Genomic DNA, 55,093 nt, shown 5'->3' with positions numbered 1-55,093 from the left:
ACGCCGATGCGCGCCTCGCGCGAGGCGTTGGCCTTGGCGATCGGCGGCAGATCGACCCCCATCAGCTTCTCGCGAAGGCCGGGTGTGCCGTCGGTACGCTCGGCATACATCGGCTGGAAGCAGCCGGCCGTCAGCGCCGCCAGAGCGGCGACTGCCAGCAGGCGGGCTGCGATGCGGATCCTAGCCGACAACATTCACGATCCTCTTGGGGACGACGATCACCTTGCGGACGGGCTTGCCGTCCAAGGCTAGTTTTACCGCATCGAGGGCCAAAACGGCAGCCTCGATTTCCGGATTCTGGGCCGCTGTTGCAACTGTGACCTCGCCCCGTTTCTTGCCGTTGACCTGGACCACCAGGGTCACGCTGTCTTCAACCAGCAAATCGCGTTCGATTTGGGGCCAATTGGCCTCCGAAACCAGCCCGCTGTGGCCCAGGGCCTGCCAGCACTCCTCGGCCAAATGCGGCATCATCGGTGAGAACAGCTGGACCAGGATCTGGCTGGCCTCCCGGATCGCCCAGACCAAGTCGGGGGCGGGCTGACCGGGACGCTGGAGGATCTCCGAGAACGCATTGGCGAACTCGCGGATATGGGCCAGGCACACATTGAAGTGCAGCCGCTCGATACCGGTGGTGACCTTGTCCAGTGCCCCATGGGCGGCCTTGCGCAAGGCGGTCGCATCAGGCCCGAACGAAGCCGGCCGAGCCGCCGGCGCACCCTTGCCGAGTTCCGCCGCGTCGTTCACCAGCCGCCACAGCCGCTGCACGAAGCGCGAGGCGCCCTGGACGCGCTCGTCGCTCCAGATCACGTCGCGGTCGGGCGGGGAGTCCGACAGCATGAACCAGCGGGCGACGTCGGCGCCGTAGGTCTCGATGATGTCGTCGGGATCGACCGTGTTCTTCTTCGACTTCGACATCTTCTCGATCGCACCGATCTGGATGTCTTCGCCCGTCGTCAGCAGCGTGGCGCGGCGCCCGTTGCCGCCGACCTCGATCTTGACCTCGGCCGGCTGCACATAGGTGCCGTCGGCCTTCTGGTAGGTCTCGTGCACCACCATGCCCTGCGTGAACATGCCGGCGAACGGCTCGTCCAGCGCAATATGCCCTGTCGCCTTCATCGCGCGGGTGAAGAAGCGGCTGTAAAGCAGATGCAGGATCGCGTGCTCGACGCCGCCGATATACTGGTCGACCGGCAGCATCCGGTTGGCGATGGCGGGCGTCGTCGGCGCGGCCTCGTTCCAGGGATCTGTGAAGCGCGCGAAGTACCAGGACGAATCCACGAAGGTGTCCATGGTGTCGGTTTCGCGTTGTGCCTTAGCCCCGCATTTCGGGCAGGCGACGTGCTTCCAGGTCGGGTGATGATCGAGCGCGTTGCCCGGCTTGTCGAAGCTGACATCCTCCGGCAGCACCACCGGCAGATCGGCAGCCGGCACCGGCACCACGTCGCACTTCGGACAGTGGATCACCGGAATCGGGCAGCCCCAATAGCGCTGGCGCGAAATGCCCCAGTCGCGCAGGCGGAAATTGACCTGCCGCTCGCCGACCGGCGCGTTGCCGCGCAGCTCGGTTTCCAGGCGTTTTGCAACGTCGTCCTTGGCCTGATCAATGGTCATGCCGTCGAGGAAGCGCGAATTGATCATGCGGCCGTCACCGTCATAGGCGGTGTCGGTGATGACGAACGTCTTGGGATCCTGGCCCTCGGGGCAGACGACCGGCGTGTTGCCGAGACCGTACTTGTTGACGAAGTCGAGGTCGCGCTGGTCATGCGCGGGGCAGCCGAAGATCGCGCCGGTGCCGTATTCCATCAGCACGAAGTTGGCGACATAGACCGGCAGCTTCCAGTTCGGGTCGAACGGATGCACCGCGCGGATGCCGGTGTCAAAACCCTGCTTCTCCGCGGTGTCGATGATCGACTGCGCGGTGCCGATCTTCTTGATGTCGGCAATGAAATCCGCAAGTTTCGGGTTCTTCGCGGCGGCTGCCTGCGCCAGCGGATGATCGGCCGAGATCGCCATGAATTTTGCGCCGAACAACGTGTCGGGGCGTGTCGTGAAGATCTTCAGCTCGTTTTCGCCGGCGGGCGTCGTCGCCGCATCCAGCGCGAAACGGATCAAGAGGCCCTCGGAGCGGCCGATCCAGTTGCGCTGCATCAGCCGCACCTTGTCGGGCCAGCGGTCCAGCCCATCCAGCGCCGACAGCAGCTCCTGCGAGTACTTCGTGATCTTGAAGACCCACTGGCTCATCTCGCGCTGTTCGACAACGGCACCCGATCGCCAGCCGCGGCCGTCGATCACTTGCTCGTTGGCGAGCACGGTCATGTCGACCGGATCCCAATTGAGCTTGCGCTTCTCGCGCTCGGCGAGGCCGGCGGCGAGCATGTCCAAAAACATCTTCTGCTGGTGCTTGTAGTAGCTGGGGTCGCAGGTCGCGATCTCCCGGCTCCAGTCCAGCGACAGCCCGATCGAGCGGAGCTGCTTCTTCATCGCGGCGATGTTGTCGTAGGTCCAGGCCTTTGGGGCGACCTTGCGCTCGATGGCGGCGTTCTCGGCCGGCAGGCCGAAAGCGTCCCAGCCCATCGGGTGCAGCACGTTGAACCCCTTGGCGCGCATGAAGCGGGCCAGCACATCGCCGAGCGTGTAATTGCGGACATGGCCGATATGGATGCGCCCCGACGGGTAGGGGAACATCTCCAGCACATAGTATTTCGGCCGCGAATCGTCGTTCTTGGAAACGAAGATCGCCTGGTCGTCCCAGGCAGCCTGCCAGCGCGGTTCGGCGTCGCGGGCGTTGTAGCGTTCGGAGGTCATGGAATCGTTCGGTTTTCGTGGTTTGGGCCGCCTAAAGACGGCGGACTAGGCCATAGAAGTCCTCAGGGGGTCAATGGGTTGCCGCTGGCGGCGGCACTCCGCAAGGCTGCTCCGCAAAACTACGGAGCAGCCTATTGGGGTCGGATTAAGGGGTCGGTGCGAGGTTGACCGCAACAGCACCCGCCAGGCAATGGATTCAGGCTTCGACGATCCCGATCACGACTATGCCGCGTCCATCGCCGGACGGGCGATGCGGAGCATGGCCGAGCAGCGGATTCCGCCGACGCCGGCCAATTTTGCCGTCTGGTTCCGGTATTTTGCAGGCAGCCAGGACGATTTGCGCAACGCCGTCGATCTCCTGATCGACCACAATCGCCCATTCGATGCCGGGACCAATCAGAATCTATTCGAGACCTATGTCGCACCCCAGGCAAGTGCCGTCGTCGCCAACACGTCCGAGCGGCTGCATACCCTGATGGGCGCGGCGAAGGAGTTCTGGCGACCGCGATCGCGGACAACCAATCCCAGATGCAGGCGATCAGCCAGGTGACCGACCAGGGCAACGCCGGCGTCGATCCGAAGGCGCTGGTCGGACAGCTCATGAACGAGCTGGCGCGCGCCGCCACGAGGGCGACACGGCTCGAGGCAGGCTTTGCGGAGAAGACCCGGGAGCTCGACGTGATCCGCGACTCGCTCTCCAAATCCGAGGAGCGCGCCCGGACGGATATGCTGACGGGCCTCGCAAACCGGCGGGCGCTCGACGAATTCCTGCGCAAGGCGCAGACGACGGCGGACTGGGGCGAGCCGCTCAGCGTGCTCTTGCTCGACATCGACCACTTCAAGACCTTCAACGACAATTTCGGTCACGGCGTCGGCGACCAGGTGCTGCGGCTGATGGCGAGGGTGCTGCGCGAAAAGGTTCGTCAGCAGGATCTGCCGGCGCGCTATGGCGGCGAGGAACTGATCGCCGTGCTACCGGATGCCGATCTCGCCATTTGCGCCGAGATCGCCGAGGTCATCAGGCGCGCGATCGCCGAATGCACGATCACGCGGCGTTCGACCGGCGAGATGCTGCCGAGCATCAGCGTGTCGATCGGTGTGGCGCAGTACCGGACCGGCGAAGCAATCACCGATCTGATCGAGCGCTGCGACCGCGCGCTCTATCTCGCCAAGGGTGGGGGCCGCAATCGTGTGGTGACGGAGAGCGAGCTCGATCGTGCCGGGGCTGCGGGTTAGCGATCAACCCGCCATCATGATGTCGGCCGCGCCGTTCTCGATCACCTGGATGCCGTGTTCGACGACATTGTTGCGGCCGCGATGTTTTGCGGCGTAGAGCGCAGCGTCCGCGGCTTCGATGAGATCGCCGGGGCGCAGGGTCTCGTTGGGCTTCGTGGCGGCAACACCGATCGAGACGGTGACGATCATGTGCGCCGAGGTGATGTGCGGCAGGCAAAGTCTCAGCACCGCCGCGCGCACCTGTTCGCCGATCTCGACGGCGCGGTTCACGTCGGTGTTAGGCAGCAGCAGGCAGAACTCCTCGCCGCCATAGCGGGCCGCAAAGCCCATCGTGTCGGCGGCGATGCCGGACAGCGATTCGCCCAGGCGGGTCAGGCAGGAATCGCCTTCGAGATGGCCATAGGTGTCGTTGAACAGCTTGAAGTGGTCGACGTCGATCATCAGCAGCGCGAGGTCGCTGTTATATTGCTGCGCGCGCATCCATTCGAAGTCGAGCCGGCTCTGGAAGCCGCGGCGATTGGCGAGTCCCGACAGCATGTCGATCGAGGCCATCACGGTCAGCCGGTCGTTGCTCGCGATCAGCTCGCGTTCGCGCTGGCTGAGCTGCGCGGCCATCGCGTTGAACGCGCGGGCCAGCGGCACGAACTCGGCCGGCAGGCGGTTGCGTGCCGCGCGCGCCGACAGATCGCCTTCGCCAAGACGCTTGGCCATGTCGGCCAGCATCTCGATCGGCTTGATCACGAGCTTCTCCGCGGCAATCAGCGCGCCGAGCAGGACGAACAGAACGACGAAAGCGAGCTGGAGATAGGCCGTGCGGATGTCGCGGCTGACCGCCGCGGACACCTTGTCCTCGTCGATGCTTGCGATCAGGCGCGCATTGGTGCCGGCAATGCGGATGTAGCTGACCGCGCGGCGGGAGCCGTCGGCGGCCAGGAAAGAGAGTGAGCCTTCATCCTGGTTCGACCGCAGCGCTTTGTCGGCGATCGCGGACATCAGCGGCATGTTGTCGAGGGGGCGGCCGATCGCGCCACGCTGGTCGGCCGGCGCCGCCAGCACGGTGCCGGCGCTGTCGACCAGCACGGCGGTGATGCCGGCGCGGCCGCCGAGATTGTTCATGACCTTCGACATCCAGTCGAGGTTGACGGTCGCAAGCACGACGGCATCCGCCGTACCGCTGAAGGCGGATACGGGATAGACCGCCATGACGGTCGGTGACAATGCGGGCCGCGACAGGATGAAGTCGCTCAGAACGAAGCGGCCGGTCTCCTGCGCCTGCTGGAAGTAGGGCCGGTCGCTGAGGTCGAGGCCGACATACATGTTGTTGGTGGCGCACTGGATGCGGCCGTCCTGGCCCGCGATCAGCAGCGTGCGGATCCAGGGAAGGTTCGACGGCAGGCTCGCGCGCAGCACGTCGCAGCTCTTGCTGATGCCGCCGGCGGATGCCCGGATGAAAGCTTCCGATTTCAGGATGGTCTCGACCGACGAGATCACCTCACGCTGCGCGTCGGCGCTGTGCCTTGCGACGGTCGTGAACTCGGCCGTGGCCTGCGCGATCTGCCGCGCGCGCGTGTCCTCGAGCGAACGGATGCGCTCGAACATCAAGGGCGTCACCAGAATCACCGCGAGCAACGCCAGCCGCGCCCGGATTCCGAGAACCTGCTTGAGTTTCGCTCGTTTGCGGTTGAAACTGACGTTGGCCATCTTCGCTACCCACCCCGCGGGCCAAGGTAAAGCGAAGGGTTCAAAAACTCTTTCTTGAACTCGGTAAAATTGGACTTACCTCGGTAACGAGCGCAGACAATCGACCTCATGACAGACGCCAATGCCGCGCCGGTAACCGGCCATTCACCAAGCGCGCTCGCCGCGGTCGAAGCCGAAATCACGCGCGCCTGCAAGGACGCGCGGCGCGAGCGCGCCTCGGTGACGCTGATTGCAGTGTCCAAGACGTTCGCGGCAAATGCAATTATGCCGGTCATCGCCGCCGGACAGCGCGTATTCGGCGAAAATCGCGTGCAGGAGGCCAAGGGCAAGTGGCCTGCGTTAATCTCTGCTTACCCGGATATCGAACTGCATCTGATCGGGCCGCTGCAATCCAACAAGGCAAAAGAGGCGGTCGCGCTGTTCGATGCCATCCATTCGGTTGACCGCCCGAGCATTTGCCAGGCGTTAGCCAAGGAAATCGAATCCCAGAACAGGCATCCGGAGCTGTTCGTGCAGATCAATATCGGCGAGGAGCCGCAGAAGGCCGGCATCGCCCCCGGCGAGGCCGACGCCTTCATCGCGAGCTGCCGCGACACTTATGGGCTGACGATTTCCGGCTTGATGTGCATTCCGCCGGTCGACGAGCCGCCGGCCGCACATTTTGCGCTGACCGCCAAGATCGCGGAGCGTAACGGACTAAAGAAGCTCTCGATGGGCATGAGTGCGGACTTCGCCACAGCCATCACGCTCGGCGCCACCCACGTCCGCGTGGGGAGCGCGATCTTCGGGCACCGGTAGTTGATGTCGTCCCGGATCTGCGCTCCGCTTGTCCGGGACGACAGCGGAATTTGCCGGGCCTACACAAACCCCACCGACACCTTCCCCAGCACGCCAAAGTCCGCCGCAAAATAATCGCTGGCCTGAATCGGCAGCGGCGGATGGCATGTGCCCGTCGTCACCACCTCCCCTGCCCGCAAGGTGAGGCCGAGCCCGCGCAGCTCGTTGGCAAGCCACGCCAGGGCAGCACGGGGGTCGCCCAGCACGTTCCTGCCGTGGCCGGTGTAGTTCTTACCGCGCAGCGTGATCTGCGGCCGCTCCTCGACGAGATCCATCGCGCGCCAGTTCGCGGTCGTCGGCGTGCCCAGCACGAACTGATGCGCACAGGCATTGTCCGCGATGAGCTGCGCCTCGCCCGCGCCAACAAAGTCGGCAAAGCGCGAATCGGGAATCTCGATCGCGGGGTGCAGGGTATCGACGGCGGCGAGCACGTCGTCGACGCTGTACGGGGTCCCGCGCGGCGGCAGATCACGGCCCATGCGGAAGGCGAATTCCGGTTCGCCGACGCGCATCTCGTTGCCCTTCATCGACGCGGTGCCGCCATCGGCGATCAGTGTGTTGCTCATGATGCGACCGGCCAGCGGGCCCGCGACATTGATATGCTTCTGTCCGGCCTCGCTCGTCGCCGCGATCTTCCAGCCGAACAGTTTTCCAAGCGACTGCGTTTCGAGCGCGGCCTGGATGGCGTAACCGTCAGCACGGCTCTGCGGCCGCAAATTTCTCTCCAGCGCGTCGAGCTTGGTGCCGTCACGCCAGTGCTGGACGAGCAGGCGCGATGCGGCGGCGATCTGGTCCTTGTCGAGCATGTGCCCTCACCCGATGATGATTTTTGTTTTTGGTCCAAGCCGTCGCAGCAATTGCAGCATCGCCGCCCTGGTCATGGAGACGCAGCCCGCGGTCGGGCCGAAATTGTCGCGCGCCAGATGCAGGAACACGGCGCTGCCGCGGCCGGCGATCCGCGGCCGGGTGTTGTGGTCGATTTCGATGATGAAGTCATAGAGTTGGTCGGCCCGCTTGAGCCGGTCGCCGCCCTGCTCCCGATCGAGCCGGATTGGCTGATTGTAATGGCGGTCCTTGGGGTCCTCGCACCAGGCGTCGGTGTCGCCGATGGTCCGTGCAGGCAGGAAGGTCTGCGGGCGGCCGTGCCGGTCGCCCCGCCACCACAATTGCCTGGGACGGAAGCTGCCCCTCGGGGTACCGCCATCACCCTCGCGCTTGTTGGCCAGGATGCCAGCTCTCCCCAGCGCCACCGGAATCGTCAACGGTCCTGCCGTCAGCCAGCCCCGGCGCGGATTCCCCGCAGCAGGCTTAACGCGGATCGCCGGAAGCGGCTCCGAGGTCCGATTCCTGGTGTAACCAACTGACGCAGCTTTCTTTTTCATGTGAGCGTGCGATGTGGAATTCATTACAGGACATTCATCAAAACGGCCTGCTATTCTGGGTTAGAGTGCTTCTGGCTTGTGAATCGGTAACAGCCCACTACTTCAACACGAATAACAATAATAACGGCGACCCCTAACTTTCCCTCGCGGCTGGGTGCAGCATGCATGCGCGCCGAGTCGGACTCCAAAAGGATGACCCCTTATGCCCAATGCCCGCAAGATCCTCATCGTGGATGACGATACCGATCTGCGCGATACGTTGGTGGAGCAATTATCGCTGCACGAAGAATTTGAAGCCTCCGCCGTCGATACCGGCGCCAAGGGCGCGAGCGCCGCGAAGGCCAATTCCCCCGATCTCGTTCTGATGGATGTCGGCCTGCCCGACACCGACGGCCGCGAGGTTGTCCGCTCCCTGCGCAAGGGCGGCTTCAAGGCCCCGATCATCATGCTGACCGGGCATGACACCGATTCCGACACGATTTTGGGGCTGGAATCCGGCGCCAACGACTATGTCGCAAAGCCCTTCCGTTTCGCCGTGCTGCTGGCGCGCATTCGTGCCCAGCTCCGCCAGCACGAGGCCAGCGAGGACGCGGTGTTCTCGGTCGGCCCGTACTCCTTCCGCCCCGGCTCGAAGATGCTGACAGCGGCCAATGCGCGCAAGGTCCGCCTCACCGAGAAGGAAACGGCGATCCTTCGCTTCCTCTACCGGGCCGGCCAGATGCCGGTCTCGCGCGAGACCCTGCTCCAGGAGGTCTGGGGCTATAATTCCGGCGTCACCACCCACACGCTGGAAACCCACATCTACCGCCTCCGCCAGAAGATCGAGAAGGACGCCGCCAACCCGGAAATCCTGGTCACGGAAGCCGGTGGCTACAAGCTGGTGCCGTGATACGCTTGAGGGGCGTGCGAATCGTTTTAGATCGCATGCCCTTTGAGCCCCGGACCTGAATGTCAATCGACGACGACGTAGCGCTTCTCGAGCGTGTCCCGACACTGCGCCTGTTGGGAGACGCCTCGTTGCGCATGCTGGCGATCGGCTCCGAGCAGCGTAACTTCGTCCGCGGCGACGTCCTGTTCAATCTCGGCGACGATGCCGATGCCGGCTACGTGGTCCAGCGCGGCGCCTTCCGGGTCGACGACGGCGCCGGTGCCGAAATGATCGCGGGTCCCGGCGCGCTGATCGGCGAGCTCGCGCTGGTGGTGCCGATGAAGCGGCCGTCGAGCGCGATCGCGATCGAGCACGCCTCCGTCATCCGCGTCGCGCGCAGCCTGTTTCAACGCGTGCTCGAAAGCGACCCCGCGGCCGCCGTTCGCCTGCGCGACGAATTCGCGGTGCGGTCGAGTCAGATTGCGAGCGATATATTGATGGCGGGCGCGAAGCTGACGTCGTAGGTGTCTCCCCTCGTCATTCCGGGGCCCGCGACTTCGTCGCGTCCCGGAATGACGGGACTCAAACCTCCAGCGTCACCGTCACCGGCACGTGGTCCGACGGCCGTTCCCAGCTCCGCGCGTCGCGCAAAATCCTGAAATCGCTGACCGCGTCCTTCAGCGCGCGCGAGACCCAGATGTGGTCGAGCCTGCGGCCGCGGTCGCCGACGGTCCAGTCGGCGGAGCGGTAGCTCCACCATGTGTAGACCTTTTCCGACATCGGGATGCGATCGCGTGCGACGTCGACCCACTCGCCGGCTTCGAGCGCGGCCTTCAGCTTCTCGGTCTCGACGGGTGTGTGAGAGACGACCTTCAAGAGCTGCTTGTGCGACCACACGTCGTTCTCGTGCGGCGCGACGTTGAGATCGCCGACCAGGATGTGGCGATCCTCCCCGCGCGGATGCAACGGCTCGCAGGCCTTCATCTCGTCGAGGAAGCGAAGCTTGTGATCGAACTTCTCGTTCAGCGCGGGATCGGGAATGTCGCCGCCGGCGGGCACGTAGAAATTATGCAGCACCAGCGGCTTTGCGATGTTGGCCTTGTTTCCGAAGGATACGGAAATGTGGCGCGAATCCACCTTGTCGCAGAAGGTCCGGATGTCCGTCGACTCGAACGGAATCTTCGAGACGATGGCGACGCCGTGATAGCCCTTCTGTCCGTTCAGCGCGACATGCTCATAGCCGAGCCGCTTGAAGCGCTTCAGCGGAAAGGCATCGTCGATGCACTTGGTCTCCTGCAGGCACAGCACGTCCGGCCGCGCGCTCTTGAGAAACTTCGCGACCAGTTCGATGCGCAGCCGCACCGAATTGATGTTCCAGGTTGTCAGGGAAAAACGCATGAGAGATGCGTCTTAGCAAGCTCTCGTGGTGCGATCTAGCCGTAGGGTGGGCAAAGCGAAGCGTGCCCACCACTTCTTGTCCAATCGTGGAGAGATGGTGGGCACGGCGCAAATGCGCCTTTGCCCACCCTGCGGCAGCACAGCGTTCAACCCGGCGATTGGCCGTAATTGGTGAAATCGATCTTGAACATGCCGGGGTCGAGTTTCTTGGTCGCGTCGAGATTGTAGACCGCGATCGTGGTGTCGTAGCCCTGCGGATCGGTGACAGTCCACTGCTTCAACTGGCCGTCCTTGGCGCCGAACATCAGCATCAGGCGGCTGGTGCCGACCAGCGCCTGCTTCTCCTCGATGGTGACGCTGACGAAGACGTCGTCGGCCGAGACGTTGACGACGTTGGTGTCCTTCATCAGGTCGATGCGGTCGGACAGCAGGAAGCGCAGCGGCGTTTGCGACAGCGGATAGACGTCCTGCGTGGCCAGCTTGCGGTCGCGCACCACCAGCGACGATCCATCGGCGACGATGTCGATCGGGCTCGGCGCGTCATATTCGAAGCGCACCTTGCCGGGTTTCTGGATGTAGAAGTCGCCTTGCGTCTTGCTGCCGTCGGGGCCGACCTGCACGAAATTCCCGACCAGCGTCGACAGCGAGGACAGGTAGGCGCTGACCTTGGCCGCCTGTGCCTTCTGGTTGGCGTCGAAGGTCTGGAAGATGCTGCTCGGCACGTTGCGGCGCGGATCAGGGATGACCGGATTCGGCGGCGTCTGCGTCGCGCCGGTGACGGCAGGTCCGCCGGCGGGCGCGCCACCGTCGCGGCCCTTCGGCGCGGGCTTCGGCACAGGCACGGTCTGCGCGACGGACGCTGCGGTCACCATCGCGGCGGTGACGAGAAGCACGCCGGCCATGCGCGCGCCTCGCGCAGCGAGGGTGGCAGCGAATCGAATGTCCGGATGTCTGATCAACGCGTCGTCCTGGTTGGCTGGGCGTCTTTTTAGCGTGATTTCGGGCAAAAGCAGATAACGTTTTTGCGTGAAATAATGTTCTGAGGCCGCTGGCCTCACATATGGCTGTCTTCTTCTTCGACCAGAATCTCGCGCTTGCCGGCGTGGTTGGCGGGTCCGACGATGCCTTCCAGTTCCATGCGCTCCATCAAGGACGCGGCACGGTTATAGCCGATCTGCAGGCGGCGCTGGATGTAGCTGGTCGAGGCCTTGCGGTCGCGCTTGACGATGGCAACGGCCTGCTGGAACAGGTCGCCGCCGCCATCCGCGCCCATGCCACTGGCGTCGAACACCGCGCCGTCCTCGTCCTCGGCGGGCTCTTCGGCGGTAACGGCTTCGAGATATTCCGGCTGGCCCTGGGTCTTGAGGTGGCGCACCACCTTCTCGACTTCCTCGTCCGAGGCAAACGGTCCGTGCACGCGGCTGATGCGGCCGCCGCCGGCCATGTAGAGCATGTCGCCCTGACCGAGCAGTTGCTCGGCGCCCATCTCGCCCAAAATGGTGCGGCTGTCGATCTTGGACGTGACCTGGAAGGCGATGCGGGTCGGGAAGTTCGCCTTGATGGTGCCGGTGATGACGTCGACCGACGGACGCTGCGTGGCGAGGATCACGTGCAGGCCGGCGGCGCGGGCCATCTGCGCGAGGCGCTGCACCGCGCCTTCGATATCCTTGCCGGCGACCATCATCAGGTCGGCCATTTCGTCGACGATGATGACGATGTAGGGCAGCGGATCGAGCGAGAGCTTCTCTTCCTCGTAGATCGCCTTGCCGGTCTCCTTGTCGAAGCCGGTGTGCACCGTGCGCGTCGGCTCTTCGCCCTTGGCCTTCAATTCGAGCAGACGCGTGTTGTAGCCGTCGATGTTGCGCACACCGAGCTTGGCCATGTTCTTGTAGCGCTCCTCCATCTCGCGCACCGCCCATTTCAGCGCGACTACCGCCTTCTTCGGATCGGTCACGACGGGCGTGAGCAGATGGGGAATGCCGTCATAGACGGAGAGTTCGAGCATCTTCGGATCGACCATGATCAGGCGGCACTGGTCCGGGCGCAGCCGGTAGACCAGGCTGAGGATCATGGTGTTGATCGCGACCGACTTGCCGGAGCCGGTGGTACCGGCGATCAGCATGTGCGGCGTGCGCGCGAGGTCGATGATGACAGGGTCGCCGCCGATGGTCTTGCCGAGGCAGAGCGGCAGCTTCGCAACCGAGTCGACGGTCTCCTTGGCGACCAGCAGCTCGCGCAGATAGACCTTTTCGCGATGCGCGTTCGGCAGCTCGATGCCGATGGCATTGCGACCGGGCACGACCGCGACACGCGCCGACAGTGCGCTCATCGAACGTGCGATGTCGTCGGCAAGTCCAATCACGCGCGACGACTTGATGCCCGGCGCGGGCTCCAGCTCGTACAGCGTGACGACTGGACCCGGATGGGCCTTCACGATCTCGCCGCGCACGCCGAAATCCTGCAGCACGCCTTCGAGCGAGCGCGAATTGGCTTCCAGCTCGGCCTTGCTGAGCGGCTGGCGATCACCGGCCTTCGGCGCGGCCAGCACGGACACGGACGGAAGCTCGAACTTGTCGGAGGACTTTTTGGAAGCGGCTTTCGGCGCGGCCTTCTTGCGCGGGGCGCGCGCGGCGGGCTCCTCCTCTTCCTCCTCCTCGTCTTCCACTTCTTCTTCGGGCTCGTCCTCGTCGTCTTCGTCCTGGGACTGCGGCGAGATCGACGGCGCTGCACGTCCGCCTCCGAGATTCGGCTCTTGGCGGCTGAACGAAACGGCCTTGGTCTTCGGTCCGCTCGAGACCAGCGAGCGGTAAGCGGCACCGCACAGCCAGATCAGCCGCGCCTTGGTGCTCATGAGCGCGTGGAACAGCCAGCCCAGCGACACCGAACCGCGATCGCCCTCTTCGTCTTCGTCGAGCGGCTTGTCGTCATCCTCGATCTCCGTGAGCTCGTCGTCATGCTCGCGTGCGCCGAGGCCGCAGGCGATCAGGAAGGTCGCGGCCATCGCGGCGAACAGGATCGTGCCGAGCACGATGCGATAGATCGTGCCGGCGGGTCCGAAGATCACCGCGGGCGCGCGCACCAGCGCATCGCCGACCACGCCGCCGAGGCCGGTCGGCAGCGGCCAGGCGCCGCCATGCGGCCAGCAGCTGACGAAGCCCGCTGCGATCACGGTGCAGAGGATCCAGGAGCCGAGCCGCAGCGCCTCGCGGTCGAACGGGCGATGGGTCAGCATGCGCCAGCCCCAGACTGCCACGGTCAGGATCAGCATGATCGCGCCGAGCCCGAGGATCTGCATCGCAAGGTCGGCGCCGATCGCGCCGGCATAACCCAGGATGTTGCGGATCGGCCGCGAGGTGGCGTGGCTGAGGCTGGGATCCTGCACCGACCAGGTCATCAGCGCGGCGGAGGCGACGCCCGACAGCGTGATCAGGCCGAAGCCGGCGAGCTCGCGCATGCGCCGGCCCAGCGCCTCGCGGATCGAGGGCGGCAAATGGCCGACCAGTGGAATGACACGTTCGATCGCCGACATGCTCATGGGCCCCGCCTAACCCAGAGTCTCGACCAGCCGGTGCAGCGCCTGCGCCGTGGTCTCGCCATCCTGCACCAGCGCGAGGCGAATGTAGCCCGCGCCGGGATTGAAGCCGTCGGGCTGGAGCCGCGCCAAAAAGCTGCCGGGCACAACGCGCACGCCTGCTTCCGTGAAGAGTCTTAGACACACCGACACGTCGTCGCCGATGTCGGATGTGTTGAGCCAGACGCAGAAGCCGGCATCGGGCCGGCGATAGCCGTAGCGATTGCCGATGATCTGGTCGGCGAGATCGAACTTGGTCCGGTAGAGCCGACGGTTCTCCTCGACATGCGCCTCGTCGCCGTAGGCAACGGTTGCGACATGCTGGAGCGGCACCGGCACCTGGGGCGCAGCGATGTTGCGCAGCTCGAGGAACATGCCGATGAACTTCTTGTCGCCGGCGGCGAAGCCGACACGCAGGCCCGGCAGGTTGGAGCGTTTTGACAGCGACTGGAACGCAACCACGCGGGTGAAATCGGGGCCGGCGCATTCGAGCGCGCTGCCCGGGGCCTCGCGGGTGTAGATCTCGGAATAGCACTCGTCGCTGAGAATCACGAAGCCATAGCGGTCGGCGAGCTGCTTCAACCGCCTGAAATAGTCGGGCCTGGCGACCGAACCCTGCGGATTGGCGGGCGAGGCCAGATAGAACGCCACCGTGCGCGCCAGCGTTGCTTCGTCGATGGCGTCGAGATCGGGCAGGAAGCCGTTTTCGACCGTGGTCGGCAGATAGACCGGCTCGCAGGCGGCTGCGCGGGCGCCGGCGCCATAGACCGGATAGAACGGGTTCGGCATCAGGATGGCGGGCTTGCCGGGACGCGGGCCGACATAGCGCGCGGCCGCGATCGCGGCGAGGAACAGACCTTCGCGGCTGCCATTGAGGACGAGAATCTCGGTCTCGGGGTCGAGCGGCCGCGGCAGCTTGAACCGCGACGACAGCCAGGCGCCTGCGGCCTGGCGGAACGGGTCGGTGCCCTTGTTCGCCGGGTAACGGCCAAAATCGGCGATGTGCTTGGCCAGCACCGGGCCGACGAAGTCAGGCACGGGATGCTGGGGCTCGCCGACGGCAAGCGAAATCAAGGGCTTGCCCGGTTGATGGGGGGCCAAGAGCTCGTTCAGCCGGACGAAGGGCGAGCGTTCGGTATCGGGGCTTCCACTGGCCTGCGGCGCACTGGATGAAGCGGTCATAGCCATTCTGGACGCCAGCACTCTTGGAACAGCCGGTCGCACCAAGGCGCCGGCGGGAAGCGGTTCAGTTCACCATAGATAGGGCGAGGTTAAGACGCGATTAACCATCGGTCGGCCGGTCCGTCCAGACCGGGAATTATGAGGCCGGATAGCAATGGGATGCGTGGGCCTCCAAGCCCCCGTCATGGCCGCGCCTGCCCCGGCCATCCACGCCCTTTCCGGGGACGTCCAAGAACGTGGGTGCCCGGGACAAGCCCGGGCACGACGAGCTTGGCGATATAAGCGCTCCTCAGTGCGCCGGCAGCTTTTCGAACGTCGCCATGCCTGCGGGGATCGCATGAAACTCCTGCTTGTCGCAGGTGTAGATCGCCATCTGCGGATGGTACCGTTCCGGCTCGTCCAGCGTGCCGACCTTCAGGATTGCGGCCGGCAAGCCCGGAACCTTGGTCACCAGATGCGTGCCGCATTCGGGGCAGAACTCGCGTGTCACGGCGCGCTCGAGGTCCTTGCGCGTGAACTGCTTGGGTTGTCCGATGATGTAGCTGAAGCCGGCCACCGGCATCGCGATGAAGGTGTTGGGCGCGCCGCCCGAGATGTACTGACACTCGCGGCAATGACACTGGGCCTGCATCATGGGATCGCCCTCGGCCACGTAGCGCACTTCGCCGCAATAGCATCCGCCTTCCAAACGCATGACGACCTCCCGATGTGCTTTTTCGTTGTGGTCGATATTTCTGCGCCGGCCATCTGGAATGGCAATCTTTTTCTTGGGCGCACCGTCAAAAAGAGTTCGGCAAAAAGAAAGGGGCTCCAACTTGCGCTGGAGCCCCTCAACGGTCAGGGCATTGCCGGGTATGTGCCCGAACCGTAGTTCTGGGCGCGATCTCCGAGGAAATCGCGCCCCGGGAGAACACTTACATGTTGTAGGCGCGCTCGGTGTGCTCGGTGATGTCGAGGCCTTCACGCTCGGTCTCGACATTGGCGCGGAGGCCAACGATCACGTCGACGACCTTGTAGAGGATCGCCGAACCGACGCCCGACCACACCAGCGTGGTGCAAACGGCCTTGATCTGGGCCAGCATCTGCACCGCGAAGTCGTAATCGGCCACCTTCGGCGGGATCGCGGTGTAGTCCATGATGCCCGCGCCGCCGAGTGCCGGGTTGACGAGGATGCCGGTGCCGAGGGCGCCGACGATGCCGCCGATGCAGTGCACGCCGAACACGTCGAGGCTGTCGTCGTAGCCGAGCGCATTCTTCACGACGGTGCAGAAGAACAGGCAGACCACGCCGACCACGAGGCCGAGGACGATCGCACCCATCACGCCGGCGAAGCCGGCCGCGGGTGTCACCGCCACCAGGCCCGCGACGGCGCCGGAGATGACGCCGAGCACCGACGGGTGACCCTTGATGATCCACTCCGCGAACATCCACGACAGCGCGGCGGCTGCGGTGGCGACGAAGGAGTTGGTCATGGCGAGGGCTGCGCCGCCGTTGGCTTCGAGGTTGGAGCCGGCGTTGAAGCCGAACCAGCCGACCCAGAGCAGCGAGGCGCCGATCATCGACATCGTCAGCGAGTGCGGAGCCATCAGCTCCTTGCCGTAGCCGACGCGCTTGCCGATCAGCAGGGCGCCGACGAGACCTGCGATGCCGGCGTTGATGTGCACCACGGTGCCGCCTGCGAAGTCGATCGCGCCCATCTTGAAGATCCAGCCGGCGTCGGCGTTGATCTCGTCGAGCTTGGTTTGCGCCGCCGTCTTGGCAGCCGCGTCACCAGCAGCCGCCAGCGCCTTGGCAGCGTCCTGGATCATGTCCGGGCCGGGCCAGTACCAGACCATGTGCGCGATCGGGAAGTAGATCAGCGTGACCCAGAGCGGCACGAACAGGGCGAGCGCGGCGAACTTCATGCGCTCGGCGAAGGCGCCGACGATGAGGGCCGGCGTGATCGCCGCGAAGGTCATCTGGAAGCACATGTAGATGAGCTCCGAGATATTGGCGTCGACCGAGAAGGTCGCGGCCTTCGAGTCGGTGGTGACGCCCATCATGAAGGCCTTGGAGAAGCCGCCGATGAAGTCGGAACCGCCGGTGAAGGCGAGGCTGTAGCCGTACACGGCCCAGATCACGGTGACGACGCAGACGGTGTAGAACACCTGCATCAGGACGGAGAGCATGTTCTTGGAACGGACGAGGCCGCCGTAGAACAGCGCGAGGCCGGGGATCGTCATCAACAGCACGAGCACTGTCGATGTCAGCATCCAGGCGTTGTCTCCCTTGTTGACCGTTGGCTCGGCGTAGGCTGCGGTCGCAGCGAACAGGCCGACTGCGAGAGCCGCCAATCCCGCGCCATAGGGACGCTTAAACGTCATTTTATTCACTCCTGATTGGTAAATGTTGAGCGCGAAATCAGAGGGCCGCGGCATCGGCCTCGCCGGTGCGGATGCGAACCGCATGGTCGAGGTTGATGACGAAGATCTTGCCGTCGCCGATCTGTCCGGTTTTTGCGGCGGACGTGATGGCGTCGATGGTCTTGTCGACCTGGTCGGAGGCGACGGCGACTTCGATCTTGATTTTGGGCAGGAAGCTCACGGCGTATTCAGCGCCGCGATAGATTTCCGTATGGCCTTTCTGGCGGCCATATCCCTTGACTTCCGTCACCGTGAGACCGTGAACGCCGATGGCGGTCAGGGCGTCCCGGACTTCTTCCAGCTTGAATGGCTTGATAATCGCCATAACAATTTTCATGGGTCCTATCCCCGCTTGGGCCCGGTCCGGACGTGGCCGGGCGTTTCTCGACTGGTTCGCCACGAGGGAGAAGTTCACTACGCGGGCACAGCCAAGACCCTTAGAATCAAATGCCGTGCCAGATCGGGCGTGTTGCCTAACGGACTATGAAAACGGGTGTTTTCGCGTTTGGCGGGTATCGTGGTGCAGTGCGCTATTACGTCGCGCTTATTGCGTGACCATGGCTGCTTAAAAAACATGCATGACAGGCTGCCGACACAATGGTGCTCACGGGTCGAGCAGTGTAAAGGTATCTTATTACAGTCAAGGCCTAACCGCGCGGCGAAATATTGAGCCCGCCGGCTCCTGCTCACGGGTCCCGCGCAGCAGGCCTGCCCGCTTCAGCAGGACAAAGGCTGCCAGACGGTATCCGGCTGAGGCGGCTCTTGGACGTTCAGGCGGCGTCGCGCTCCGCAAAGACCCGGTCGATCAGTCCCCATTCGACCCCTTGCTGGGCGGTCATGAAATGGTCGCGGTCCAGGGTCCGTTCCACCTCGTCCTCGCGGCGTCCGCAATGTCGCGCATAGAGCCGGATGATGCGCCGTTTGGTTTCCTGCATTTCGTTGGCATGGATCAGGATGTCGGACGCCTGCCCTTGAAAGCCGCCAAGGGGCTGATGCACGTGAAGGCTGGCATTGGGCAGCGCGGCGCGGTGCCCGGGCTCGCCGGCCATCAGCAGGAACGAGCCCATGGAGCGCGCCGTGCCCATGCACAGCGTGTGGACCGGCGCCTTGATGAACTGCATGGTGTCGTACATCGCGAGGCCGGAGGTGACCACGCCGCCGTAGGAGTTGATGTAGAGGTTGATCGGCCTGTTCGGATTCTCCGCCTCCAGGAACAGCAGCTGGGCGCAGACGAGGCCCGACATCGCATCATTGACCTCGCCATTGAGGAAGATGATGCGTTCGCGCAAGAGCCGCGAGTAGATGTCGAAGGACCGTTCGCCGCGCGCGGATTGCTCGACGACCATAGGGACGAGCTGAAGCATGTCGCGCATCGGCGACCTCCATGTCTGCAGATGATGGATGATGAAGTCTTTTGCCGTCAGGCCGCCGCGCGCATCAGGCAGCGATTGCTGTTGGCCGCCTGCGGCAGCTTCGCTCGACCGTCCGAGGCTTGCTGGATGATGCGAAAGCGGGTGCCGCCGGCTTCGTTCGGTTCGATCCGGAAGATGACGTGACTTTCGCGAAACGGCGGTTCGGAATCGCGAAGCCGGTACCGCACCTCTTCGCCCGCGATCGATGATTCCGGCTCGGCGTCCGCAAGATCGCAATCCGGCAGCCAGCGCTCGCGCAGGGCCGGAATGGTCACGGCGCGCCAGACCTTTGCCGGCGGCGCATCGAAATCATATTCGAGCACCAGAGCCGCGTCGGGGCGATCGGGCTTCAATTCGTCGCTCATTGATCCATATCCTTCAAGAGATCGGCGAGCGCTTCCATGCGCTTCGGCCAGTAGGCGCGGTAGCGCGCAAGCCATGCCCCGATGGCGACGATTCCGTCCGGGTCGACTTCGTAATTCACAAAACGGCCCTGCCGCTGCTCGCGCACCAGGCCCGCCGCGCGCAGCACGGCCAGATGCTGCGACATCGCCGGCTGGCTGATCTCCAGGCCGTCGCGCAAAGCGCTGGCATTCTGGCTGCCGTCAGCGAGCCTCTCAAAGACCTTTCGGCGGGTCGGGTCGGCCAGCGCCTTGAAGATGTCGGCTTCGATCATGGCAACACATAAGCACGCGCTTATGTGCTGCGCAAGCCCCTATTACTGAAGCGCCTCGCCATGCTGCGAGATATCGAGCCCCTCGAGCTCGTGCTCGCGCGAGACGCGCAGCGGTACGAACAACGCGACCAGCTTGAGCAGGACGAAGCTCACGCCGGCCGACCAGACGAAGGTGACGGCGACGCCGTAGAGCTGGATCAGGAGCTGCTGCGGATGGCCCTCGAGCAGGCCGGCGGTGCCGCCGATCGCGGAGGTCGCGAACACGCCGGCCAGCAGCGTGCCGGTCAGGCCACCGATGCCGTGAACGCCGAACACGTCGAGTGAATCGTCATAGTCGAAGCGGTGCTTCAGCCAGGTGCAGGCCCAGTAGCAAACCGCCCCGGCGATGATGCCGATGACGATGCCGTGCCACGGCGCGACGAAGCCCGAGGCGGGCGTGATGGTGCCGAGGCCCGCCACCGCGCCGGAGATCATGCCGAGCACCGACGGCTTGCGCCGGGTCGACCATTCGATCGCAGCCCAGGTCAGCGCGCCGGAGCAGGCCGCAAGATGCGTCGCGATGATCGCCAGCACGGCGCGCGAATTGGCGGCGCCGGCCGAGCCGCCGTTGAAGCCGAACCAACCGACCCACAACAGGCCGGTGCCCATCACGGCAAGCGAGAGGTCGAACGGCGAGAGATTTTCGGTACCGTAACCGTGACGGCGCCCCATCACCTTGGCGGCGACGAGGCCGCCGGTGCCCGCCGACAGATGCACGACGAGGCCGCCGGCAAAATCCAGCACGCCCATGCTGGCCAAGAAGCCGCCGCCCCACACCCAGTGCGCCAGCGGAATATAGACGAAGATGAACCAGGCGACCGAGAACAGGAGATAGGCGGAGAACCGCATCCGGTCGGCGACCGAACCTGCCACCAGCGCCACCGTGATGATGGCGAACGTCATCTGGTACAGCATGAACAGCGCTTCCGGGATGGTCTTCGCCGCCGGGTTGACACTGTCCATCGTCATGCCGGCGAGAAACCAGCGGTCGAGCGTGCCGATCCAGGGGCCGTCGCCGACGAAGCACAGCGAATAGCCGAACGCGACCCAGAGAATGGAGATCATCGTCACGGCGGCAAGGCTCTGCGCCATGGTCGCAAGCACGTTCTTCTTGCGCACCATGCCGGAATAGAACAGCGCGAGCCCCGGGATCGTCATCATCAGCACGAGCGCGGTGGCGACGATCATCCAGGCGGTGTCGGCGGTGTTGATCTCGGGGCCTGCTGCCTGCGCGGGCGCGGCGACGATCGACATCAATCCGGCCGGCGCAGCCACAAAGGCTGCGCGGCGCAACAATCCCGCCATGTCGTTTCCCCCAGCATCGTGATTGCGTCGCACGCTGTGGCGTCGTTGCCCGGTGCGATCGAAGAAGAAATATCAGAGCGTTTTCGAGCGAAGCGGATGCCGGTTCGCGTAAGGAAAACGCGTCAAAACAAAAGCTAAAGCGCGTCGCTGTCGGTCTCGCCGGTGCGGATGCGCAGCGCGTGGTCGATCGGCGTGACGAAGATCTTGCCGTCGCCGATCTGCCCGGTGCGCGCGGAAGCGGTGATCACGCCGACGGCCTTGTCGGCGATGTCGGAGGCAACCGCGATCTCGATCCGCAGCTTTGGCAGGAAGTTCACGACATATTCGGCGCCGCGATAAATCTCGGTGTGACCCTTCTGGCGGCCATAGCCCTTCACCTCGGTCACGGTCATGCCGTGGACGCCGATCGCTGTCAGGGCCTGGCGGACTTCATCCAGCTTGAAGGGTTTGATGATCGCGACGACGAGTTTCATGGTCAGGCCTGTTCCCCGGGATGCGCCGCGCCGTATGTCCCCGGCGCAGCGTCAATCTGGCATCTTTCCGGGCACATGGCATAAAAAACTTGCAGATTGAAGCGGAAAAACGTTTGCGCGTGTGAACGGCCGCCTCTGTACAGGGCATCCGTTCATCCTCCACAATGCATTTTTGGCATGGATGCGGTGAACCCAAACGTCCCGGCCGGTACAAAAGTATGTTCGAGGGGGACGCTTCATGGCGAGTTGGTTCTACGCATCCGAGGGCAAGCAGCAGGGGCCCTATCCGGAAGGGCAATTCCGCGACCTGGTCGCGCAAGGGATTGTGCGTCCGGATACGCTGGTGTGGTCCGAGGGCATGGCCGGCTGGCAGAAGGCAGCCGAAATCCCCGGCCTGATCGGCGGCGGTGCGCCCCCGATGGTCCCGGCTGGCGGTCCGCCGACGATGGGCGGCGGTGGTCATGCGGGCGGCGGCGATGGATCGCTGTCGGCTGATTTCAGCGCCTTCGGTCTTCTCGGCCGCAGCATCGTGTTCATCATCGGCATGTTGCTGGTGATCCCCGCACCATGGGTCACCGTCTGGTTCTACAAATACATAACGTCGCACATCCAGGTGCCGGGCCGCCCGAATTTTGGTTTTGCCGGCGAGCCGATGGATATCTGGTGGGCCTTGATGGGCAACGCGCTGCTGACTTATGCCGGCGCCACCGGCATTTCGTACGCGCCCCTTCTCGCGACGATCGCCAATGCCTTCTTCGCCTGGGTGATCCTCCGCTGGATCGTAGCCAATCTCACCTCGAACGGCGAGCGTCTGCCGATCTCGTTCCAGGGCAGCGCGATCGGTTATGTCGGCTGGTATCTTCTGATGCTCATCTCGACCATCACCATCATCGGCTGGGCCTGGGTGCTGGTGTTCTGGATGCGTTGGATCTGCCGCAATACCGAGGGTACGCGGCGCGAGATCGTGTTCACCGGCAGCGGCTGGCAGGTCCTGTGGCGTACGGTGGTGTTCTCGCTGGCCTGTAGCTTGATCATCCCGATTCCGTGGATGCTGCGGTGGTACGGCCGCTGGTACGTGTCGCAATTCGGGCTTGCACCGCGCGGATCGCTCTGACGATCAGCCCCTCCGTTCGCGCACGGAACCTTCCTGCGCGACGGACGCCACCAGCGTACCGTCGGGCTTGAAGATCGAACCGCGGGTCAGGCCGCGGCCGCTCTGCGCGCTCGGTGAATCCTGCGCGTAGAGCAACCATTCGTCGGCGCGGAACGGGCGGTGAAACCACATCGCATGGTCGAGGCTCGCGGGCATCATGCGCTTGTCGAACAGGGTGCGACCGTAGCGCGCCATGATCGCGTCCAGCAGCGAAAAGTCCGAGGCATAGGCCAGCGCGCACATGTGCAGCGCCGGATCGTCGGGCAGCTTCGCCGCGGTCCTGATCCAGACGTGAATGCGGCCGTCGTCGATCTTCTCGCCGAAATAACGGCTGAGCTCGACCGGGCGCAACTCGATCGGACGATCCGACTCGTAGTAGCGGCGGATGAACTCCGGCATCTCCTTGAACATCGGCTGCTTCGCCACCTCCTCCGCCGTGAGCTTTTCCGGCGGCGGCACCTCGGGCATCTTGTCCTGATGATCGAACGCGCTCTCCTCATCGGTGTGGAACGACACCATGATCGAGAAGATCGCGTTGCCGTGCTGGATCGCGGTGACCCGGCGGGTCGAATAGCTCTTGCCGTCGCGCAGGCGCTCGACCTGGTAAATGATCGGGATCTGCGGATCGCCCGGCAGGATGAAATAGCAATGCAGCGAATGCGGCAGCCGGCCCTCGACGGTGCGGCAGGCCGCCACCATCGCCTGCCCGATCACCTGGCCGCCGAACACCCGCTGCCAGCTCGTCTTCGGGCTGTTGCCGCGGAACAGATTCACCTCGAGCTGTTCGAGGTCGAGGATCGAGATCAGGTCGATCAGGCTCTTGGACATGACACAGCTCCGGATTTCTCTGGTCGTCATTCCGGGATGCGCCGGAACGGCGCATGCCCGGAATCCATAACCCCGGCCTGTGGTTATGGATTTCGGGCTCGCGACCTGGTCGCGCCCCGGAATGACATGGTGGGCGAGTTCCGCCCTTGTTTCACTGCACTGTTTCGCCCACCTCAAGTCTGCTAGCAAGACCAAGAGTGAGCCAGGGATTGGGTATGTCGGTACAGGGTAGCATTGTCATTGGCGGCGGCGCGTTTGCGGGCCTGGCGCTGGCGCTGGCGTTGCGTCAGGGGCTCGGCCCCGAGATTCCCGTCATCGTCGCTGATCCTGCGTTCGCCACGAGGCCGAGCCGCGACCCGCGCGCCACCGCGATCGTGGCCGCCTGCCGCCGCCTGTTCGAGGCGATCGGCGTCTGGGACGACGTCAGGAGCGAGGCGCAGCCGATCCTCGACATGGTCGTCACCGATTCCAAGCTGGAAGACGCCACCCGTCCGGTGTTCCTGAACTTCGCCGGCGATGTCGCGCCGGGCGAGTCCTTTGCGCATATGGTCGAGAACCGCCGTCTGATCGACGCGCTGGTGGCCCGCGCCGAGGCCGAGGGCATCGATCTTCGCGCCACCATTGTGTTGTCCTACGACGCGCGTTCCGATGGCATCGACGTGACGCTCGGCGACGGCAGCGTCATCGCGGCGAGCCTGCTGGTCGCCGCCGACGGCGCGCGGTCGAAGCTGCGCGAGCGCGCCGGCATCGCCACCCATGGCTGGGAGTATGATCAGTCCGGCATCGTCGTCACCGTCAGCCACGAGCGCGACCATGAAGGCCGCGCTGAAGAACATTTTCTGCCCGCGGGACCGTTCGCGATCCTGCCGCTCATGGGCAAACGCTCCTCGCTGGTGTGGACCGAGCGCCGAGCTGAGGCCGCGCGCATCATTGCGTTGAGCGACGAGGAGTTTCACGGTGAGCTGGAGCAGCGCTTCGGTCTGCATCTCGGCGAGGTGAAGGCGCTCGACAAGCCGCGCGCGTTTCCGCTGTCCTATTTCGTCGCGCGCTCCTTCATTGCCGAGCGCCTCGCGCTGGTCGGCGATGCCGCGCATGTCATCCACCCGATCGCGGGCCAGGGTCTCAACATGGGGCTAAAGGACGTCGCCGCACTGGCCGAAGTCGTCGTCGATGCCGCGCGGCTCGGCATGGATCTGGGCGCAGCCGATGTGCTCGAGCGCTATCAGCGCTGGCGCCGTTTCGACACGATGGCGATGGGCGTTGCCACCAACTCGCTGAACTTCCTGTTCTCCAACCAGTCGACGCTGCTGCGCACCGTCCGCGACATCGGCCTCGGCCTCGTCGACCGCGCCCCGCCGCTGAAGAATCTCTTCATCCGCCAGGCCGCCGGACTGACCGGCGAGGTGCCGCGGTTGTTGAAGGGCGAGGCGTTGTAGCCGCAAATTCCGCTGTCGTCCCGGACAAGCGAAGCGCAGATCCGGGACCCATACGCCGCAGCAAGAGTTTGGCGAAGACTCGGAGTGACCAGCTCGCGCCACAAGTCTCCCCGTGGTTATGGGTCCCCGCGTTCGCGAGGACGACAGTGAGTGTGAGGCGCGGTCATCGTGCGCCACCCTAATCCTCAATCGATCTTCCGCGCCTCTTCCGGCAGCATGATCGGGATGCCATCGCGGATCGGGTAGGCGAGCTTGGCGCTGCGCGAGATCAGCTCCTGCCGCGCGGAATCGAATTCCAGCGGACCCTTGGTCAGCGGGCAGACCAGAATCTCCAGCAGTTTGGGATCGACGCTGTTCTCGGGGCGTTCAGTGGGCGTGTTCATTTTTGTCTCCGGCAATCACCTGCCTCTAGCATAGAAAATCGCGTCCGCCCATCGGGCCCGCCACAGCGTCTTCGAGCGAAGTGGGTACCGGTTCGCGTGAAGAAAACGCGTCAAAATAGGAACCTTAGGCGGACACCATCCGCAGGATCTCGTCGAGCAGGCGCTGCAGCCGTACGGCCGGCACCGGCGCGCCCGACAGGGCAAAGCCGAGGAAAGTCCAGTACAGGATCTGCGCCCGCGCCTGCGCCATCGCCGGCGCGAGTCCCCGCATCGCGAGCAACGCCTCGATATAGTCGATCCTGCGGCGGTCGATCGCGCGGACCGCGACCAGCGCGGACGCATCGAACGCCGCCCAGTTGCGCACCGCGCGCTCGAGATCGAGCCGCGCGCCAAAGCTTCGCCGCAGCAGCGCCATCAGCGGTTCGCCGCCGCCGGCCTCGACATCGGCGATGATCTGCTCGGCCGCGATCTCGCGCCAGCGCTTCAGGATGGCGGCGTGGAACGCGCCGAGATCGGCGAAGTGCCAATAGAAGCTGCCACGCGAAACCCCCATAGCCTTTGCGAGCGGATCGGCCTTCAGCGCCGTGAAGCCGCTCCTGGCGAGCGTCTTCAGGCCTTGCTTGATCCAGTCGTCGGTGGAGAGTTGCTCGGTCATGGCGGGTTCCGGAAATTCAGCCATACACTAGTGTATTGACAGGCGGCTTGCCAGCGCTTAATACTCCATACATAACTGTATGGAGGCGTCGATGCGCGATCTCTTGCTCCAATGTGCCGGCGTTGCGGCCATTGCCGTGGCCCTGATCCATGGCGTCCTCGGCGAGACCAAGGTCTTCCCCCGTGCCCGCATCGAACCGGAACGGCTTCGCATCCTGATCCGTCTGGTCTGGCAGGCCTCGACCGTCGCCTGGATCGGCGGTGGCGTGCTCTTGATCGCGGCGCCCTGGATGGACTCGGCACCTGCGCGCCACTGGATCGTCATCACCATGGCCAGTGTGTTCGGCTTGTCAGCCTGCGCCAACGCCTGGGCGACGCGCGGCCGGCACTTCGGCTGGATGGCGCTCAGCGCCGTCGTCGCGCTGGCGGTTGCCGGCTATTAGCACGCCGTGGCAAACCGTGAGGCGTAAGGCCGCAGCCGGCCGTCAAATGCGCGCTGCATTCGGACAGCGCTGATCTTTTTCGGATCGTTAGAATAACTCTAAAGCTTCGCACGCGCGTAGCGGATTGACTTCATCATTTCGTTTGCTTCCTTCGGTCTCGCTTCGCGGCTCCGCGCAGCGCACAGGACAGAGGAGGAAAGTTCGTGAAGGTCATTCGTTGTGTTGCCATTGCACTGACGATCGGAATGGGCGCGGGATCGGCGGCCATGGCCGATGGTTTCAAGGACTGCACCAAGCTCGACAAGGCGTCGTGGAAGCCGGCCAGCGAAGCCGAAGCCAAGGCCAAGGCACTGGGTTACGAAGTGCGACGCTCTAAGATCGAAGGCTCGTGCTATGAGGTCTACGGCGTCAAGGAAGGCAAGCTCTACGAGCTGTTCTACAGCCCCGAAGATCTCAGCCTGAAGCACACGATCGCCAAGTAACTTTTGCCAAGTCAGCAGGAATTGAGGGTGGTCCTCGCTTGATCGACGAAGCGGCGCCAGAAGCACGCGGGGTGTCCGACGGGACCCCCGCGGATCGAACCGCTTCGCGGACAGTCACGGTCTGGGACCTCCCTCTGCGCCTCTGGCACTGGGCTCTCGCCGCCAGCGTTCTGGCCGCGTGGTTCACGCCTACGGTTCATGACAGCCTTCATCGCATCGTCGGCTATACCGTGCTCGCGCTTCTGGCCTTCCGCTTGGTCTGGGGCGTCTGGGGAAGCCGCTATTCGCGCTTCCGCATGGTCGGCGTCAGGCTTCGTGCCGCGCCGAGTTACCTCTGGAATCTGCGCCGCGGCATGACCGGCCGCTATATCGGACTCAATCCCGCCGGCACCTTGATGCTGGTGGCGCTGCTGCTGTCGCTCGCGGTGTCGGCGATCACTGGTGCGATGTCGGTGACCGTCACCTTCTTCGGCGTATGGTGGATCGAGGACACGCACGCCTATGCATCGGATGCCGTCATGGTGCTGGTGGTACTGCACGTCGTCGGCGTCGTGCTGATGGGGCTGCTCCAGCGCGAGAACTTGATCCGGGCCATGTTCACCGGCCGCAAGCGCATCCGCGGTCATTTGTAGTCTTTTGAGGCGATACTCTTGCCGTCATGGCCGGACAGCCCGGCCATGACGACGTTTGTGAAATGACGACGGGCACCCTCATTGCAAGGGCGGGTCGCCGCTGGTGCGCTTCTTGGCGAGGTCCATCTCGGTCACCGCGATCAAAATCTCGGCGCGGGTCTTCAGATCCATCGCCTCCAGCATGGCCTGCTTCTCCGCGGGACCATAGGGCGACATCATCGCCAGCGCGTTGACGAGCGCCTCGTTGGGCGCGCTCTCGACGCCCTCCCAGTCGACCTTGAGATTGTTGGCTTTCAGGAAGTCCGCCAGTACCGTCAGCAACGCCTCGCGATCAACCTCGTCCTCGCCTTTGCGCGCAATGAAATCGTCGACGAAGGTGAAGAAATCCACCTTGCACTGCCGGTAGGCGGTCAGCACCTCGAGCTCCTCGACCACCCTGAAGCGCGAGACGCCTGTCAGCTCGAGGATGTAGCGGCCATCGCCGGATTCGGCCAGCTGGGTGATGCGACCGACGCAGCCGACGCGGAACAGTGCCGGCTTGTCGGAGTTCTTCGGCGAATGCGCCGCGTCGGGCTGGATCATGCCGATCAGCCGATGGCCGTCGCGGAAGCAATCGTCGACCATCGAAAGGTAGCGCGGCTCGAAGATGTTGAGCGGCATCTGGCCCCGCGGCAGCAGCAGCGCGCCCGGCAGCGGAAACACCGGAATGATCTCCGGAAGGTCGGCGGGCCCGCGATATTCGATGTTGATCGGCATCTGGTGCGCGGTCCCCGGTTGACGTGATCAGCCCCTGCTATAGCGAGATACGGGAAACTCCGCAGCGGTTTCCCGAAAGATCGTGCTCCAGCAGACGCCTTATGAAAACAGGATAATCGACAAGCGCTTGCGTCCCTCGACCGTTGCATCATCCGTGCCGCCCCAGGCCTCGAAGAACTGCACGAGCTGCTTGCGGGCGCCGTCGTCGTTCCATTTGCGGTCGCGCTTGATGATCGCGAGCAGCTGCTCGGTGGCCGCCGCCCGGTTGCCTTGCGCGTTCAGCGCGGTCGCAAGGTCGAATCGGGCCTGATGATCGAGCGGGTTTGCGGCGACTTTCTGTTCCAGCTCGGCCACCGGCCCAAGCTGCTCCGCCTGCTCGGCAAGATCGATCGCGGTCTGCACGGCTTTCACGGCGGGATCGTTGCGCTTGGATTCCGGCACCATTGCCAGCGTCTGCTTGGCCTGCTCGATCGCGCCGGAGAGGGTGTAGCATTTCGCAAGGCCCGCAAGCGCCGCGATGTTGGTCGCGTCGTGCTGCAGCGCTTCGGCGTAGATCTGTGCGGCCGCGGCGGCATCGCCCTCGGCGAGCACGGCATCCGCTTCCTGCACGATCTCGGCGATGTTGACCTCGCCCGGCGCGGTGACGCCCTTGGTCAGCTTCTCGATGAAGGCGTTGAGCTGGCTCTCCGGCACCGCGCCCATGAAACCGTCGGCCGGCTGGCCGTTGACGAAGGCGATCACGGCCGGGATCGACTGGATGCCCATCTGGCCCGGGATCGCCGGGTGCTGGTCGATGTTCATCTTGACCAGCTTGACCTTGCCCTTCGCCGCCTTGACCACCTTTTCGAGGATCGGGGTGAGCTGCTTGCAGGGGCCGCACCACTCCGCCCAGAAGTCGATCAGCACCGGCTGGCGCTTCGATTCCTCGATGACGTCCTTCACGAAGGTCTGGGTGGTGGTGTCCTTGATCAGATCGGCCGCAGCCGGGCCCGGCGCTCCGTTACCCTGGTCGATGATCGTCACGGGATCCCCTCGTCTCATGTCTGGAATGGCGGCTCTTTAGCACGTCGCCAATTCATATGCGTTGCTGTCAGCCTAAAATTGGGCCGGGCCGGCCGAATTTCAATCCATGGGCGCTGATTCGGGGGGCTCCGCGGCATTTTTGGCCGATTGGGCCGGTTTTGGGGTCCATATAGGCCGGAAGATGCGAATCTATGCCGCCGGTAGCTGTTGCATTCGGCGTCCGCTTTTGGCATACGACAGCCGTTGTCGGCGCAGTCATGCGACCGACACAGGATGCGGGTGTAGCTCAGTGGTAGAGCACGACCTTGCCAAGGTCGGGGTCGAGGGTTCGAGCCCCTTCGCCCGCTCCAATTTTTCCCAGAGCATCCAGCCAAGCCCGGTCAGGTCGTGGTTTCCCACGCCGCTGGCGGCTGAATTGGGTCCGACATGACAATTCTGGTCACCGGCAGCGCGGGACACCTCGGCGAGGCGATTGTCCGGATGCTCCGCGGGCGCGGATCACCTGTGCGCGGGATCGATCTGAAGCCATCGCCCTTCACCGATGCTGTCGACTCGGTCGTCGACCCCGATTTCGTGCGGGAGCAGATGGACGGCGTCACTGCCGTGATCCACACCGCGACGCTGCACAAGCCGCATGTCGCGACCCACAGCAAGCAGGATTTCATCGACACCAACGTCACCGGCACGCTCAATCTGCTCGAGGCGGCCGTCGCCGCAGGCGTGCGCAGCTTCGTCTTCACCAGCACCACCAGCGCGTTCGGCTCGCAGCTCAGGCCGGAGGCTGGACAGGCAGCGGTGTGGGTCACCGAGGACCTGCCGCCGGTGCCGAAGAACATCTACGGCACGACCAAGCTGATGGCCGAAAATCTCTGCGAGCTGTTCTTCCGCGAGCGTGGGCTGCCGGTCGTGGTCTTGCGGACCTCGCGCTTCTTTCCGGAGGACGATGACGATCCCGCGATGCGGTCGGCCTACCCGCTGGAGAACGCGCAGGCCAACGAGCTGCTCTATCGCCGGCTGGATATAGCGGACGCGGTGAGCGCCCATCTGCTCGCCGCTGAACGCGCGCCGAAGATCGGTTTCGGCCGCTACATCGTCTCGGCGACGAGCCCGTTCGAACAACGCCATCTCGCGGCGCTGGCGCGGGACGCTGCCGGCGTCGTGCGCGAGCTCTATCCGGATTGCGCGCAACTCTATGCCGCGCGTGGCTGGCGGCTCTTTCCCGAGATCGACCGCGTCTATGTCAATGCGCGCGCGCGGCGCGAGCTCGGCTGGCGGCCCGAATTCGACTTCGCGCATGTGCTGAACTGCCTTCGCGAGGGCCGCGATTTTCGCAGTGCACTGGCGCGCGAGGTCGGATCGAAAGGCTATCATGACGCCGTATTTGACGACGGGCCCTACCCCATCGTCTCGTAAGCGCCGCAATCGTGGTTTTGCTCGACACGTCAGATGTCTAGCCGGGTTCACCGGGCGCCACGCCGCCTGACCCGTTCTACTGTGCATGGGGTTGTTTTCGCGTTTCTTGCGCGACGCCTCCCATTGCTGCCTGCAAACCAGCCGCGCACTCGTTCGATTCCGCGTTGCAGCGAGATCATTGTCGTCGCCGGTCTCGCGACGAGAGAAAATCCGTCTCAACTTCTATCGAGTGCAAACGCGGCGAACGCGGCGCGCTTCTCACCGCCCGCAGATGTGCTAACCTTTTTGCGTCTGCCTCACGGGCAGACCCCAGACTTCGCCTCTCGACGAGCCATAACAAAATAATTTGCAGCCCTGACGGCTGCCTTAGGGGAGTAACGCGATGACATCGATGTTCCATCGATCCGTGTTGGCGCTTGCGGCGGTTGCCCTTCTTGCGGGAACCAGTGCGGTCAACGCGCAGGACAAAAGCAAACCGCTGAAGAAATACGAATCCGGCACCAAGGAGTTCTGGACCCATCCGCCGGATGACTGGTTCCTTGGCGACGAGACCGAGGCGCAGAAGGGCCTCGCGCCGCCGTCGGGACCGCCGACCGGCGCGTCGGAGGCCGAGCTCGCGGCGATGATGAAGAAGATCAAGCTGCCGGCCGGCTTCAAGATCGAAGTCTATGCGCCCGGCGTTCTCGCGGCGCGGCAGATGGCCTGGGGTGACAAGGGCACGCTGTTCGTCGGTTCGTTCGGCCTCGGCAACGTCTATGCCATCAAGGACAACAACGGAAAGAAGGAGGTCAAGACCGTCCTCAAGGGGCTGAACATGCCCACCGGTCTCGCCTTCAAGGACGGCGCGCTCTACGTCATCGCCGTCGACAAGCTGATCCGCTACGACAACGCCGAAGCCAATCTGGACAAGCTCGGCGAGGGCAAGGTCGTCTATGACGACATGCCGTCCTATGCCGCGCATGGCTGGAAGTACATCGCGGTCGACAAGGAAGGCTGGTTCTACATTCCGTTTGGACCGCCCTTCAACATCGGCGTCCCGCCCACCAGCGTGTCGCAGATCCGGCGCGTCGATCCCAAGACTGGCAATGCCGAGGTCTATGCGCTTGGCGTTCGCAACTCGGTCGGCGGCGATGTCGATCCGCGAACCGGCAAGTACTGGTTCACTGAGAACGCGCGCGACTGGGTCAGCGACGATTTGCCCTCAGACAAGCTGAACATGATCTCGAAAATGGGCGAGCATTTCGGCTATCCCTATTGCCACCAGGGCGACCTTCCCGATCCGAAGTTCGCCATGGGCCACAAATGCTCCGAGTTCACGCCGCCCGTGCTGAACCTCGGCGCGCACGTCGCTCCGCTCGGCATGAAGTTCTATACCGGCGACCAGTTCCCCGCCGAGTACAAGAACAACATCCTGATCGCCGAGCACGGCTCCTGGAATCGTCACAAATACCAGGGCGCGCGCATCATGCGGGTGATCGTCGGGCCCGACGGCAAGAACGCCAAGCAGGAGGTGTTCGCCTCCGGCTGGCTCGAGGGCGACCAGGGCTATCTCGGCCGTCCCAGCGATATCATCCTCGCCAAGGATGGCTCGATCCTCGTCGCCGACGACTGGGCCGGCGCGATCTATCGCATAAGCTACAGCAAGAAGTAGCGCGACGTGACATGGAGGCTGCGACCGGTGTCGGCCGCAGCCTCTTTCATTTAGCATCTCCTGCCGTCGTTCCGGATCGCGCGCCAGCGCGAGTCCGGAACCCATAACCCGGCTCGTGGTTATGGATTCCGGGCTCGCACCAAGTAGCGCGCCCCGGAATGACGAGTTCGACGGATCGGAATTCCCATCATGTGCCGGCAGTTCATCTCGCACGCAATGGTCGCGGCTGCGCTCCTCGCGCTAGGATTCCTCCCCGCCAGCGCCGCCGACATCGCCGCCGGCAAGGCCAAGGCGGAAGTCTGCGCCGGCTGCCATGGTGAGAACGGCATCTCGCAGACCGAGAATATCCCCTCGCTCGCTGGCCAGCCCGATCAATTCCTGCAATGGCAGCTCGTGTTCTTCCGCGCCGGCTCGCGCAAGAACGAGCAGATGCAGCCGATCGCCGAGGAGATCAGCAACGAGGACATCCGCAATCTCGGCGCCTATTTTTCGTCGCTGACGCCGCCGAAAGGTCCGGAGGACAAGGACTCCGATCTGTCGAAGAAGGGCGCGCAGGTCGCGGTCGGCCGCCGCTGCGCCTCATGCCACACCGATAGTTTCGCCGGCACCAAGGCGGTGGCGCGCATCGCCGGCCAGCGCGAGGAATATCTCGTGAAAGCGCTGCACGACTACAAGGCCGGCCAGCGCATCGGCGGCGGCGTCGCCGCGATGGCGGACGTCGCCTACGCGATGAGTGAGGAAGAGATCACCGCGGTCGCGCATTATCTGGCGCATTACAAATAGCGCGAAGCTGTTGCCGCAAACACAGCACGTCGTCCCGGGGCGCGCGTAGCGCGAACCCGGGACCCATAGCCAGTAGATCGAATTTGGCGAAGACTTGGAGTGACCACCTCGCTCCATAACCACTCCCTGTGGTTATGGATCCCGGATCTGCGCTGCGCTGTCCGGGACGACAGCGGAGTGTGGCGGGCCCTACCCCGCCCGCTGCTTCTCATACGCCTTCAAATGCGTGTACGCGATGCGCAGCTTCGGCACCGGCACCTTGGCGGCGTCGGCGCGCGCGATGAGGTCGCCGATGACGTGGTCGGCTTCGACCGGAAGGCCGGCCTTGATGTCGCGGAACATCGAGGCCGTCATTGGCGAGCCTTCGGTGGTGAGGTTGCCCTTCACGCGCTCGAAGAACGGTCCGCCCGGCGCATAGCCTGATGCGGTGGCAATCGCGCTTGTCTCATCGAGCATGCCGAGCAGGAAGTCCCTACCGCCGGGAGCGGCGAGGATGTTGCCGACCGAGGTGCGCATCAGGCTGGTGCTCGCGGCGAGTGAGGAGAGGAACACCCACTTCTCCCACATGTCCTGCATGATGTTCTGGCTGGCGGCGGCGCCCTTGATGCCACTCTTGAAGGCCTCGTCGATCGCCTTGACCCGGTCCGACAATTGTCCGTCGCGCTCGCCGAAATTCAGCGACTGCATCGGCTGGAGCTGCACCACCTCGCGCTGCTCGTTCAGCGTCGCGGCGATGGCGCAGAGGCCGCCGAGCACGCGCTCCTTGCCGAACCTGGCATCCAGCGTGTCGAGATGCTTCATGCCGTTGAGCATGGGGATGATGGCCGTATTCGGCCCGACCGCCGGCGCAAACGACTTGATGGCGTCGTCGAGGTCGAACGCCTTGCAGCTCAGCAGCACGACGTCGAATTTTTCCGCGAGCTTGTCGGCTTGCACCGTCGGAGGATTCTTCAGCGTCACGTCGCCATTCGGGCTCTTGATGACGAGGCCTGCGCTCGCCAGCTCACTGGCGCGCCTGGGGCGGACCAGGAAGGTGACGTCGCGGCCGGCCTGCAACAGCCTGCCACCAAAATAGCCGCCAATGGCGCCGGCGCCGACCACGAGGATACGCATGGGATTGTCCTTATTGTTGCTGTTGGCGGCCCATCTATAGTCGCCCTGGCGCGCGAAGCGAAGCAATCCGGAATGTTGCCACGATCACATTCTGTCGCCGGAGAATGAGGGGGCTATGCGCCCAGCACCATCTCCTCGACCTCGCGCAGCTGCTCCTTGCCGAAGAACATCTCGTTGCCGACGAAGAAGGTGGGCGAACCGAACGCGCCGCGGGCGACCGCCTCCTCGGTGTTCTTGATCAGCTTGCCCTTCACGTCCGGCTCCTGGGCCCGGGCGAACAATTTTTGGGCATCGAGGCCGGAGGAGGCCAGTGCTTTCGCGGCGACTTCAGGGTCGTCCATCTTCTTTGGCTCGCGCCACATGTGGTGGAAGGCGGCCTCGACATATTTCTCGAACACGCCCTCGGCCTGCGCCGCGATCGCGGTGCGCATCAGGTTCAGCGTGTTGACCGGGAAAAAGGGATTCATGACGTAAGGCTTGACCTTGAAGCGCTTGATGAAGCGCTCGGTCTCGACCATCTGGAATTCGCGCTTGTTCTTGATGCCGGCCAGCGTCTCGGCCGGCGACTTGTTGTTGGTCGACTTGAATATGCCGCCGAGCAGGATCGGCACGTATTCGAATTTGACGCCGATGCGCTGCTCGATCGCCGGAATCGCGAGATGGCTGAGATAGGCGTTCGGGCTGCCGAAATCGAACAGGAATTGGGGGGCTGTGCGGGTCAAAATCGTTCTCCCTGACCTGGCTTTTTAATCTGGCCTTTCACGCATTGTGGCGCAGGGTACGCCACAGGTCCACCGTTTAATGATGGTCATAATATCTTGATGATCAGATCAGGCGCCGGATCGCCCGCCTGCGCCACACCAGGAGGTAATAGCCCATCTGCAAAACGAACATGGCGCAGAACACGATGGGATAGGCCGCCCACACTCCCTCAAGGCCGATGGTGCGGCTCAGGATCACCGCGGATGGCAGCTCGATCGCGAGAATCGCGAAGATGGCCAGCAGCATCGGCGTCAGCGCCACGCCCGCGGCCCGCATCGCGCCGGAAAACACCGTCGCCATGCCGAACGGCACCGAGCTCCACAGGGCGATGAAGAGCAACCCCTTCGCCAGATCGAGCACGGCGCCGTCGGTGATGAAGAGGCCGAGCACCGCGCGCGGCGCCAGGTAGATCAGCGCGACCAGCCCGCCGGTCAACACGAGGTTTAATGCGAGGCCGGTGCGGACGATGCCGTCGAGTCGTGCCCTGTCCCCGCCGCCGACCGCCTGCGCACCGAGGATCGAGACCGCGATCGAAATCGACATCGCCGTGAACTGCGTGTAGCCCATCACCTGGTTGACGGCGCCATAAGCGGCGGTGGCGTTGGAGCCAAAGCCGTTGACGAGACCGAGCAGGACCAGCTCGGCGATCGCCATCGCCACCATGCCGATCGCGCTCGGCAGGCCAATGCCGAGGATTTTTCCGAGCATGGCGCGATCGAGCCGCAGATGTCGCAGCAATGCTGCATCAGGTGCGAGCGCATGTCTTGTCCGCCGCAGATAGATGGCCAGCACGATCAGCGTCAGCGCATTGGAGATCGCAGCCGCCCAGGCCGGGCTGGTGATGCCGGCGGTAGGCATTCCGAACGATCCCCTGATCAGCATCGGCGTCAGGATCAGACCAATCGCGGTCGACAACGCCAGCGCCAGCAGCGGCGTCAGTGCATCGCCGACACCGCGGATCATCGCCGTCATCAGCAGGAAGACGAAGCCGAGTGGCATCGTCAACAGCATGATGCGCGCATAGGCGCTGGCCTGATCGAGAATGTCCGCGGGCGTGGCAAGCATGATCATCAACTGCCGGCTGAAGATCCCGCCGACCAGTGCGATCGAGATCGACAGCAGCATGCCGACCGCGAGCGTCGTACCGACGACGCCTCTGATCCTGCCGTGTTCGCCCGCGCCAAAGGCCTGCCCGATCAGCACGGCGGCGCCGGTGCTCAGGCCCATGACGAACGCGAACAGGAAGAACATCACCGGGAAGAAGACCGACACGGCTGCGAGTGCATCGACGCCGATCATCTGCCCGAGATAGACGTTGCTGACCGTGCCGAACAGCGATTGCAGCGCGTTGCTCAGCATGAGCGGTACGAGGAAGCGGAGGAACGTTTTCCAAAGCGGCTTTGCGGCGGGCATGGTTTGGCCTTTCAACAGGGCGCGCGAAGCCGTTGCCGCGCGATGCGCGGCTCGGCCGTCGATGGGGTTGTGTGAGAGCGATGCGCCTAGGCGCGGTCGCTGTAGGCGAGCTTGACGATGTGGTCGCGGATATCGGCGGGCCACTCGGCGATCAGTCCGGTGAAGCGCCGTCGGTCATCCGCAAACAGCGCGCGCGAGGCTTCCTCGAACTGCGGCAAATTGCCCGCCATGGTCGACATGAAGTGATAGGCCGCATCGCGTGCCTGCCGCTCGCGGTCCTTGTCGCCGCTGGCGCGCCTGGCTTCCTCGACGAGCTTTCGCAGCGCGACCGAGGCGCCGCCCGGCTGGGCGTTGAGCCACTCCCAGTGCCGCGGCAACAACGTCACCTCGCGCGCGACCACGCCGAGTTTCGGCCGCCCCCGTCCGCGCGGCTCGCTCGGTGGCGCGGTTTCCTCAACCGGGGGCGGGACAAGCTTTGCCAACCGCGCCAGCACCTCGCGATCCCCGCCGCGCAGATCGAAGTCGATCGATCGGCCCGTGGCGTCCTCGAAGATGATGATGGGTTCGTCCGGCCGCGACGCCATCCGCTTGACGACCAGCGCGACCTCGCCTGCCGGCCCGGACGCGAGGCGACGGTAGCCCTGGAAGGCGGTGAAAATCCTTTGCATTGGAATCATTGCCATATTGACCACGTTAGGCGCCTTAATATCCGGGTAAATTGCAGGCGTCAATATACCCGGGCGAAATTATCCGGGCGGATGGCTCGACATTGCGGTCCCGGGCTGGCACGAACGCGCGGCTGATCGACCACGCCTAGCCTGGGGACCCCACCGATGCTGACCGTCCACCATCTCAACAATTCCCGATCGCAGCGTGTGCTGTGGCTGCTCGAAGAGTTGGGCGTGCCCTACGAGATCGTGCGCTATCAGCGCCAGCCGGACATGCGCGCGCCGAAGGAGCTGCGCGCGATCCATCCGCTCGGCAAGTCGCCCGTCATCACCGACAACGGCAACACCATCGCGGAGTCCGGTGCGATCATCGAATATCTCGTCGCCACCTACGGCAACGGCGGGCTGATCCCGCCGCCGAACACGCCGGAGCGGCTGCGCTTCACCTACTGGCTGCATTATGCGGAAGGCTCCGCGATGCAGCCACTGCTGTTGAAGCTGCTGTTCACGCTGATGCCGAAGCGTGCGCCGGCGCTGCTGCGCCCGCTGGTGCGCAAGGTCTCGAACCAGGCGCTCACCGCGCTGGTGAATCCGCAGCTCAAGCAGCACATGGATTATTGGGAAGGCGAGCTTGCAAAGAGCGAGTGGTTCGCGGGCAACGAGTTCACCGCCGCCGATATCCAGATGAGCTTTCCGTTGGAAGCGGCGCAAGCGCGTGGCGGACTGGAGCTCGGTCATCCCAAGGCGATGGCGTTCCTGGAGCGCATCCACGCGCGGCCGGCGTATGCGCGCGCGCTGGAGAAGGGCGGGCCGTATCAGGTGGGGCGGTAAGTTTCCTCACCGCCCCGGCGATATGACTAGTCCGCGTGCAGCACGCGGCCGCGCGTCTCCGGCAGCGCGAAGGCTGCGATGAAGAACAGCGCGTAAGCCGCCACCGCGAATATCGCGATCGCGTTCGCGAGCGATGTCGACGCCGACAGCGCGCCGACGAGGAACGGAAACAGCGCGCCGATGCCGCGGCCGAAATTGTAGCAAAAGCCCTGGCCGGAGCCGCGCAGTCGCGTCGGATATAGCTCGGTCAGGAACGCGCCGATTCCCGAGAAATAGCCCGAGGCGAAGAAGCCGAGCGGGAAGCCGAGCACCCACAGGATCTCGTTGGTGAGCGGCAGCTGGGTGTAGAGCAGCACCACGGCCATGGCGCCGATCGAGAAGGTCAGGAACAGATTGCGCCGTCCAATTCGGTCGGCGAGCCAGGCGCCGACGAGATAGCCGATGAAGGAGCCGATGATCAGCGTCGAGAGATAGCCGGTCGAGCCGACGATCGACAGATGCCGCTCCTTGGTCAGGAACTGCGGCACCCAGAACGTGATGGCGTAATAACCGCCCTGACAACCCGTCGCGGCGAGTGACGCCAGGATCGTGGTCTTGAGGATCGGGCCCGAAAAGATCTCCCAGAGCGCCGGGCGATCGCCGCTCGCAGCCTGCTTGGCGCGCGCCTCGGCCGCGACTTCGGGCTCGGTGACGGAGCGGCGGATATAGAACACCAGCAGCGCCGGCAGCGCGCCGATCACGAACATCCAGCGCCAAGCCGTCTCGGGCGGCAGAGCCGAGAACAGGATCGCCTGCGACAGTACGGCGAGACCCCAGCCGACGGCCCAGCCCGACTGTACCGAGCCGACTGCGCGTCCGCGATATTGCGGCCGAATCGCCTCGCCCATCAGCACCGCGCCCGCGGCCCATTCGCCGCCGAAGCCGAGGCCGAGCACGGCGCGCGCAATCAAAAGCTGTTCGAAATTCTGCACGACCGCGCAGACAAGTGAGAAGAACGAGAACCAGATGATGGTGATCTGGAGCGTCCTGACACGGCCGATATGGTCGGAGAGATAGCCGCCGAGCCAGCCGCCAATCGCGGAGGCCAGCAGCGTCACCGTGCCGGCGAGACCGGCGGAGGCCGCATCGACCTTCCACAGCGCGATGATGGTGCCGATCACCAGCGGATAGATCATGAAGTCCATACCGTCGAGCGCCCAGCCGGCCGCGCAGGCCCAGAACGTCCGGCGCTCCGGCGCGTTCATGTCGCGATAGAAGGCGAGAAGGCTGGTGTCTTCGATCTCCGCGCGCTCGATGCGCTGGGTCGGATCGGCTGTGCTCATATGCGTTTCCCCGGCAGTTTTCTTGAAGCCGCGCGGTCGTAGCACGCACGGCGGCTGGAGCAAGGCGGCGCGCGCGCTCTAGCTATGCAACATCCGGGTTACTGCCCCGCGGCTTCCGCGCCGCGCGTGCGCGGATCGGGCGCACCGAGCGGCCCGTTCGGCGTTACGAGAATCGAATTGGCGGATGTCTGCCCCATTGGTTCGACGATGACATGGTCCATCGCTTTCAGCTCGAACAGCACGTCCTTCGGAAAGCCGCGCTCGACCCGCACCTCGTCCGGCAACCATTGGTGATGCAGCCGCGGCGCGGCAACGGCGGCGGCAACATCCATCCTGTAGTCGATCACGTTGACGATCACCTGGAGCACAGTCGAGATGATACGGCTGCCGCCGGGGGATCCCGTCACCAGTACCGGCTTGCCATCCTTCAGCACGATGGTCGGCGACATCGAGGACAGCGGCCGCTTGCCCGGTCCCGGCAGATTGGGTTCATAGCCGACGAGACCATAGGCGTTGGACGCGCCGACCGCGGCAGTGAAATCGTCGAGCTCGTTGTTGAGCAAAACGCCGGTACTCTCCGCGACGAGGCCGACGCCGTAGCTGAAGTTCAGCGTGTAGGTATTGCTGACGGCGTTGCCGCGACTATCGACGACGGAAAAGTGCGTGGTGTTGGTGCCTTCGCGCGGCGCGGGAGGGGAGGCAACCAGATCCTTCGATGGCGTGGCGCGAGCGGTGGAGATGCCGGCGCGCAGTCTCGCCGCGTAGTCCTTCGCGGTGAGTGTCTCGATCGGCGCATTGACGAAAGCGGGATCGCCGAGATAGCGCGCCCGGTCCGCATAGGCGCGCTTCATGGCCTCGATCAGCAGATGCAGCGAGGCCGGCGACCCCTGTTTCAGGTCTGCAAGCTGAAATCCCTCGAGGATGTTGAGCGTCTCCACCAGCACCACGCCGCCCGAGGACGGCAGCGGCATCGAGACGATGTCGTAGCCGCGATAGGTGCCGCGCACCGGCGCGCGGATCACCGCCTGATATGATTTCAGATCGGCCGGCGTCATGATGCCGCCTGCATCCGAGACGGCTTTGGCGAGCCTGTCCGCGACCGCGCCCTCGTAGAAGCCGCGCGCGCCTTGCGCCGCGACGGCCGACAGCGTCCCGGCGAGATCGCTCTGGATCAGCCTGTCGCCTTCGCCGAGCGGCGTGCCATCGGGACGCGAGAAGATTTTTGCGGAGGCTGGCCAGCGCGCAAGGCGGCGGTGCCAGCCCGGCAAGGTATCAGCCATGTCGTCGCTGACGATGAAACCATCGCGAGCAAGCGAGATCGCGGGTTCGAGCAATTGCGCCAGCGTGAATTGGCCCGAGCCGTATTTCTCCAGCGCCAGAGTGAGACCCGCCACCGTGCCGGGCACGCCAACGCCGAGCGCGGAATCGCGCGACTTCGCGGCGTCGGGCTTGCCGTCGGACCCAAGGAAGATTTGCGGTGTGGTTGCGGCCGGCGCGGTCTCGCGATAGTCGATCGTGACGTCCTCGTTGCGTTCGGCCGAATGGATCACCATGAAGCCGCCGCCGCCGATATTGCCGGCGCGCGGATAGGTCACCGCCATGGCAAAGCCGGTGGCGACCGCGGCGTCGACCGCATTGCCGCCGCGCCTGAGGATATCGGCACCGACCTGCGCAGAGATTCTCTCCTGCGCCACCACCATGCCGTGCTCGGCGGTGACGGCACGCACGGTGTCGAGCGCAGGTGGAACATAGGCCCGCCGCGCATCCTGTGCGGTGGCAGATGCAAGACCAAACGCCAGAGTGGCAATGAAGGCGAAAAATGTCCGCCGTGTCGGGTATGACGACATCATCAAGCTTCCGCCGTGGCCTCGGGCCGGTTCACACGCGCTGCTGCAATGCTATACGGTTTGCCCCGAGGCAGGCAAAACTGTTCGTGAAGAGGACTGCGTGATGACGACGATCGCCCCGGATGCGCGCATGACGGGCGCGCAGCGGACCTATCCGCCGCGCGCCGCTGTCATCAGCTGGATCTTCTTCGACTGGGCCGCGCAGCCCTATTTCACGCTGATCACGACCTTCGTGTTCGCGCCCTATTTCGCCACCAGCATTGCGCCAGATCCCGCCACCGGCCAGTCGCTGTGGGGCTTTACGATGGCGGCAGCAGGCCTTGCGATCGCGCTGATGTCACCCGTGCTGGGCGCCATCGCCGATGCGTCAGGTCGCAGGAAGCCCTGGATCGCGGCGTTCGGGACGCTGCTGGTGCTGGCGGCCTGCACGCTGTGGATCGGCAGGCCCGGTGATCCCTCGATCATTCCGCCTCTGTTGCTGGCTGTCGCGCTCGCCAGCGTCGGCGCGGAATTCGCCACCGTCTTCAACAATGCGATGATGCCGACCTTGGTGCCGCCGGAGCGGATCGGCCGCCTCTCGGGCACCGGCTGGGCCACGGGGTACATCGGCGGCATTGTCAGCCTGATCATCGTGCTCGGCTTCCTCGCCGCAAATCCCGAGACCGGCCGCACCCTGCTCGGCCTCAAGCCGCTGTTCGGGCTCGATCCGGTCAGCCATCAGGGCGATCGCATCGTCGGACCACTGACCGGGCTGTGGTTCATCATCTTCGTGATGCCGCTGTTCCTGTTCACGCCGGATTATCCGGCGAAGCGCCCGGTGCGTCAGGCGCTTCGCGAGGGACTGTCGGAGCTGAAGCAATCCATCAGGAGCCTGCCGCAGCGGAAATCGCTCGCGGCATTCCTGCTCGCCAACATGATCTACACCGACGGCCTGGTGTCGCTGTTCGCCTTCGGCGGCATTTATGCCGCGGGCACGTTCGGCTGGCACACGATCCAGATCGGCAGCTTCGGCATCATGCTCGCGGTCGCCGGCACGTTCGGCGCATGGCTCGGCGGCAAGCTCGACGATTCCCTGGGGCCGAGGCGCGTGATCGCCGGCAGCTTGCTGCTCCTCCTGCTCGCGGTGGCGGCGATCCTTCTGGTCGACAAGGATAGCGTGCTGTTTGTCGCGGTCGCGCCGCCTCAGCCGGGCGCTCCCCTGTTCTCGAGCGCGGCCGAGCGCGCTTATCTCGTGCTGGGTTGTGTGATCGGTGCCGCCGGCGGGCCATTGCAGGCGGCTTCGCGCACGCTGCTGATCCGGCTCGCGCCGAAAGACCGCATCGCGCAGTATTTTGGCCTGTTCGCGCTGACGGGGAAGGTGACGTCCTTCATCGGCCCGCTGCTGATCGGCATGATCACCGCGGTGACGGCGAGCCAGAAAGCCGGCATGGCCGTGCTTGTCGTATTCTTCGTTGCGGGGCTGGGGTTGTTGATGCGGGTGCGGGAGGAGTAAAGCTCCGCTGTCGTCCCGTAGATGGGGTAACGGGCCGGCCGCCCGCTCGCTACGGCGCGATTTGGAAGCGCGCTCGCGAGCGGCCTGTTGGATGGAAGGCGGTCGTCCCTCAAATTGATGGTGTTTAACGGAGTCGGGCAAGCCCGCTCCAAGCATCATGAGGGACGACCGTGTACCACTATGCAGGAATTGACGTGTCTTTGGAATGCTCGAGCGTTTGCCTGGTGGATGGAGCGGGCAAGATTTTGCGCGAGACGAAGGTTTTGAGCGAGCCGGAGGCTCTGATCGGGTGGTTCGGGTCGCTGGGGCTGACGTGCGAGCGGATCGGTCTGGAGGCAGGTCCGTTGTCGCAATGGCTGTACGCGGCGATGCGGGATGCAGGACTTGCGGTCGAGCTCTTGGAGACGCGGCACGTGCGCGATGCCTTCAAGGCAATGCCGGTGAAGTCAGACCGCAACGATGCGCGCGGGATCGCCCAGCTGATGCGGCTGGGCTGGTTCCGGCCGGTGCACTGCAAATCCGTTGCATCGCAGGAGACGCGGGCCATTCTGACGGCCCGCAAGCTGCTGCAGTCGAAGCTGCAGGATGTCGAGAACAGTCTGCGCGGCGTGCTGCGGGGCTTCGGCCTGAAGGTCGGTAAGACCACCGAGCGCACCTTCGCCGAACGTATCCGGGAACTCGTCGCCGGTCACCCCGGACTTGAGCTGGTCGCCAAGGCGCTCCTCCAGGCCCATGCCGTGCTACTCCAGGAGTTCAAGAGCCTGGACAGGCACACCCAGAAGCTCGCCAGAGCGCAGCCCTCCGCCAAGCTCCTGATGACGACGCCTTCCGTCGGTCCGATCGTGGCGCTCACCTATGCTGCGGCGATCGACGATCCGAAGCGCTTCCGTTCCTCGAAGGCCACTGGCGCACACTTTGGTCTGACCCCAAGGAAATACCAATCAGGAGAAACCGACTATACCGGCCGCATCAGCAAGATCGGCGACGCCTCCGTACGCGAGGCGCTCTACCAGGCGGCTCACGTCATGCTGACCAAGCCGCTGAAGAATTGTTCGGCGCTCAAGAGCTGGGCCATGCGGATCGCCAATCGGGCCGGCATGCGCAAGGCCAAGGTCGCCCTGGCACGCAAGCTTGCCGTCATCCTGCATCGCATGCTCGCCGATGCCAAACCCTTCAACCCCGAGGTCAAAAACAAGGCCAAGGTCATCGCCATGGCCGCAACTTAAACAAGGAAGCATCAATCGGTTCTGGGGGAGTCACGACATCAGGCTCTCCCTGAGCGAGGTCCCTAGCCGGGACGATGGATCCGGTCAGGCCGCCATCCGGGAAGTGGGTCATAACCACGCTTCCGTAGATTGGCCGGCCGGCTCCTCAAATGCACCCCATCAGGCGACGGCCTTCGCGCCGATCCCGTACAGAAGCAAGTGCCCGGCAACAGGATCGCGCAAAAAGGGATTGACTAACCAGGGCCCGTTACAGAAGCCCGGATGGAGCGCAACGCAATCCGGGACAGTCATCGTGAGGTGACGAGCACCCGGATTTCACTTCGCTCCATTCGGGCTACTCTGTCGTCGAGAAGTCAGTGCCTGAAGTGCCGCGTGCCCGTGAACACCATGGCGATGCCGTGCTCGTCGGCGGCCTTGATCACCTCGTCGTCGCGCATCGAGCCGCCGGGCTGCACCACGGCGGTGGCGCCGGCTTCGATACAGGCGAGCATGCCGTCGGCGAACGGGAAGAACGCGTCCGAAGCCACCACCGAGCCCTTGGTCAGCGGCTCGGCAAGCTTCAGCTCGGCCGCCGCATCCTGGGCCTTGCGCGCCGCGATCCGGGCTGAATCCACCCGGCTCATCTGGCCCGCGCCGATGCCGACGGTGGCGAGATCCTTGGCATAGATGATCGTGTTGGACTTGACGTGCTTGGCCACGCGGAAGGCGAATTTGAGGTCGCGCATCTCGGCTTCGGTCGGCGCACGCTTGGTCACGACCTTGAACGTCATGTCGTCGACCACGGCGTTGTCACGGCTCTGCACCAGCAGGCCGCCGGCCACCGTCTTGGCGGTGAGGCCCGGCGCGCGCGGATCAGGCAGGCTGCCGGCGAGGAGCAGGCGCAGATTCTTCTTCCCACCAATGATGGCGATGGCTTCCTCGCTGGCGTCGGGCGCGATGATCACCTCGGTGAAGATCTTCGTGATCTCGCGCGCGGTGTCGGCATCCAGCGCACGGTTCATCGCGATGATGCCGCCGAACGCGGATGTGGAATCGCAGGCCAGCGCCTTGCGATAGGCATCGACGAGGTTCGAGCCTTCGGCGACGCCGCAGGGATTGGCGTGCTTGACGATGACGCAGGCCGCGGTGCGCCTGGTGTCGAACTCGCCGATGCATTCGTAGGCCGCATCGGTGTCGTTGATGTTGTTGTAGGAGAGCTCCTTGCCTTGCAGTTGCCGTGCGGTGGAGACGCCCGGGCGCTTGTCGGGCGTCGCATAGAACGCCGCGGTCTGGTGCGGGTTCTCGCCATAGCGCAGCGACTGGATCAGCCTGCCGCCGAAGGCACGGAAATCGGGCGCGTCGATCTCGAGCTGGCGATTGAACCAGTTCGAGATCGCGGCATCATAGGCCGCCGTGCGCGCATAGGCCTTTGCGGCAAGGCGGCGGCGCAGCTTCAGCGTCGTTGCGCCGTTGTTGGCGGCGAGCTCGTCGAGCACGGCCTGATAGTCCTGCGCCTCAACCACGACCGCAACGTCGTCATGATTCTTCGCGGCGGCGCGGATCATCGCGGGGCCGCCGATGTCGATGTTCTCGATGCAATCCTCGAAGCCGGCGCCTTTATCGACCGTGGCCTCGAACGGATAGAGATTGACGACGAGGAGATCGATCGGCGCGATGCCGTGCGTCTTCATCGCTTCCGCATGCTCCTTGTTGTCGCGCATCGCGAGCAGGCCGCCATGCACTTTCGGATGCAGCGTCTTGACGCGGCCGTCCATCATCTCGGGGAAGCCGGTGAGGTCGGAGACGTCCTTCACCTTCAAGCCTGCGGCGGCGATCGCCTTGGCAGTGCCGCCGGTCGAGACCAACTCGACATCATGCGCGGCAAGCGCCTTGGCGAATTCGATCAGGCCAGTCTTGTCGGAAACAGAAAGCAAGGCACGGGTGACGCGGCGGGGATGGTCAGTCATGAGCAAGATCCTCTGTCTTAAGGAGTGTCTATGCCCAGGCGCGCGGCGGATATGTGTCGCGCTTCCCGATGGTGCTCCATCCAAGGTCGCCAGTCGCGCGAACGAGGGCTCGATAGCAGCTTTTGGCCGTTTTCACAACGACGAGATGAGGCCGAATCGAGCGCGTCTACAGCGGAAGTTCCGGCTCACGACGGGCGTTGCGGCGGGCGTTGGTGACGGTCGGCGACGCGGTGGAGCGGACAAAGCTCCAGCGGATCGAGGGCGCCTGGCGGGCATCCTGCCGGATCACGATCTGCGCGGTGCGGCGCGGCCCGTCGTTACCGGCCAGGAACACGCTGTCCTCGAGATCGACCTTGTCGTCGAGCGCCTCGAAGGTCCAGACGTCGCGGTTCGGCAGCACCAGCATGACGCCGCGCGCATCCGACAGCCGGCTCGCCTTCACCGCGGGATGCAGATGGAAGCGCAGCGCGAAATCGGCGTCCGCGCCCTTGAAACGTCCGCCCTGAGGCGGCGACAGCGTATCCTCGCCGTCGATCCGCGCGCCGTCATTGGCGATCATCAGCACGCGGCGATGGATTGCGCCGAACTTGGCGAGATAACCGTCATGCGACGTCGTGAGCAGCGTGCCGTCCTGCACGATCTCGCGATAGCTCTCGACCTCGACCGGGCCGCTGGTGACCGGCGAGCCGTGCAACAGGCGCTTCATCGCCGACATCTCGACGAACTGGCATGAGGACGTCTCGTGATAGGTCAGCGTCGAATGCGCCGCGGTGCCGCGCGCGAACGGCCGCCAATTGTCGCGGCCGGTGGTGGGCATGCCGCAATTGGTGACGATGCGGCTGATGCCGGAGGACAGTTCGAACGACAGGCAGCCGGCATGGGCGTCGTGGCTGACGCCTGCCGGCGGCGGTGGGCCCGTGTCGATGATCAGGGTGGTCTGGCCGGCATCGAGGCGCTGGAAACCGGTATGCGGCATGTTCGCCATCGGCGCGCCGTGGGTGTCGTCATAGGCGAGCAGCGTCGCGAGCAGGTCCGACGGTGTCGCGCTCATGCCGTTGAACAGCGCGAAATTGCCGTCGCCGTGGCGGAAGAAGCGCAGCATCGGCATCATGCGGTCGATCGCATTGAGCAGCGCCGGCGGCGGCGCGATGTTGCGTGCGGCAAAGGTCTGCCGCAGCGGCAGCAGGTCGATCAGGAGCTCGATCAGCGCGCCGGGATTGCGGGATATGTGTCCGCCGTCGGGCAGGATCTGCCGCTGCAACTCGTCCGAAAGTTTTTTCGACGTGCTGCGGATCTGGCCCGCCTGGTTGGCGAGGCACAGTGAGGCATAGCACAGCGCGATCAGAACCTGCAGCTTCGGCACACCATCGGGAATGTCGACCATGGTGTAGCGCAGGAAGCGGATCTCGCGCGCGAGCGCACGCAGATAGCGACGGTAGAATTTGTTGTCGGTGTCGTTGAGCACCAATGGTGCCTGCGACAGCAGCGAGATCACGCGCCGTGCCAGCACGTCGGCGCGCCGCGCGACGGCGCGGCGTTTGTTGCTCGGATTGGCGATCCAGTCCTCGACCAGCGCGCGCGCATTGGCGCGCGTCAGCGCGGTGTCGGCGGCACGCAAATGGCGAAGCCAGCCGAAGCCGAGCAGCGCGACTTCCCAGTCCTCCGAAGGCGGTTCGAGCTCGAAGATCGAGCGGCCGTGGCAATTGACGATCTTGCCGGCGAAGACGAACCGGCCGGCATAGATCTCGGCGGCCCGCGTCGCATCCGCGGTGCGCAAATCGTGCGGCGCGATGATCAGCCTGTCCGTGCGTCCCGGCCAGACCCGCGACAGCGCAACAGAACCGCCGCTCGCGCGCGCGAGCATGTTCCGCGCGAAGCGGTTCATCACCAGCGTCGAGATACGTCTGCGTTGAGCGACCGACACGCCTTGCCTTGAAGGGGGGAGAGGATTAACGACGAATCCTTATTAATCCCAAAATCGGACGGCTGACACCACCTTGAAAGGGTACGAATCAGCGCCGCCGCAAAAACCGGTGCAAAATCAGGATTTAACGAGCCGGGCCGCGTAGAATCCGTCGAGTCCGCCGAGCTTGGGATCTGCGTTCGGCAGGTGGCTGGGCAGGGTGCGCAGGTCGCCGTCAGCGGTGATGATCTCGCCGAGCCCGGACACCTCGGAAGCGTCGATCGGGACGCGGCGCAGGCCAGGCTCCGCTTGCAGCAGCGTGGCGATCGCCTGCTCACCCTCTTCGGGTTCCAGCGAACACGTGCAATAGACCAGCGTGCCGCCGGGCCTGAGCAGCGAGACGGATTTCTTGAGCAGACGCTGCTGGAGCACGGTCAAGGGGGCGATGTCGGATTCCTGCCGCAGCCATGCGACGTCGGGATGTCGTCGGATCGTGCCGGTCGAGGTGCAGGGCGCGTCGATCAGGACGCCGTCAAAACCTTCAGCCGGGCCGGCCCAGTCCACGGCGTCAGCGACGACGGTCTCGGCCTGGAGCGACAACCGCGCCAGATTCTCGCGCAGACGTGCCACCCGGGCAGGTGAGCGGTCGAGCGCCGTGACGTTCGCGCCGGCCAGCGCCAGTTGCGCGGTCTTGCCGCCGGGCGCGGCGCAGAGATCGGCAATGGACTTGCCCTTGATGTCGCCGAACAGCCGCGCCGGCAGCGCGGCGGCGGCGTCCTGCACCCACCATTGTCCTTCGGCAAAGCCCGGCAGCACCGTCACCGAGCCGTGCAGCAGCATCCGCACCGTTCCGGTCGGCAGCATCTCGCCGTGCAGGCGGCTCGCCCACTGCGCGGCGTCGGATTTCACGGTGAGATCGAGCGATGGCTCGTGGCCGAGCGCCAGTGCCATGTCCCTTGCGGTCGCCTCGCCGTAATGCGCGCTCCAGCGCGCGAGCAGCCAGGGCGGCAGGTCTAGCGATTGCGCGGCGACTTCATCCACCAGCGCCTTGCCCTCGCGCGCGCAGCGGCGCAGCACGGCATTGACGAGGCCGGCATAGCGCGCGGCGCGCCGGTCGGATTGCACGAGGCGGACGGAGAGATCGACGGCGGCGTGATCGGGCACGTCCATCCAGAGAATCTGCGCAGCGCCGATCAGGAGCGCACTCTGCGCGCGCGGCGCGTCGGAGGGAACGCCCTTGTCGAGCAGGCGGGACAGCACATGGCCGAGCGTGCCGAGCCGGCGCAGCACCGTCGCGACCAGGCGCCGCATCAGCGCGCGGTCGCGGTCGGCCAGCGTCTTCAGTCCGGGATGAGCGCCGCTGCCGTCGAGCTGGTCGTCGAGCGTGCGGTGCTTGTGCAGCACGCCGTCGACGATGTCAGCAGCAATCCGCCGCGCCGCGAGACCGGGCACTTCGGACGGAGGAGCGAAACGTTGAGATGGCATGCGGCTTAAGGTTCTTAGCGAGCGGCAGTTCCGCCGAGGGGGCGCATGCCTTAACAAACCAGCTGTGACACGCGAATATGCCAAATGTAAGAATGGCCTGCCGCGTTTACATCCCGTCGGGACCATTTCAGCAATGCGTTATTGGACGTCGCAGGCATTCCGATCCTGCGCTAGGAACCCGGACGATGAGTGACGAGCCCTCCGTTCCCGATCGCAAGCAGCTCCCGCCAGCCGCCCAGCGCGCGCTGGCCGAAGCCGAGGCGCGCCGGCAGGCCGCGGCGGCGCATGCCGAAGCGGCACCGAAGGAATTACAGGGACCGAAGGGCCCCGAACCTACGCGCTATGGCGACTGGGAACGCAAGGGCATCGCCTCGGACTTTTGAGGCACCGGCTCTCGCTACCCTTGCCGGCCCGGCCGACTCAGCCCTAGCGTGCGCGGATGTCGCGTTTCGACCCCAGCCATCCCTATCGGCCGTCCTATAGTGGTTCGCCATTCGGCCGCCACTTCGCGGGACTGTTGCCGTGGATGTTCGTGGTCGGCGTCATTGTGGCGATCGTGCTGGTCTTCCGGCACGGGGCCAGCTGGCCCATTCCGTATGCCAATGACGGACAATCGCGCGATGCCGAGATCATCCTGCAGCAGTCCGGCGGCTCCGACATGCGTCACCCGGTCGATGTCGTCCGCACCATCGATGGCGACACCTTCCTCGCGCGTGTGCACCAGCGCGACGGCCGCGACCTGGTCGCGCGTGTCAGGCTGCGGGGCATCGATGCGCCCGAGATGAAGGCATCCTGCCAGGATGAGCTGGACAAGGCCGAAGCCGCCAGCGACGCGCTGCGCAACCTGCTCGGCCAGGGCGGCGTCACGATCTTCAATCTTGGCCAGGACAAATACGGTCGCGTTCTCGCCGACGTTGCGACCAAACGCACCGCCAATGTCTCGGCGGCGCTGCTCGCGGGCGGTCATGTGCGCAGCTACAATGGCGGTCATCGCGACGGCTGGTGCGCGCGGGGCTGGCGCTTCTGGTGACAAAAAAGCCGCGGCGTCGGACGCGGCCTTTGCAACTCCATGCTGATGTTGGCGATCAGCGCGTCACGACCACCGTCGTGCCGACGGAAACGCGGCTATAGAGATCGGTAATGTCGTCGTTGAGCATGCGGATGCAGCCGTAGGAGACGAAGCCGCCGATCGAGCCCGGCACGTTGGTGCCGTGGATCGCATATTCGCCGCCCTCCAGCGTCATCGCCGCAACGCCCATCGGGTTATGCGGCGAGCCGCCGGGAATGACGTCGGGGATGCTCGGCTTGTCGCGCTTCACCTCGGCGGGCGGCGCCCACGCCGGGTTGCGATATTTGCCGTCGATGCGGGTGGTCCCGGCCCACTGTTTGCCGGACTTGCCGACGCCGACCGGATAGCGCACCGCGTGGCCGTCATCGAGGATGAGATAAAGCCGCCGCTCGTTGGTTTTCACCACGATGGTGCCCGGCGAATAATCGGCCAGGTGCGCACCCACCATTTCCGGCCGCGCCTGCGCCGCCGTCGACATCAAGATCCCGGCCCCGATGGTGGCGGCAAGCGCCACTGCAATCCTCATCGACATCAATTTTCCCCTGCCCGAGCGGATCGTCCAAGAATTATGCAGAACCCCCGGCAATCGCCGGCTCGCCAAGACATATTCTTAACCGCGCCTGTTAACCGGATGGTTTCCACACACGGCCGCAAGGGCCAGCCAGCAGGGGGAACAAAGGAAATGTTCGAAATAAAGTAAATGACCTGAAAACAACACTCGGCGGGAAAGGTGCGGCCGTAGCCGCCTGCGTCCTGACAAGAGCGTGAGGGTGTGAACGGCCGTTGTTTCAGGGGGCCTCTGAAGCCCGATCTCGTGTCCCGGACAAGGCGCGGCACGAAGCGACGCGGCGCAGAGCCGGGACCCTGTTCTTTGCGCGTGGAGAGTTGGGCCCCGGCTCTGCAGCGCACCGCGAAGTGCGCGCTGCGCTGCGTCCGGGGCACGAAGCCTTGGCTTACGCCGACTTCTTGTTCTGCCGGTTCTTGACGAGATCATCGACGACGCCGGGATCGGCCAAAGTCGAGGTGTCCCCGAGGCTGCCCGGCTCGTCCTCGGCGATCTTGCGCAGGATGCGGCGCATGATCTTGCCGGAGCGAGTTTTGGGCAGGCTGGGCGCGAACTGGATCTGGTCGGGCGAGGCGATCGGTCCGATCTCCTTGCGCACCCAGCTGACGAGTTCCTTGCGCAGATCGTCGGTCGGCTCGACCCCGGACATCAGGGTGACATAGGCGTAGATGCCCTGGCCCTTGATGTCGTGCGGGAAGCCGACCACGGCGGCTTCCGACACCTTCTCATGCGCGACCAGCGCGCTCTCGACTTCGGCGGTGCCCATGCGATGGCCGGAGACGTTGATGACGTCGTCGACGCGGCCGGTGATCCAGTAATAGCCGTCGGCGTCGCGCCGGCAGCCGTCGCCGGTGAAATACTTGCCCGGGTATGTCGAGAAGTAGGTCTGCTCGAAGCGGGCGTGATCACCATAGACCGTGCGCATCTGGCCCGGCCAGGAACGCGTGAGGCAGAGATTTCCGGTGGTCGCGCCTTCCAGCGTCTTGCCGTCGGCATCGACGATCTCGGGCGCCACGCCGAAGAACGGCTGCGTCGCCGAGCCCGGCTTGAGCCTGGTTGCGCCCGGCAGCGGCGTAATCAGGATGCCGCCGGTCTCGGTCTGCCACCAGGTGTCGACGATCGGGCAGCGGTCATCGCCGACGACGCGGTGATACCACTCCCACGCTTCGGGATTGATGGGTTCGCCGACCGAGCCGAGCAAACGCAAGCTCGCGCGCGAGGTCTTCTTCACGGGTTCGTCGCCGCTCTGCATCAGCGCGCGGATCGCCGTCGGTGCGGTGTAGAAGATGTTGACCTTGTGCTTGTCGATGACGTTCCAGAACCGCGAATTATCCGGGTAATTCGGCACACCTTCGAACATCAGCGTGGTCGCGCCGTTGGCGAGCGGTCCGTAGAGAATGTAGCTGTGGCCGGTGACCCAGCCGACGTCGGCGGTGCACCAGTAGATGTCGCCGTCGTGATAGTCGAAGACGTATTGATGCGTCATCGACGCGAACACGAGATAGCCGCCGGAGGTATGCAGCACTCCCTTGGGCTGGCCGGTCGAGCCCGAAGTGTAGAGGATGAACAGCGGATCCTCGGCGTGCATGTGCTCGGCCGGGCATTCCGTCGTCACCATCGCCGCGGCGTCGTGATACCAGAGGTCGCGGGTCGGGTTCATGTCGACCTTGCCGCCGGTGCGCTTGACCACGACGACCCAGTCAACGCCGTCGGCCTTGGCGAGCGCCGCGTCGACATTGGCCTTCAGCGGCACTTTCTTGCCGCCGCGCAGGCCTTCGTCCGCCGTGATGATGATCTTGGATTGGCAGTCGTTGATGCGCTGGGCGAGGCTGTCGGGCGAGAAGCCCGCGAACACCACGGAATGGATCGCGCCGATCCGCGCGCAGGCCAGCATCGCGTAGGCCGCTTCCGGAATCATCGGCAGGTAGATGGTGACGCGGTCGCCCTTCTTGACGTTGCGGGTGCGCAGGATGTTGGCCATCCGGCAGACTTCGTCGTGCAATTCCTGATAGGTGATGTGCTTGGACTGCGAGGGATCGTCGCCTTCCCAGATGATCGCGGTCTGGTTGGCGCGCTTGTGCAGATGCCGGTCGATGCAGTTATGGGCGACGTTGAGGATGCCGTCCTCGAACCATTTGATCGAGATGTTGCCGGGCGCGAAGGAGACGTTCTCGATCTTGGTCGGCGCGTGCATCCAGTCGATCCGCTTGGCCTGCTCGGCCCAGAACGCGTTCGGGTCCGAGATCGAGCGCGCGTACATGTCCTTGTACTTGGCCTGGTCGACCCAGGCCCGCTTGGCCCATTCCGCGGGGACGTCGTAGATCTTCTCGGACATATCTTCCCTCCACCTGCGGCAAGCCGGGGCACAGGCCGCCGGCGAGCCGACTTGATCGTTGAACCGATTATGCGTCGGGCTAACCGCACCCGACAAGGAGCACAAGCTGGACCTTCGGCGGGCGGTCGGCCATGCGGAGGATCAAGGCCACCGGGCGACTGTCGCTGATCTGAAATAGCCTCAGGGGAAGGCCTCGGGGTCTTTATCCAGATCCTGGGGAATGGCCTGCGCAGGGAGCCCATGCGCCGCAGACGGTATTTAGAAACCGCCCGTCACTGATTCGGGACTCGCAATGCCGTTCGGAACACCCTAAGTGGCTAACCCGGGTCCCAAGAGACGGTCCAAGGGCTCCTTGGAACAAACATCAGAACAGCGGCATTGACCGGTAACAGACAGGGCTAAGGCTTAAGACCATGATGGATCAGCAGAATCTCGGGACTTTACGGCCCGCTTCGGCCGATCCTGCTGCTGCCGCGCTGGCCAAAGCCCTCGGACAATGGCCGAAACCGGCCGGTTCCAGCCGTCCCAGCCCGAAAAAGGTCTTCGATACGGCGCCCGCGGCCACGGTCGAGGCGATCGCCAAGGAACTGGGCCTGCGGCTCGGCGACCAGAACGAGCTGACCATCCGCCGCATCAAGCGCGGCAAGGGCTATTCCTTCGTTCGCGGCAATGGCGCCCACATCCGTGACGCCCGCACCATCCGCCGCCTGCACGCCATGGCGGTGCCGCCGGCCTATCGCGAGGTGCGCTACTCGGCCGATCCGAGCACCCATCTGCAGGCCGTGGGACGCGATGCCGCGGGCCGGCTGCAATATCGTTATCACGCCGACTGGGAGAAGGTCCGCGAGCACCGCAAGGCGCATCGCCTCGAAAAGCTTGTCGGCGCGCTGCCAAAAATCCGGCGCAAGGTTTCTGCGTTCCTGTCGGGCGAGGAGCCGACCCGCGAGTTCGCGCTCTCGGCCGTGATCGAGCTGATCGCGCGCACGGCGATCCGTCCCGGCAATGAATCCTATGCCCGCCTCAACGGCACCCGCGGCGCGACCACGCTGCTGAAGTCCAACGTCACGCTCGAAGACGATTGCTTCGTGCTGACCTTCAAGGCGAAGGGCGGCAAGGCGGTGCGGAAAGAATGCGACGCCGCCAAGCTGGTGCGCGCCATCGGCATTCTGCAGGGCGTTCCCGGCAAGCGCATGTTCCAATACCGCGACGCCTACGGCATCGTGCGCGCGGTCAGCACCACGCAGGTGAACGCGTTCCTGCGCGAGATCGCCGGCATCAAGATTTCACTAAAGGATTTCCGCACCCTGATGGCCTCCGCCGTCGTCGTCGAATCGCTGTCGCGGATCACGCCGGCGACCAGCCAGCGCGGCCGCAAGAAGCAGGTGCTGGATGCGATCCGCGCCGCCGCCGACAAGCTCTCCAACACGCCGGCGATTTGCCGCAAGAGCTACGTTCACGACACCATCGTCACCGCCTTCGAGGACGGCATCCTCGAGCGTTTTGCGGCGACCATGAAGGGCCAGCGTTCGCAGGCGAGGCGCGAGCAGCTGTTGCAGCAGGTGGTCGCGACCGCGGCGGTGTAAGCGGGCTTTGGTAAACTAAACCCCGCCCATTTTGCAGACGAGCTTCCACTCCTCCGCCGTCACCGGCTGCACCGACAGGCGCGAATATTTCACCAGTGCCATGTCGGCGAGCTTCTTCTCGGCCTTGATCGCGGCCATCGTCACCGGCGTCTTCAAGGGCTTGTCGGCCTTGATGTCGACGCAGACGAATTTCTCGGTCTTGTCGGTCGGGTCGAGGTAGGCTTCCTTGATGATCTCGGCGATGCCGACGATCTCCTTGCCCTCGTTGGAATGATAGAAGAACGCCTTGTCGCCCTTCTTCATGTTCACGAGGTTGATACGCGCGGTGTAATTGCGCACGCCGGTCCAGGCTTCGCCCTTGGCGCCCTTCGCCACCTGCTGGTCCCAGGACCACACCGACGGTTCGGATTTCACCAGCCAGTACGCCATGTTCATTCCTCTGACTTGAACGGCCGCGTCAGCAGCCCCGAGATCGCGGCATCGATCGTGCTGCGGCCGCCCAGGATCGAAGCGACGGCTTCCGATACCGGCATCTCGATGTTGTGCGAAGCCGCGAGCTCGATCAGCACCGGCGCGGTGAATTCACCCTCGGCAAGCTTGCCGGCGGGC

The 55,093-nt window shown here is 64.6% G+C and carries 53 protein-coding genes, 1 tRNA gene, 1 pseudogene and 1 riboswitch (2 of these 56 cut by a window edge); of the genes and pseudogenes, 20 read left to right on the top strand and 35 right to left on the bottom strand.

Features of this window, described 5'->3' with window-relative positions; translation table 11 throughout:
* Both lptE and leuS read right to left on the bottom strand, forming a co-directional pair.
* Nucleotides 1–194, bottom strand: the start of a protein-coding gene (gene lptE / locus WHZ77_RS33430) for an LPS assembly lipoprotein LptE (RefSeq protein WP_375311809.1). The gene continues 358 nt to the left of window position 1, outside the view; 194 of the gene's 552 nt are visible here — the first part of the coding sequence; the start codon lies at nt 192–194; the stop codon falls past the left edge of the window.
* A complete protein-coding gene (leuS, locus tag WHZ77_RS33425; protein ID WP_375311808.1) occupies nt 181–2,805 on the bottom strand; it encodes a leucine--tRNA ligase in 2,625 nt (874 codons plus the stop codon). The genes lptE and leuS overlap by 14 nt, the downstream gene beginning before the upstream one ends.
* A 190-nt stretch (nt 2,806–2,995) precedes the next feature.
* Here leuS and WHZ77_RS33420 point away from each other — a divergent pair.
* Nucleotides 2,996–4,041: pseudogene (locus WHZ77_RS33420) on the top strand (GGDEF domain-containing protein).
* 3 nt (nt 4,042–4,044) lie between these two features.
* On the opposite strand, the gene WHZ77_RS33415 reads toward WHZ77_RS33420, so the two are convergent.
* The gene (locus WHZ77_RS33415; protein WP_375311807.1) at nt 4,045–5,742 is read right to left on the bottom strand and encodes a diguanylate cyclase domain-containing protein; all 1,698 of its coding nucleotides are present in this window, start codon (nt 5,740–5,742) and stop codon (nt 4,045–4,047) included.
* Between the two features lie 108 nt (nt 5,743–5,850).
* Between WHZ77_RS33415 and WHZ77_RS33410 the strand changes: the two genes are divergently transcribed.
* On the top strand, nt 5,851–6,540 hold the full coding sequence (locus WHZ77_RS33410; RefSeq protein WP_375311806.1) for a YggS family pyridoxal phosphate-dependent enzyme: 690 nt from the start codon (nt 5,851–5,853) through the stop codon (nt 6,538–6,540).
* Between the two features lie 59 nt (nt 6,541–6,599).
* Here the strand turns inward: WHZ77_RS33410 and WHZ77_RS33405 are convergent, their stop codons facing one another.
* Nucleotides 6,600–7,385 carry a 2-keto-4-pentenoate hydratase gene (locus WHZ77_RS33405; protein WP_375311805.1) on the bottom strand — a complete coding sequence of 262 codons (786 nt, stop codon included), beginning with the start codon at nt 7,383–7,385 and terminating at the stop codon, nt 6,600–6,602.
* 6 nt (nt 7,386–7,391) lie between these two features.
* Nucleotides 7,392–7,961, bottom strand: a complete 570-nt coding sequence (locus WHZ77_RS33400) for a L,D-transpeptidase (protein WP_375311804.1) — start codon at nt 7,959–7,961, stop codon at nt 7,392–7,394.
* A 202-nt stretch (nt 7,962–8,163) separates the two neighbouring features.
* Here WHZ77_RS33400 and WHZ77_RS33395 point away from each other — a divergent pair, with 202 nt between their 5' ends.
* Entirely contained in the window at nt 8,164–8,850 is a 687-nt protein-coding gene (locus WHZ77_RS33395; RefSeq protein ID WP_024338712.1) for a response regulator transcription factor, read from the top strand.
* Nucleotides 8,851–8,909: 59 nt separating this feature from the next.
* Nucleotides 8,910–9,353, top strand: coding sequence for a cyclic nucleotide-binding domain-containing protein (locus WHZ77_RS33390; RefSeq protein ID WP_014438856.1), 444 nt, complete (start codon nt 8,910–8,912; stop codon nt 9,351–9,353).
* Nucleotides 9,354–9,411: 58 nt separating this feature from the next.
* On the opposite strand, the gene xth is transcribed toward WHZ77_RS33390, so the two are convergent.
* From xth to WHZ77_RS33365, 5 genes are all read right to left on the bottom strand, one after another.
* Complete coding sequence (xth, locus tag WHZ77_RS33385) at nt 9,412–10,227, bottom strand: exodeoxyribonuclease III (protein ID WP_375311803.1); 816 nt, start codon at nt 10,225–10,227, stop codon at nt 9,412–9,414.
* 146 nt (nt 10,228–10,373) lie between these two features.
* Entirely contained in the window at nt 10,374–11,129 is a 756-nt protein-coding gene (locus WHZ77_RS33380) for an outer membrane lipoprotein carrier protein LolA (protein WP_014438858.1), read from the bottom strand.
* A gap of 152 nt (nt 11,130–11,281) precedes the next feature.
* On the bottom strand, nt 11,282–13,762 hold the full coding sequence (locus WHZ77_RS33375; protein WP_375311802.1) for a DNA translocase FtsK: 2,481 nt from the start codon (nt 13,760–13,762) through the stop codon (nt 11,282–11,284).
* 9 nt (nt 13,763–13,771) lie between these two features.
* Nucleotides 13,772–14,986 (bottom strand): aminotransferase class I/II-fold pyridoxal phosphate-dependent enzyme, encoded by a 1,215-nt coding sequence (locus WHZ77_RS33370; RefSeq protein ID WP_375311801.1) that lies wholly within the window; start codon nt 14,984–14,986, stop codon nt 13,772–13,774.
* Nucleotides 14,987–15,269: 283 nt separating this feature from the next.
* Nucleotides 15,270–15,674: a GFA family protein gene (locus tag WHZ77_RS33365; RefSeq protein ID WP_375311800.1), complete on the bottom strand. Its 405-nt coding sequence runs from the start codon at nt 15,672–15,674 to the stop codon at nt 15,270–15,272.
* A gap of 12 nt (nt 15,675–15,686) precedes the next feature.
* On the opposite strand from WHZ77_RS33365, the gene WHZ77_RS33360 reads away from it, so the two are divergent.
* Nucleotides 15,687–15,851, top strand: a complete 165-nt coding sequence (locus WHZ77_RS33360; RefSeq protein WP_375311799.1) for a hypothetical protein — start codon at nt 15,687–15,689, stop codon at nt 15,849–15,851.
* Between the two features lie 43 nt (nt 15,852–15,894).
* Here the strand turns inward: WHZ77_RS33360 and WHZ77_RS33355 are convergent, their stop codons facing one another.
* The 7 genes from WHZ77_RS33355 to WHZ77_RS33325 form a co-directional block, all read right to left on the bottom strand.
* The gene (locus WHZ77_RS33355) at nt 15,895–17,343 is read right to left on the bottom strand and encodes an ammonium transporter (protein WP_375311798.1); all 1,449 of its coding nucleotides are present in this window, start codon (nt 17,341–17,343) and stop codon (nt 15,895–15,897) included.
* 37 nt (nt 17,344–17,380) lie between these two features.
* On the bottom strand, nt 17,381–17,719 hold the full coding sequence (locus WHZ77_RS33350) for a P-II family nitrogen regulator (protein WP_008142813.1): 339 nt from the start codon (nt 17,717–17,719) through the stop codon (nt 17,381–17,383).
* Nucleotides 17,720–18,152: 433 nt separating this feature from the next.
* Complete coding sequence (locus WHZ77_RS33345; RefSeq protein WP_151645924.1) at nt 18,153–18,755, bottom strand: ATP-dependent Clp protease proteolytic subunit; 603 nt, start codon at nt 18,753–18,755, stop codon at nt 18,153–18,155.
* A 47-nt stretch (nt 18,756–18,802) separates the two neighbouring features.
* Entirely contained in the window at nt 18,803–19,159 is a 357-nt protein-coding gene (locus WHZ77_RS33340) for an SRPBCC domain-containing protein (RefSeq protein WP_375311797.1), read from the bottom strand.
* A complete protein-coding gene (locus WHZ77_RS33335; RefSeq protein WP_375311796.1) occupies nt 19,156–19,470 on the bottom strand; it encodes an ArsR/SmtB family transcription factor in 315 nt (104 codons plus the stop codon). The genes WHZ77_RS33340 and WHZ77_RS33335 overlap by 4 nt, the downstream gene beginning before the upstream one ends.
* Nucleotides 19,471–19,512: 42 nt before the next feature.
* Complete coding sequence (locus WHZ77_RS33330; protein WP_375311795.1) at nt 19,513–20,814, bottom strand: ammonium transporter; 1,302 nt, start codon at nt 20,812–20,814, stop codon at nt 19,513–19,515.
* A gap of 134 nt (nt 20,815–20,948) precedes the next feature.
* On the bottom strand, nt 20,949–21,287 hold the full coding sequence (locus tag WHZ77_RS33325; RefSeq protein ID WP_027535359.1) for a P-II family nitrogen regulator: 339 nt from the start codon (nt 21,285–21,287) through the stop codon (nt 20,949–20,951).
* A 238-nt stretch (nt 21,288–21,525) separates the two neighbouring features.
* Between WHZ77_RS33325 and WHZ77_RS33320 the strand changes: the two genes are divergently transcribed.
* Nucleotides 21,526–22,401, top strand: a complete 876-nt coding sequence (locus WHZ77_RS33320) for a DUF4339 domain-containing protein (RefSeq protein WP_375311794.1) — start codon at nt 21,526–21,528, stop codon at nt 22,399–22,401.
* Nucleotides 22,402–22,404: 3 nt separating this feature from the next.
* Here the strand turns inward: WHZ77_RS33320 and tesB are convergent, their stop codons facing one another.
* Nucleotides 22,405–23,268 (bottom strand): acyl-CoA thioesterase II, encoded by an 864-nt coding sequence (gene tesB, locus WHZ77_RS33315; protein WP_375311793.1) that lies wholly within the window; start codon nt 23,266–23,268, stop codon nt 22,405–22,407.
* A gap of 215 nt (nt 23,269–23,483) precedes the next feature.
* Between tesB and WHZ77_RS33310 the strand changes: the two genes are divergently transcribed.
* Complete coding sequence (locus WHZ77_RS33310; RefSeq protein ID WP_375311792.1) at nt 23,484–24,704, top strand: ubiquinone biosynthesis hydroxylase; 1,221 nt, start codon at nt 23,484–23,486, stop codon at nt 24,702–24,704.
* Between the two features lie 185 nt (nt 24,705–24,889).
* Here the strand turns inward: WHZ77_RS33310 and WHZ77_RS33305 are convergent, their stop codons facing one another.
* The gene (locus WHZ77_RS33305; RefSeq protein WP_375311791.1) at nt 24,890–25,087 is read right to left on the bottom strand and encodes a Trm112 family protein; all 198 of its coding nucleotides are present in this window, start codon (nt 25,085–25,087) and stop codon (nt 24,890–24,892) included.
* A 124-nt stretch (nt 25,088–25,211) separates the two neighbouring features.
* Nucleotides 25,212–25,742, bottom strand: a complete 531-nt coding sequence (locus WHZ77_RS33300) for a TetR/AcrR family transcriptional regulator (protein WP_375311790.1) — start codon at nt 25,740–25,742, stop codon at nt 25,212–25,214.
* Between the two features lie 91 nt (nt 25,743–25,833).
* Here WHZ77_RS33300 and WHZ77_RS33295 point away from each other — a divergent pair, with 91 nt between their 5' ends.
* The 3 genes from WHZ77_RS33295 (at nt 25,834) to WHZ77_RS33285 (ending at nt 27,298) form a co-directional block, all read left to right on the top strand.
* Nucleotides 25,834–26,184 (top strand): hypothetical protein, encoded by a 351-nt coding sequence (locus WHZ77_RS33295; RefSeq protein ID WP_375311789.1) that lies wholly within the window; start codon nt 25,834–25,836, stop codon nt 26,182–26,184.
* A gap of 203 nt (nt 26,185–26,387) precedes the next feature.
* Nucleotides 26,388–26,666, top strand: a complete 279-nt coding sequence (locus WHZ77_RS33290) for a PepSY domain-containing protein (RefSeq protein WP_375311788.1) — start codon at nt 26,388–26,390, stop codon at nt 26,664–26,666.
* 38 nt (nt 26,667–26,704) lie between these two features.
* Nucleotides 26,705–27,298 (top strand): cytochrome b/b6 domain-containing protein, encoded by a 594-nt coding sequence (locus WHZ77_RS33285; RefSeq protein ID WP_375311787.1) that lies wholly within the window; start codon nt 26,705–26,707, stop codon nt 27,296–27,298.
* Between the two features lie 78 nt (nt 27,299–27,376).
* Here WHZ77_RS33285 and WHZ77_RS33280 read toward each other — a convergent pair whose 3' ends face one another.
* Nucleotides 27,377–28,054 carry an LON peptidase substrate-binding domain-containing protein gene (locus WHZ77_RS33280; RefSeq protein WP_375311786.1) on the bottom strand — a complete coding sequence of 226 codons (678 nt, stop codon included), beginning with the start codon at nt 28,052–28,054 and terminating at the stop codon, nt 27,377–27,379.
* Between the two features lie 99 nt (nt 28,055–28,153).
* Nucleotides 28,154–29,077, bottom strand: a complete 924-nt coding sequence (trxA, locus tag WHZ77_RS33275; RefSeq protein ID WP_375311785.1) for a thioredoxin — start codon at nt 29,075–29,077, stop codon at nt 28,154–28,156.
* 275 nt (nt 29,078–29,352) lie between these two features.
* On the opposite strand from trxA, the gene WHZ77_RS33270 reads away from it, so the two are divergent.
* The 4 genes from WHZ77_RS33270 (at nt 29,353) to WHZ77_RS33255 (ending at nt 32,924) form a co-directional block, all read left to right on the top strand.
* Nucleotides 29,353–29,427: transfer RNA gene (locus WHZ77_RS33270), tRNA-Gly, on the top strand.
* A 76-nt stretch (nt 29,428–29,503) separates the two neighbouring features.
* On the top strand, nt 29,504–30,490 hold the full coding sequence (locus tag WHZ77_RS33265; protein WP_375311784.1) for an NAD-dependent epimerase/dehydratase family protein: 987 nt from the start codon (nt 29,504–29,506) through the stop codon (nt 30,488–30,490).
* Nucleotides 30,491–30,872: 382 nt separating this feature from the next.
* Nucleotides 30,873–32,141 (top strand): PQQ-dependent sugar dehydrogenase, encoded by a 1,269-nt coding sequence (locus WHZ77_RS33260; protein WP_375311783.1) that lies wholly within the window; start codon nt 30,873–30,875, stop codon nt 32,139–32,141.
* A gap of 189 nt (nt 32,142–32,330) precedes the next feature.
* Nucleotides 32,331–32,924, top strand: a complete 594-nt coding sequence (locus tag WHZ77_RS33255; protein ID WP_375311782.1) for a c-type cytochrome — start codon at nt 32,331–32,333, stop codon at nt 32,922–32,924.
* A gap of 189 nt (nt 32,925–33,113) precedes the next feature.
* Here the strand turns inward: WHZ77_RS33255 and panE are convergent, their stop codons facing one another.
* The 4 genes from panE to WHZ77_RS33235 form a co-directional block, all read right to left on the bottom strand.
* The gene (panE, locus tag WHZ77_RS33250) at nt 33,114–34,037 is read right to left on the bottom strand and encodes a 2-dehydropantoate 2-reductase (protein ID WP_375311781.1); all 924 of its coding nucleotides are present in this window, start codon (nt 34,035–34,037) and stop codon (nt 33,114–33,116) included.
* 113 nt (nt 34,038–34,150) lie between these two features.
* Complete coding sequence (locus WHZ77_RS33245; RefSeq protein ID WP_375311780.1) at nt 34,151–34,759, bottom strand: 2-hydroxychromene-2-carboxylate isomerase; 609 nt, start codon at nt 34,757–34,759, stop codon at nt 34,151–34,153.
* 103 nt (nt 34,760–34,862) lie between these two features.
* Nucleotides 34,863–36,212, bottom strand: coding sequence for an MATE family efflux transporter (locus WHZ77_RS33240; protein WP_375311779.1), 1,350 nt, complete (start codon nt 36,210–36,212; stop codon nt 34,863–34,865).
* 86 nt (nt 36,213–36,298) lie between these two features.
* A complete protein-coding gene (locus WHZ77_RS33235; protein ID WP_375311778.1) occupies nt 36,299–36,895 on the bottom strand; it encodes a DUF2239 family protein in 597 nt (198 codons plus the stop codon).
* 150 nt (nt 36,896–37,045) lie between these two features.
* Between WHZ77_RS33235 and WHZ77_RS33230 the strand changes: the two genes are divergently transcribed.
* The gene (locus WHZ77_RS33230) at nt 37,046–37,711 is read left to right on the top strand and encodes a glutathione S-transferase family protein (protein WP_375311777.1); all 666 of its coding nucleotides are present in this window, start codon (nt 37,046–37,048) and stop codon (nt 37,709–37,711) included.
* Between the two features lie 26 nt (nt 37,712–37,737).
* Here the strand turns inward: WHZ77_RS33230 and WHZ77_RS33225 are convergent, their stop codons facing one another.
* Together WHZ77_RS33225 and ggt are read right to left on the bottom strand one after the other, a co-directional pair.
* Nucleotides 37,738–39,033 (bottom strand): MFS transporter, encoded by a 1,296-nt coding sequence (locus tag WHZ77_RS33225; protein ID WP_375311776.1) that lies wholly within the window; start codon nt 39,031–39,033, stop codon nt 37,738–37,740.
* 98 nt (nt 39,034–39,131) lie between these two features.
* Complete coding sequence (gene ggt, locus WHZ77_RS33220) at nt 39,132–40,883, bottom strand: gamma-glutamyltransferase (protein ID WP_375311775.1); 1,752 nt, start codon at nt 40,881–40,883, stop codon at nt 39,132–39,134.
* Between the two features lie 100 nt (nt 40,884–40,983).
* Here ggt and WHZ77_RS33215 point away from each other — a divergent pair, with 100 nt between their 5' ends.
* Both WHZ77_RS33215 and WHZ77_RS33210 read left to right on the top strand, forming a co-directional pair.
* Entirely contained in the window at nt 40,984–42,372 is a 1,389-nt protein-coding gene (locus WHZ77_RS33215) for an MFS transporter (RefSeq protein WP_375311774.1), read from the top strand.
* Between the two features lie 170 nt (nt 42,373–42,542).
* Entirely contained in the window at nt 42,543–43,598 is a 1,056-nt protein-coding gene (locus WHZ77_RS33210) for an IS110 family transposase (RefSeq protein WP_375309069.1), read from the top strand.
* A gap of 353 nt (nt 43,599–43,951) precedes the next feature.
* On the opposite strand, the gene purH is transcribed toward WHZ77_RS33210, so the two are convergent.
* From purH to WHZ77_RS33195, 3 genes are all read right to left on the bottom strand, one after another.
* On the bottom strand, nt 43,952–45,544 hold the full coding sequence (gene purH, locus WHZ77_RS33205; protein WP_375311773.1) for a bifunctional phosphoribosylaminoimidazolecarboxamide formyltransferase/IMP cyclohydrolase: 1,593 nt from the start codon (nt 45,542–45,544) through the stop codon (nt 43,952–43,954).
* Between the two features lie 25 nt (nt 45,545–45,569).
* Nucleotides 45,570–45,651: riboswitch (ZMP/ZTP riboswitch) on the bottom strand.
* 59 nt (nt 45,652–45,710) lie between these two features.
* A complete protein-coding gene (locus WHZ77_RS33200) occupies nt 45,711–47,429 on the bottom strand; it encodes a heparinase II/III family protein (RefSeq protein ID WP_375314865.1) in 1,719 nt (572 codons plus the stop codon).
* Between the two features lie 156 nt (nt 47,430–47,585).
* Nucleotides 47,586–48,932, bottom strand: a complete 1,347-nt coding sequence (locus tag WHZ77_RS33195; RefSeq protein ID WP_375311772.1) for an RsmB/NOP family class I SAM-dependent RNA methyltransferase — start codon at nt 48,930–48,932, stop codon at nt 47,586–47,588.
* A 185-nt stretch (nt 48,933–49,117) separates the two neighbouring features.
* On the opposite strand from WHZ77_RS33195, the gene WHZ77_RS33190 reads away from it, so the two are divergent.
* Entirely contained in the window at nt 49,118–49,315 is a 198-nt protein-coding gene (locus WHZ77_RS33190; protein WP_014438893.1) for a DUF1674 domain-containing protein, read from the top strand.
* A gap of 56 nt (nt 49,316–49,371) precedes the next feature.
* Complete coding sequence (locus WHZ77_RS33185) at nt 49,372–49,962, top strand: thermonuclease family protein (protein WP_375311771.1); 591 nt, start codon at nt 49,372–49,374, stop codon at nt 49,960–49,962.
* 55 nt (nt 49,963–50,017) lie between these two features.
* Here WHZ77_RS33185 and WHZ77_RS33180 read toward each other — a convergent pair whose 3' ends face one another.
* Both WHZ77_RS33180 and acs read right to left on the bottom strand, forming a co-directional pair.
* A complete protein-coding gene (locus WHZ77_RS33180; RefSeq protein ID WP_375311770.1) occupies nt 50,018–50,533 on the bottom strand; it encodes a L,D-transpeptidase in 516 nt (171 codons plus the stop codon).
* Nucleotides 50,534–50,954: 421 nt separating this feature from the next.
* Nucleotides 50,955–52,901, bottom strand: a complete 1,947-nt coding sequence (gene acs, locus WHZ77_RS33175; protein ID WP_375311769.1) for an acetate--CoA ligase — start codon at nt 52,899–52,901, stop codon at nt 50,955–50,957.
* A 413-nt stretch (nt 52,902–53,314) separates the two neighbouring features.
* Between acs and WHZ77_RS33170 the strand changes: the two genes are divergently transcribed.
* Entirely contained in the window at nt 53,315–54,484 is a 1,170-nt protein-coding gene (locus WHZ77_RS33170) for a DNA topoisomerase IB (protein WP_375311768.1), read from the top strand.
* Nucleotides 54,485–54,499: 15 nt separating this feature from the next.
* On the opposite strand, the gene WHZ77_RS33165 is transcribed toward WHZ77_RS33170, so the two are convergent.
* Together WHZ77_RS33165 and WHZ77_RS33160 are read right to left on the bottom strand one after the other, a co-directional pair.
* Nucleotides 54,500–54,913, bottom strand: a complete 414-nt coding sequence (locus WHZ77_RS33165) for an EVE domain-containing protein (protein ID WP_375311767.1) — start codon at nt 54,911–54,913, stop codon at nt 54,500–54,502.
* A gap of 2 nt (nt 54,914–54,915) precedes the next feature.
* Nucleotides 54,916–55,093, bottom strand: the 3' portion of a protein-coding gene (locus WHZ77_RS33160; RefSeq protein WP_375311766.1) for an NAD(P)H-dependent glycerol-3-phosphate dehydrogenase. The gene runs 803 nt beyond the window's last position; 178 of the gene's 981 nt are visible here — the last part of the coding sequence; the start codon falls outside the window, past its right edge; the stop codon is at nt 54,916–54,918.

Source organism: Bradyrhizobium sp. A5 (genome assembly GCF_042076515.1).
Classification (GTDB): domain Bacteria; phylum Pseudomonadota; class Alphaproteobacteria; order Rhizobiales; family Xanthobacteraceae; genus Bradyrhizobium; species Bradyrhizobium cosmicum.
This window is presented reverse-complemented; position numbering and strand designations above follow the sequence as displayed.

What these genes read in the sequence shown, in the direction of transcription:
- purH (WP_375311773.1), bottom strand. Translation starts at nt 45,544, where the DNA reads ATGACTGACCATCCCCGCCGCGTCACCCGTGCCTTGCTTTCTGTTTCC.
- WHZ77_RS33400 (WP_375311804.1), bottom strand. Translation starts at nt 7,961, where the DNA reads ATGAAAAAGAAAGCTGCGTCAGTTGGTTACACCAGGAATCGGACCTCG.
- WHZ77_RS33295 (WP_375311789.1), top strand. Translation starts at nt 25,834, where the DNA reads ATGCGCGATCTCTTGCTCCAATGTGCCGGCGTTGCGGCCATTGCCGTG.
- WHZ77_RS33335 (WP_375311796.1), bottom strand. Translation starts at nt 19,470, where the DNA reads ATGATCGAAGCCGACATCTTCAAGGCGCTGGCCGACCCGACCCGCCGA.
- ggt (WP_375311775.1), bottom strand. Translation starts at nt 40,883, where the DNA reads ATGATGTCGTCATACCCGACACGGCGGACATTTTTCGCCTTCATTGCC.
- WHZ77_RS33190 (WP_014438893.1), top strand. Translation starts at nt 49,118, where the DNA reads ATGAGTGACGAGCCCTCCGTTCCCGATCGCAAGCAGCTCCCGCCAGCC.
- WHZ77_RS33350 (WP_008142813.1), bottom strand. Translation starts at nt 17,719, where the DNA reads ATGAAAATTGTTATGGCGATTATCAAGCCATTCAAGCTGGAAGAAGTC.
- WHZ77_RS33235 (WP_375311778.1), bottom strand. Translation starts at nt 36,895, where the DNA reads ATGGCAATGATTCCAATGCAAAGGATTTTCACCGCCTTCCAGGGCTAC.
- WHZ77_RS33310 (WP_375311792.1), top strand. Translation starts at nt 23,484, where the DNA reads ATGTCGGTACAGGGTAGCATTGTCATTGGCGGCGGCGCGTTTGCGGGC.
- WHZ77_RS33365 (WP_375311800.1), bottom strand. Translation starts at nt 15,674, where the DNA reads ATGCGTTTGGAAGGCGGATGCTATTGCGGCGAAGTGCGCTACGTGGCC.
- acs (WP_375311769.1), bottom strand. Translation starts at nt 52,901, where the DNA reads ATGTCCGAGAAGATCTACGACGTCCCCGCGGAATGGGCCAAGCGGGCC.
- WHZ77_RS33360 (WP_375311799.1), top strand. Translation starts at nt 15,687, where the DNA reads ATGTGCTTTTTCGTTGTGGTCGATATTTCTGCGCCGGCCATCTGGAAT.
- WHZ77_RS33225 (WP_375311776.1), bottom strand. Translation starts at nt 39,033, where the DNA reads ATGAGCACAGCCGATCCGACCCAGCGCATCGAGCGCGCGGAGATCGAA.
- WHZ77_RS33325 (WP_027535359.1), bottom strand. Translation starts at nt 21,287, where the DNA reads ATGAAACTCGTCGTCGCGATCATCAAACCCTTCAAGCTGGATGAAGTC.
- WHZ77_RS33405 (WP_375311805.1), bottom strand. Translation starts at nt 7,385, where the DNA reads ATGCTCGACAAGGACCAGATCGCCGCCGCATCGCGCCTGCTCGTCCAG.
- panE (WP_375311781.1), bottom strand. Translation starts at nt 34,037, where the DNA reads ATGCGTATCCTCGTGGTCGGCGCCGGCGCCATTGGCGGCTATTTTGGT.
- WHZ77_RS33260 (WP_375311783.1), top strand. Translation starts at nt 30,873, where the DNA reads ATGACATCGATGTTCCATCGATCCGTGTTGGCGCTTGCGGCGGTTGCC.
- WHZ77_RS33170 (WP_375311768.1), top strand. Translation starts at nt 53,315, where the DNA reads ATGATGGATCAGCAGAATCTCGGGACTTTACGGCCCGCTTCGGCCGAT.
- WHZ77_RS33195 (WP_375311772.1), bottom strand. Translation starts at nt 48,932, where the DNA reads ATGCCATCTCAACGTTTCGCTCCTCCGTCCGAAGTGCCCGGTCTCGCG.
- WHZ77_RS33180 (WP_375311770.1), bottom strand. Translation starts at nt 50,533, where the DNA reads ATGTCGATGAGGATTGCAGTGGCGCTTGCCGCCACCATCGGGGCCGGG.
- WHZ77_RS33345 (WP_151645924.1), bottom strand. Translation starts at nt 18,755, where the DNA reads ATGCGCGACATGCTTCAGCTCGTCCCTATGGTCGTCGAGCAATCCGCG.
- WHZ77_RS33410 (WP_375311806.1), top strand. Translation starts at nt 5,851, where the DNA reads ATGACAGACGCCAATGCCGCGCCGGTAACCGGCCATTCACCAAGCGCG.
- WHZ77_RS33340 (WP_375311797.1), bottom strand. Translation starts at nt 19,159, where the DNA reads ATGAGCGACGAATTGAAGCCCGATCGCCCCGACGCGGCTCTGGTGCTC.
- WHZ77_RS33165 (WP_375311767.1), bottom strand. Translation starts at nt 54,913, where the DNA reads ATGGCGTACTGGCTGGTGAAATCCGAACCGTCGGTGTGGTCCTGGGAC.
- WHZ77_RS33185 (WP_375311771.1), top strand. Translation starts at nt 49,372, where the DNA reads ATGTCGCGTTTCGACCCCAGCCATCCCTATCGGCCGTCCTATAGTGGT.
- WHZ77_RS33370 (WP_375311801.1), bottom strand. Translation starts at nt 14,986, where the DNA reads ATGGCTATGACCGCTTCATCCAGTGCGCCGCAGGCCAGTGGAAGCCCC.
- WHZ77_RS33280 (WP_375311786.1), bottom strand. Translation starts at nt 28,054, where the DNA reads ATGCCGATCAACATCGAATATCGCGGGCCCGCCGACCTTCCGGAGATC.
- WHZ77_RS33320 (WP_375311794.1), top strand. Translation starts at nt 21,526, where the DNA reads ATGGCGAGTTGGTTCTACGCATCCGAGGGCAAGCAGCAGGGGCCCTAT.
- WHZ77_RS33355 (WP_375311798.1), bottom strand. Translation starts at nt 17,343, where the DNA reads ATGACGTTTAAGCGTCCCTATGGCGCGGGATTGGCGGCTCTCGCAGTC.
- WHZ77_RS33230 (WP_375311777.1), top strand. Translation starts at nt 37,046, where the DNA reads ATGCTGACCGTCCACCATCTCAACAATTCCCGATCGCAGCGTGTGCTG.
- WHZ77_RS33200 (WP_375314865.1), bottom strand. Translation starts at nt 47,429, where the DNA reads ATGAACCGCTTCGCGCGGAACATGCTCGCGCGCGCGAGCGGCGGTTCT.
- WHZ77_RS33300 (WP_375311790.1), bottom strand. Translation starts at nt 25,742, where the DNA reads ATGACCGAGCAACTCTCCACCGACGACTGGATCAAGCAAGGCCTGAAG.
- WHZ77_RS33265 (WP_375311784.1), top strand. Translation starts at nt 29,504, where the DNA reads ATGACAATTCTGGTCACCGGCAGCGCGGGACACCTCGGCGAGGCGATT.
- WHZ77_RS33415 (WP_375311807.1), bottom strand. Translation starts at nt 5,742, where the DNA reads ATGGCCAACGTCAGTTTCAACCGCAAACGAGCGAAACTCAAGCAGGTT.
- WHZ77_RS33390 (WP_014438856.1), top strand. Translation starts at nt 8,910, where the DNA reads ATGTCAATCGACGACGACGTAGCGCTTCTCGAGCGTGTCCCGACACTG.
- xth (WP_375311803.1), bottom strand. Translation starts at nt 10,227, where the DNA reads ATGCGTTTTTCCCTGACAACCTGGAACATCAATTCGGTGCGGCTGCGC.
- WHZ77_RS33330 (WP_375311795.1), bottom strand. Translation starts at nt 20,814, where the DNA reads ATGGCGGGATTGTTGCGCCGCGCAGCCTTTGTGGCTGCGCCGGCCGGA.
- WHZ77_RS33240 (WP_375311779.1), bottom strand. Translation starts at nt 36,212, where the DNA reads ATGCCCGCCGCAAAGCCGCTTTGGAAAACGTTCCTCCGCTTCCTCGTA.
- leuS (WP_375311808.1), bottom strand. Translation starts at nt 2,805, where the DNA reads ATGACCTCCGAACGCTACAACGCCCGCGACGCCGAACCGCGCTGGCAG.
- WHZ77_RS33215 (WP_375311774.1), top strand. Translation starts at nt 40,984, where the DNA reads ATGACGACGATCGCCCCGGATGCGCGCATGACGGGCGCGCAGCGGACC.
- WHZ77_RS33305 (WP_375311791.1), bottom strand. Translation starts at nt 25,087, where the DNA reads ATGAACACGCCCACTGAACGCCCCGAGAACAGCGTCGATCCCAAACTG.
- WHZ77_RS33380 (WP_014438858.1), bottom strand. Translation starts at nt 11,129, where the DNA reads ATGGCCGGCGTGCTTCTCGTCACCGCCGCGATGGTGACCGCAGCGTCC.
- WHZ77_RS33255 (WP_375311782.1), top strand. Translation starts at nt 32,331, where the DNA reads ATGTGCCGGCAGTTCATCTCGCACGCAATGGTCGCGGCTGCGCTCCTC.
- WHZ77_RS33375 (WP_375311802.1), bottom strand. Translation starts at nt 13,762, where the DNA reads ATGAGCATGTCGGCGATCGAACGTGTCATTCCACTGGTCGGCCATTTG.
- tesB (WP_375311793.1), bottom strand. Translation starts at nt 23,268, where the DNA reads ATGTCCAAGAGCCTGATCGACCTGATCTCGATCCTCGACCTCGAACAG.
- WHZ77_RS33395 (WP_024338712.1), top strand. Translation starts at nt 8,164, where the DNA reads ATGCCCAATGCCCGCAAGATCCTCATCGTGGATGACGATACCGATCTG.